46 protein-coding genes and 2 pseudogenes (1 of these 48 running past the window's edge) are annotated in these 57,671 nt (G+C 41.3%); 30 read left to right on the forward strand and 18 right to left on the reverse strand.

Going from position 1 to position 57,671, the window contains the following annotated elements; all coding sequences use genetic code 11:
* Positions 1–409: 409 nt before the first annotated feature.
* Positions 410–1,810, forward strand: coding sequence for a tyrosine-type recombinase/integrase (locus tag H6G83_RS19780; RefSeq protein WP_190475449.1), 1,401 nt, complete (start codon positions 410–412; stop codon positions 1,808–1,810).
* 70 nt (positions 1,811–1,880) lie between these two features.
* On the opposite strand, the gene H6G83_RS19785 is transcribed toward H6G83_RS19780, so the two are convergent.
* Entirely contained in the window at positions 1,881–2,258 is a 378-nt protein-coding gene (locus tag H6G83_RS19785; RefSeq protein ID WP_190475451.1) for a hypothetical protein, read from the reverse strand.
* Between the two features lie 430 nt (positions 2,259–2,688).
* Here H6G83_RS19785 and H6G83_RS19790 point away from each other — a divergent pair, with 430 nt between their 5' ends.
* Complete coding sequence (locus H6G83_RS19790; RefSeq protein ID WP_190475452.1) at positions 2,689–2,985, forward strand: hypothetical protein; 297 nt, start codon at positions 2,689–2,691, stop codon at positions 2,983–2,985.
* 556 nt (positions 2,986–3,541) lie between these two features.
* Here H6G83_RS19790 and H6G83_RS19795 read toward each other — a convergent pair.
* The gene (locus tag H6G83_RS19795) at positions 3,542–5,872 is read right to left on the reverse strand and encodes a PAS domain-containing sensor histidine kinase (RefSeq protein ID WP_242044696.1); all 2,331 of its coding nucleotides are present in this window, start codon (positions 5,870–5,872) and stop codon (positions 3,542–3,544) included.
* 796 nt (positions 5,873–6,668) lie between these two features.
* Between H6G83_RS19795 and H6G83_RS19800 the strand changes: the two genes are divergently transcribed.
* The 4 genes from H6G83_RS19800 to H6G83_RS19815 are packed head-to-tail and all read left to right on the forward strand — an operon-like array spanning position 6,669 to position 10,046.
* Positions 6,669–8,222: a DEAD/DEAH box helicase family protein gene (locus tag H6G83_RS19800; RefSeq protein ID WP_190475455.1), complete on the forward strand. Its 1,554-nt coding sequence runs from the start codon at positions 6,669–6,671 to the stop codon at positions 8,220–8,222.
* Complete coding sequence (locus tag H6G83_RS19805) at positions 8,152–9,369, forward strand: DUF790 family protein (protein ID WP_190475457.1); 1,218 nt, start codon at positions 8,152–8,154, stop codon at positions 9,367–9,369. Before H6G83_RS19800 ends, H6G83_RS19805 begins: the two co-directional genes overlap by 71 nt.
* A gap of 1 nt (position 9,370) precedes the next feature.
* The gene (locus H6G83_RS19810; protein WP_190475459.1) at positions 9,371–9,613 is read left to right on the forward strand and encodes a hypothetical protein; all 243 of its coding nucleotides are present in this window, start codon (positions 9,371–9,373) and stop codon (positions 9,611–9,613) included.
* Entirely contained in the window at positions 9,594–10,046 is a 453-nt protein-coding gene (locus H6G83_RS19815) for a type II toxin-antitoxin system VapC family toxin (RefSeq protein ID WP_242044697.1), read from the forward strand. The genes H6G83_RS19810 and H6G83_RS19815 overlap by 20 nt, the downstream gene beginning before the upstream one ends.
* Before the next feature lie 405 nt (positions 10,047–10,451).
* Here H6G83_RS19815 and H6G83_RS19820 read toward each other — a convergent pair whose 3' ends face one another.
* Positions 10,452–10,646, reverse strand: coding sequence for a hypothetical protein (locus H6G83_RS19820; RefSeq protein ID WP_190475462.1), 195 nt, complete (start codon positions 10,644–10,646; stop codon positions 10,452–10,454).
* 58 nt (positions 10,647–10,704) lie between these two features.
* On the reverse strand, positions 10,705–10,848 hold the full coding sequence (locus tag H6G83_RS19825; protein ID WP_190475464.1) for a hypothetical protein: 144 nt from the start codon (positions 10,846–10,848) through the stop codon (positions 10,705–10,707).
* Between the two features lie 169 nt (positions 10,849–11,017).
* Here H6G83_RS19825 and H6G83_RS19830 point away from each other — a divergent pair, with 169 nt between their 5' ends.
* Positions 11,018–13,561, forward strand: coding sequence for a tetratricopeptide repeat protein (locus tag H6G83_RS19830; protein ID WP_190475466.1), 2,544 nt, complete (start codon positions 11,018–11,020; stop codon positions 13,559–13,561).
* A 38-nt stretch (positions 13,562–13,599) separates the two neighbouring features.
* Here H6G83_RS19830 and H6G83_RS19835 read toward each other — a convergent pair whose 3' ends face one another.
* Positions 13,600–13,818 carry a hypothetical protein gene (locus tag H6G83_RS19835; RefSeq protein ID WP_190475468.1) on the reverse strand — a complete coding sequence of 73 codons (219 nt, stop codon included), beginning with the start codon at positions 13,816–13,818 and terminating at the stop codon, positions 13,600–13,602.
* A 488-nt stretch (positions 13,819–14,306) separates the two neighbouring features.
* On the opposite strand from H6G83_RS19835, the gene H6G83_RS19840 reads away from it, so the two are divergent.
* On the forward strand, positions 14,307–14,501 hold the full coding sequence (locus H6G83_RS19840; protein ID WP_190475469.1) for a hypothetical protein: 195 nt from the start codon (positions 14,307–14,309) through the stop codon (positions 14,499–14,501).
* A 906-nt stretch (positions 14,502–15,407) separates the two neighbouring features.
* Here H6G83_RS19840 and ccmS read toward each other — a convergent pair.
* Together ccmS and H6G83_RS19850 are read right to left on the reverse strand one after the other, a co-directional pair.
* Positions 15,408–15,839 carry a beta-carboxysome assembly chaperone CcmS gene (gene ccmS / locus H6G83_RS19845; RefSeq protein WP_190475587.1) on the reverse strand — a complete coding sequence of 144 codons (432 nt, stop codon included), beginning with the start codon at positions 15,837–15,839 and terminating at the stop codon, positions 15,408–15,410.
* 120 nt (positions 15,840–15,959) lie between these two features.
* Positions 15,960–17,768: an ABC transporter ATP-binding protein gene (locus tag H6G83_RS19850; protein WP_190475470.1), complete on the reverse strand. Its 1,809-nt coding sequence runs from the start codon at positions 17,766–17,768 to the stop codon at positions 15,960–15,962.
* Between the two features lie 189 nt (positions 17,769–17,957).
* On the opposite strand from H6G83_RS19850, the gene H6G83_RS19855 reads away from it, so the two are divergent.
* The 8 genes from H6G83_RS19855 to H6G83_RS19890 all read left to right on the forward strand — a co-directional run bounded on the left by H6G83_RS19855 (position 17,958) and on the right by H6G83_RS19890 (position 24,799).
* Positions 17,958–18,791, forward strand: coding sequence for a prohibitin family protein (locus H6G83_RS19855; protein WP_190475471.1), 834 nt, complete (start codon positions 17,958–17,960; stop codon positions 18,789–18,791).
* 56 nt (positions 18,792–18,847) lie between these two features.
* Positions 18,848–19,264 carry a DUF1824 family protein gene (locus H6G83_RS19860; RefSeq protein ID WP_190475472.1) on the forward strand — a complete coding sequence of 139 codons (417 nt, stop codon included), beginning with the start codon at positions 18,848–18,850 and terminating at the stop codon, positions 19,262–19,264.
* 144 nt (positions 19,265–19,408) lie between these two features.
* Positions 19,409–21,349 (forward strand): ABC-F family ATP-binding cassette domain-containing protein, encoded by a 1,941-nt coding sequence (locus H6G83_RS19865; protein ID WP_190475474.1) that lies wholly within the window; start codon positions 19,409–19,411, stop codon positions 21,347–21,349.
* A gap of 249 nt (positions 21,350–21,598) precedes the next feature.
* Entirely contained in the window at positions 21,599–22,108 is a 510-nt protein-coding gene (locus tag H6G83_RS19870) for a pentapeptide repeat-containing protein (RefSeq protein ID WP_190475476.1), read from the forward strand.
* Positions 22,109–22,135: 27 nt separating this feature from the next.
* Positions 22,136–23,311: a formate-dependent phosphoribosylglycinamide formyltransferase gene (gene purT, locus H6G83_RS19875; RefSeq protein ID WP_190475477.1), complete on the forward strand. Its 1,176-nt coding sequence runs from the start codon at positions 22,136–22,138 to the stop codon at positions 23,309–23,311.
* Positions 23,312–23,449: 138 nt separating this feature from the next.
* The gene (locus H6G83_RS19880; protein WP_190475479.1) at positions 23,450–24,058 is read left to right on the forward strand and encodes a PIN domain-containing protein; all 609 of its coding nucleotides are present in this window, start codon (positions 23,450–23,452) and stop codon (positions 24,056–24,058) included.
* Positions 24,059–24,263: 205 nt separating this feature from the next.
* A complete protein-coding gene (gene vapB, locus H6G83_RS19885; protein ID WP_190475481.1) occupies positions 24,264–24,494 on the forward strand; it encodes a type II toxin-antitoxin system VapB family antitoxin in 231 nt (76 codons plus the stop codon).
* Positions 24,491–24,799, forward strand: coding sequence for a type II toxin-antitoxin system VapC family toxin (locus H6G83_RS19890; protein ID WP_242044699.1), 309 nt, complete (start codon positions 24,491–24,493; stop codon positions 24,797–24,799). The genes vapB and H6G83_RS19890 overlap by 4 nt, the downstream gene beginning before the upstream one ends.
* A 260-nt stretch (positions 24,800–25,059) precedes the next feature.
* On the opposite strand, the pseudogene H6G83_RS19895 reads toward H6G83_RS19890, so the two are convergent.
* The 4 genes and pseudogenes from H6G83_RS19895 to H6G83_RS19910 form a co-directional block, all read right to left on the reverse strand.
* Positions 25,060–25,323, reverse strand: a pseudogene (locus H6G83_RS19895) (transposase); the annotation flags it as partial.
* The gene (gene nadB, locus H6G83_RS19900; protein ID WP_190475483.1) at positions 25,314–26,993 is read right to left on the reverse strand and encodes an L-aspartate oxidase; all 1,680 of its coding nucleotides are present in this window, start codon (positions 26,991–26,993) and stop codon (positions 25,314–25,316) included. The pseudogene H6G83_RS19895 and the gene nadB, both read right to left, overlap by 10 nt.
* A gap of 167 nt (positions 26,994–27,160) precedes the next feature.
* The gene (psbU, locus tag H6G83_RS19905) at positions 27,161–27,595 is read right to left on the reverse strand and encodes a photosystem II complex extrinsic protein PsbU (RefSeq protein ID WP_190475485.1); all 435 of its coding nucleotides are present in this window, start codon (positions 27,593–27,595) and stop codon (positions 27,161–27,163) included.
* A gap of 472 nt (positions 27,596–28,067) precedes the next feature.
* A complete protein-coding gene (locus tag H6G83_RS19910) occupies positions 28,068–28,847 on the reverse strand; it encodes a DUF3120 domain-containing protein (protein ID WP_190475487.1) in 780 nt (259 codons plus the stop codon).
* Positions 28,848–29,241: 394 nt separating this feature from the next.
* Between H6G83_RS19910 and H6G83_RS19915 the strand changes: the two genes are divergently transcribed.
* The 6 genes from H6G83_RS19915 to H6G83_RS19940 all read left to right on the forward strand — a co-directional run bounded on the left by H6G83_RS19915 (position 29,242) and on the right by H6G83_RS19940 (position 41,811).
* Positions 29,242–30,204: an undecaprenyl-diphosphate phosphatase gene (locus tag H6G83_RS19915; RefSeq protein ID WP_190475489.1), complete on the forward strand. Its 963-nt coding sequence runs from the start codon at positions 29,242–29,244 to the stop codon at positions 30,202–30,204.
* Positions 30,205–30,396: 192 nt separating this feature from the next.
* Positions 30,397–31,737, forward strand: a complete 1,341-nt coding sequence (locus H6G83_RS19920; protein ID WP_190475492.1) for a TIGR03279 family radical SAM protein — start codon at positions 30,397–30,399, stop codon at positions 31,735–31,737.
* Positions 31,738–31,828: 91 nt separating this feature from the next.
* Positions 31,829–34,633 carry a glycoside hydrolase family 10 protein gene (locus H6G83_RS19925; RefSeq protein ID WP_190475493.1) on the forward strand — a complete coding sequence of 935 codons (2,805 nt, stop codon included), beginning with the start codon at positions 31,829–31,831 and terminating at the stop codon, positions 34,631–34,633.
* Positions 34,634–34,988: 355 nt separating this feature from the next.
* Positions 34,989–39,227: a PAS domain S-box protein gene (locus H6G83_RS19930; protein WP_190475494.1), complete on the forward strand. Its 4,239-nt coding sequence runs from the start codon at positions 34,989–34,991 to the stop codon at positions 39,225–39,227.
* Between the two features lie 13 nt (positions 39,228–39,240).
* Positions 39,241–40,452 (forward strand): EAL domain-containing response regulator, encoded by a 1,212-nt coding sequence (locus H6G83_RS19935; RefSeq protein WP_190475496.1) that lies wholly within the window; start codon positions 39,241–39,243, stop codon positions 40,450–40,452.
* Between the two features lie 210 nt (positions 40,453–40,662).
* Entirely contained in the window at positions 40,663–41,811 is a 1,149-nt protein-coding gene (locus H6G83_RS19940; protein WP_190475498.1) for a hybrid sensor histidine kinase/response regulator, read from the forward strand.
* Positions 41,812–41,980: 169 nt separating this feature from the next.
* Here the strand turns inward: H6G83_RS19940 and H6G83_RS19945 are convergent, their stop codons facing one another.
* Positions 41,981–43,384: an amidase gene (locus tag H6G83_RS19945; protein ID WP_190475500.1), complete on the reverse strand. Its 1,404-nt coding sequence runs from the start codon at positions 43,382–43,384 to the stop codon at positions 41,981–41,983.
* A gap of 360 nt (positions 43,385–43,744) precedes the next feature.
* Here H6G83_RS19945 and H6G83_RS19950 point away from each other — a divergent pair, with 360 nt between their 5' ends.
* Both H6G83_RS19950 and H6G83_RS19955 read left to right on the forward strand, forming a co-directional pair.
* Positions 43,745–45,238 (forward strand): hypothetical protein, encoded by a 1,494-nt coding sequence (locus H6G83_RS19950; protein WP_190475504.1) that lies wholly within the window; start codon positions 43,745–43,747, stop codon positions 45,236–45,238.
* Positions 45,239–45,737: 499 nt separating this feature from the next.
* Positions 45,738–46,148 (forward strand): hypothetical protein, encoded by a 411-nt coding sequence (locus H6G83_RS19955; protein ID WP_190475506.1) that lies wholly within the window; start codon positions 45,738–45,740, stop codon positions 46,146–46,148.
* A 193-nt stretch (positions 46,149–46,341) separates the two neighbouring features.
* On the opposite strand, the pseudogene H6G83_RS19960 reads toward H6G83_RS19955, so the two are convergent.
* Positions 46,342–46,647: pseudogene (locus H6G83_RS19960) on the reverse strand (glutathione S-transferase C-terminal domain-containing protein); the annotation flags it as partial.
* A gap of 158 nt (positions 46,648–46,805) precedes the next feature.
* Here H6G83_RS19960 and H6G83_RS19965 point away from each other — a divergent pair.
* Positions 46,806–47,048, forward strand: a complete 243-nt coding sequence (locus tag H6G83_RS19965) for a hypothetical protein (protein ID WP_313936557.1) — start codon at positions 46,806–46,808, stop codon at positions 47,046–47,048.
* Between the two features lie 38 nt (positions 47,049–47,086).
* Entirely contained in the window at positions 47,087–47,941 is an 855-nt protein-coding gene (locus H6G83_RS19970; RefSeq protein WP_242044700.1) for an SDR family oxidoreductase, read from the forward strand.
* A 249-nt stretch (positions 47,942–48,190) separates the two neighbouring features.
* Here H6G83_RS19970 and H6G83_RS19975 read toward each other — a convergent pair whose 3' ends face one another.
* From H6G83_RS19975 to H6G83_RS19990, 4 genes are all read right to left on the reverse strand, one after another.
* The gene (locus H6G83_RS19975) at positions 48,191–49,045 is read right to left on the reverse strand and encodes a lysophospholipid acyltransferase family protein (RefSeq protein ID WP_190475593.1); all 855 of its coding nucleotides are present in this window, start codon (positions 49,043–49,045) and stop codon (positions 48,191–48,193) included.
* A 164-nt stretch (positions 49,046–49,209) separates the two neighbouring features.
* Entirely contained in the window at positions 49,210–50,328 is a 1,119-nt protein-coding gene (gene dprA, locus H6G83_RS19980; protein WP_190475509.1) for a DNA-processing protein DprA, read from the reverse strand.
* An 88-nt stretch (positions 50,329–50,416) separates the two neighbouring features.
* The gene (locus H6G83_RS19985; RefSeq protein ID WP_190475512.1) at positions 50,417–51,061 is read right to left on the reverse strand and encodes a DUF2301 domain-containing membrane protein; all 645 of its coding nucleotides are present in this window, start codon (positions 51,059–51,061) and stop codon (positions 50,417–50,419) included.
* 84 nt (positions 51,062–51,145) lie between these two features.
* On the reverse strand, positions 51,146–51,949 hold the full coding sequence (locus H6G83_RS19990; protein ID WP_190475513.1) for an SAM hydrolase/SAM-dependent halogenase family protein: 804 nt from the start codon (positions 51,947–51,949) through the stop codon (positions 51,146–51,148).
* Between the two features lie 110 nt (positions 51,950–52,059).
* Between H6G83_RS19990 and pirA the strand changes: the two genes are divergently transcribed.
* The 4 genes from pirA (at position 52,060) to H6G83_RS20010 (ending at position 57,478) form a co-directional block, all read left to right on the forward strand.
* On the forward strand, positions 52,060–52,215 hold the full coding sequence (gene pirA / locus H6G83_RS19995) for an arginine synthesis PII-interacting regulator PirA (RefSeq protein ID WP_190475514.1): 156 nt from the start codon (positions 52,060–52,062) through the stop codon (positions 52,213–52,215).
* A 370-nt stretch (positions 52,216–52,585) separates the two neighbouring features.
* The gene (locus tag H6G83_RS20000) at positions 52,586–53,263 is read left to right on the forward strand and encodes a DUF305 domain-containing protein (RefSeq protein ID WP_190475516.1); all 678 of its coding nucleotides are present in this window, start codon (positions 52,586–52,588) and stop codon (positions 53,261–53,263) included.
* A 396-nt stretch (positions 53,264–53,659) separates the two neighbouring features.
* The gene (locus H6G83_RS20005) at positions 53,660–54,625 is read left to right on the forward strand and encodes a LysR family transcriptional regulator (RefSeq protein WP_190475520.1); all 966 of its coding nucleotides are present in this window, start codon (positions 53,660–53,662) and stop codon (positions 54,623–54,625) included.
* 432 nt (positions 54,626–55,057) lie between these two features.
* Positions 55,058–57,478: a sucrose synthase gene (locus tag H6G83_RS20010; RefSeq protein WP_190475521.1), complete on the forward strand. Its 2,421-nt coding sequence runs from the start codon at positions 55,058–55,060 to the stop codon at positions 57,476–57,478.
* 103 nt (positions 57,479–57,581) lie between these two features.
* Here H6G83_RS20010 and H6G83_RS20015 read toward each other — a convergent pair whose 3' ends face one another.
* On the reverse strand, positions 57,582–57,671 hold the 3' end of the coding sequence (locus H6G83_RS20015) for a peptidoglycan-binding domain-containing protein (RefSeq protein WP_242044702.1). It continues 546 nt past the right edge of the window; only the last 90 of its 636 coding nucleotides appear in the window; the start codon falls outside the window, past its right edge; the stop codon is at positions 57,582–57,584.

The raw sequence follows: 57,671 nt of genomic DNA on the forward strand, positions 1-57,671 counted from the left end.
CGGTACGCCGGAGGTTATCAAAAACGCCTGTGGAGAACTTGTAAGTCCTGAAGTAATTCCGGCAGAGATCGTTGAAGCAGGAATCACGCGACTTCAAGTCCTGTGAGGTTCAAACTTTAGCCAAATGTATATATTCATTGAAGGACAACAATACATAACTTAAGCACCAAAATTTTCTGTGAAGACTGGGTGTAGGGGGGTATAACGGTTTTGAATACCGCCGACATTTGCTGTTAAAATATCTCCTATGAGAGCCATAATTGAAAATCAAGTGCTATTTCTGCATCACGAGGACTTACCAGAGTTTAAAAAAAGTGGTTCTGTACTTAGAAATTCAACAAACGCTAAAATAAGGGTTTAGATACCTGATTATTGGGTATTTCACCTCAATTGAGCCAAGTTTGAGCCAATGGATAAATCACTTAAGACTGTCAAAAGTAAAGCTAAGAAGGGGCAAGTAGCTGTTAGGCTAGACTCAGGTATTATAAGAGCCTGCTTTCCTAGAACTCACTTTGCGGAGGAGAAGCAAGTAAAATTATCAACAGGTATATCTGTTACTGAAGGTTGGGAGGTTAAGGCAGGGCAACTACAGAGGCGGTTACAGATTGAGCTAGAGGAAGGTAAATTAAAAGACATTGAAGGTAACTTTAATCTAGTCAGATATAGGGAGATTCTAGAAGAGTATGGACTAAGGGCTAAGTTGAGGTTAGTGGAGCCAGTTAATAACTCTAATGAAACTAAAATTGACTTAAGTTTGTTAGAGATATGGGATAGGTATTGTGAATATAGGAGACATTCATTAGCTGAGACTACCTATATATTAAAGATGAGGAGGCATTTTAGAAATGTGATAGAGAAGGGTATAACCTCTATAGGGGAGGATGGTAAGTTCACCCCTATAAGCTTCAGGCACTGGTTAATAACTAATGTAAACCTAGAAACTGCTAAGAATGTGCTGCAACATCTGAGCAGGGCGTATGACCTTGCAGTTTCCCAAGGCATTGTTATTAAAAATATATTTAAAGGATTGGCTGATGAGGTTAATGTAAGGAGGAAAACTAAAGTTATTAAGCCAGATGAATATGTCAATGAAGATGTAGATATCTTAGATAGGAATAAGGCATTTACCTGGGAAGAGGTAGAGGAGATAATTAACTTTATTCAAAATAATAGTAGAATAAGTCACTATTACTACTACACAAAGTTTAAGTTCTTAACTGGGTGCAGACCAGGAGAAGCCTCAGCATTATGGTGGTCAGACATTAAGTGGGCTGATGAGTGTTTATTAATTAGAAGAACATATAATGAACACTTGAAGATATTCAAGTCTACTAAAAATGAGACTATTAGAATGTTCCCTATGCCTAAAGATGGGGAATTATGGCAACTTATTAAATTAATCCCTGAAGGTGAGCCTAATGAGGTAGTCTTCAAAAATAGGCAGGGTAAGGTGATAAGACCTACTAGCTTCTTTCATAGTTGGCATGGTCAGGATGGGAGCTTGGGTATAATTCCAACATTAATAAAGGAAGGTAAGGTTTCTAAATACTTACCCCCATACAATACTAGACATACCTTTATTAACCACCAGATTAATGAGGTTGGTATTGCTCCTCATATAGTTAATGCTTGGTGTGAGCATAGTGAGGAAATATCAAGAGAACATTACAGGCAGCTAGATTTGAAGATAACCCCTGGTTACAAAAAAGAGAAGTCAGAGAGTCAATCAGTTAACTCAGAGATTGAGATTCTAAAGGAGCAATTGAAGAGGCAGCAGGAGCTAATTAATAGGCTCATGGAGGGGAGATAATCTAACCTATAAAGGCAATAAAAAAGAACCATTTAGATTGTTCTCTAAAGGGGTTTTATACTAATTAATGTCAAATACTATCTTTAATAAATTTGAGGAGCCTACGTCTTTCCTTAATTCCTATCTTATTAATTCTACTCAGCATAATGACTACTTGGTTATAAGTTAAGAAATCCTCCTGAAAGATAATCTCATCTTCTGCACCACCACCAGTTATAGTAAAGCTATACTCAACTTTAATACCTTGCTCAGTTTTAATCTTCTCCCAAGCTTTCATATAATACACATAACCTAGCGCCATAACTAAGTCATAAGCATTAATATACTTACCTACAATCTCACCTTTATCATCAGTAGGGAAGCTAAAGTGAATAGGGGTGAGGTAGCCTTCTTTAGTTAGAAAGAACTCAGTGAACTCTCTAGCCTCATAAATATTTAACTGTTCCATAGTAGTTAATATAATTAATTTAATATCAATACCGTTGCCAAAATAAACCCATATCAACTAAATCACCTACCTTAATTAGGCTTACAGACACTTCTATTAATACGTTTCCCTACATTTATCTATAAGTTAGTGGTAATTAACATTAATATATCATTATGTAGTTATATAAGATAAGTACCTAACTTAGAACCTTACTTCTATAACCAACTATTCACTATGAGAACGGTGTTGTTATATCTCCCTATGTAGTTACTATATTGTTTTTAAATAGCGGCCCAGATTGGAATTTAAGGTGGCTAAGGTTCAGGCAGCTTAATTATAGTTCCCTAATATTTTGAGCCAATTTTGAGCCAATTTGCACCCACCCAACCTAAGTCAGCTACTATTTAAGTGTACATTATGTATTTTGCGATCGCTTAAAATATCTCCTATGAGAGCCAAAATTGAAAATCAAGTGCTATTTCTGCATCACGAGGACTTACCAGAGTTCAAAAAAAGTGGTTCTGTAGTCAGGAATTCTTATTTTTGGGCGCTACGTTCAATTGCAGGTAGGGCTTCGCGTTATCGTGATTGGGAATATGAAAAAGAAGTATGGCTAGCACTGGCGCGAATGCTGTTATCCTTTACAGAGTCGGGATATTTGGGTTATCGAGAAACTATATTAGAGTTTCCCTTATCACAAGGAGAAATTCCTGATGTGTTACGCAATGTCTCTACGTGGGAATAACTTATGGTAGGGGACAGGCGATAGATTCAACATCCGTTGACTATAAAGATTTTGTGATTACTCAGTGTCCTAACCCGCGCTCAATTTTTCTTTTGGGTGCTATCCTACTATCTTATTTATTTGGTCTACTAGCTGGCGAAAACGGGTATGCTGACATCTTGCACCTTCTCAATAAGTTAGTGGCTCCCTGCACTCCCCACCCTACGAAATCATCAGGGTTTTGAAGCTCAGATTTTCGCAATAACAGAGTGGTGCAAGATATAAGCCTCCCACGGGAGCGTTCATCGCGCCCGCAAAATATGAAAGAAACACAACTATTCCCTATTTTCTTGTTTCTGTCACCTGTCAAGAGTCACCTGTGTTTCTTGAAAGTTGTCAGTTATCAGTTATCAGTTATCAGTTATCAGCCTCCCACGGGCGCAGTTAACGCTCCCGCAAAATATAAAAGAAACACAACTATTCCCTATTTTCTTGTTTCTGTAACCTGTAACCTGTCAAGAGTCACCTGTGTTTCTTGAAAGTTGTCCAACCTCACAAAATCGCGTTGCTCCCCCTGTCACCTGTCCCCTGACTTCCTTGGTAAAGTCACAATAAAAGTTGCGCCTTTGCCAATTCCAGGGCTTTGGGCTTGGACTGTACCACCGTGCAGTTCTACTAGGTGACGCACTAATCCTAATCCTAAGCCGAGTCCGCCGTGCGATCGCGTGCTGGAACCATCGGCTTGACGGAAGTTTTCAAAGACGTAAGGGAGAAATTCGGGGGATATTCCTAACCCTGTGTCGATAACGCGGATTTGCACACAATTGTCTAGGCTTTGTAATTGTATGGTCACTTTGCCACCTGCGGATGTAAATTTGACGGCGTTGGCGACTAAATTCCAGATAATTTGTTGTATTCTGTTAGTATCACCCATAATTACCCCAACGCTAGGGTCAAACTGGTATACCAGATGAATATCTTTGGCTTGGGCAGCTAGTCTGAGGTTATCAATTGTTGCTTCTATAACTGATATCAGTTCTACTGGTTGAGTATTTAGGTTCAGTTTCCCGCGAATAATTTGCGAGACATCTAAAATATCTTCAATCAGTTGTGCTAGGGATTTACTATTACGCTCGATGGTTTCTAATGCTAGGGCGGTGGTATGGCTATCAAATGAGCGACTTTTGAGTAGCTGTGTCCAACCGAGTATGGCATTGAGGGGAGTACGCAGTTCGTGGGAGATTGTACCGAGAAACTCATCTTTGATCCGGTTGGCGGTTTCTGCGGCGCTGCGGGCTGCTTGTTCGCGGGCTAGGAGTTGTTCGCGTTCTTGTTCTACTTGTTTGCGATCGCTAATATCAATCATAAACCCATGCAGCAGGCTGGGCTTTTCTCCATCCCTCACCACATTCACGATGTCATACAGCCAAACAACTCTGCCATCCGCCGACAACATTCTATACTCAAATTCGTAGTTATCCACTAGCAAGGAGGACTCATAGCAATATTGCAGCGCCCAGTCCCGATCCTCTGGATGGATGTGTTCATACCAAAAATCATGGGTGTACCAATCTGTCACAGGATAGCCTAAAATCTCCACACTTTGCGGCCCCACATAAGTAAAATTCCCTGTACAAGCATCGACTTCCCAAGGAATTACACGTACTTTTTCTGTTATTGTCCGTAATCTAGCTTCGCTGGCTTTCAGGGCTTTTTCTGCTTGTTTTTGTTCAGTAATATCTGTCACTAAAGCCACAAAGCCTTCGACTTGTCCAGATTGATTGAATCGGGGAATGTAGGTAACTTTAAAATCGTGAATCATATCATGTTTATCACGCACTTGACTTTCAAAAGTGATTTTTTCTCCTGACATGACGATTTTTATATAAGGCAAAATACGCTGATAAACAGATTCTCCTAAAATTTCTTTGATATGTTTGCCATAAGTTGCTGATACAGAAAGCCCAAACAATTCTTCATATCCTTTATTATTAAAACGATAGCGTTGTTCGGCATCAACATAGGAGATTAAAACAGGCACAGAATCGGTAATTAGTCGCAATTCATCTTCTCGTTGATGCAGTGTTTCTAATATTTGTTGCGTTTCCTGTAGTGCAGCTTGCTGTTTGCTAATATCCAGTACAAAACCAATTACTTGTTGCTGTTGCTCATCTAAGAAAGCACTACCAATTAATACTGGAACACGGCTACCATCTTTGCAGATGTATTCCTTCTCAAAATGCTGACATACGCCTGATGTTTTCAGTTCATCAATGGAATTATTACTAACTTCTTCATATTCTGGAGGTGTCATCTGTCGCCATTGTATTAACCCGGCAACTAGCTCCTCCCGCGTATAGCCTACCATATTTAAAAAAGCTTGATTAGCTTCGGCGATCGCTCCGTTTATATCCGCTACAATTATGCCAATAATATTGGACTCTGCCAACTTTTGAAACCTTTTATTACTGGTTTGTAGTTGTTGAGTAGTCGTTTCTAAACGCTCCTTGGCAAGACGTAACTCTGCATTTAGCCAGTTAATAAACGTTGCTATCAGCATGAACAAGCCTAAGCGGATGCTGTTGTCCATACTAGCAACAGATAGGGAATACACTGGTTCAAAGAAAAAGAAACTTACGGTAACAATAGATAAAAAAGTAGCAAATAGCCCCATCCTAAAGCCACCATACCAGGAACTTACCGCTACAGCCGCAAAAAATAGTAAAAAAATAGTTGGTGATAATAGTGATCTAAATAATAGTGTCAGTAACCAAGCACCACTAACTGCGAACAATGCCACAGCGTAGGGTGCAAGCCGAGGGCGTATTCCTTTCAACGTGGCTTCTCCTTCGATACCTCTAGCTAAAGCATTATTTCCAAAATTCTCCAGAAAATGCGATCGCTCCAAACCTATTTTGCCTTAGCTAAATCCATGACTAACATTCACCCCTTCAGAATCTATCTAAAGAAATAACCGCTATAATATTCCACTCCTGTCTATATGAAAAGATAAAACCGATTGATAATTTTATTTAAAAATTATCTTACTGTTGTAACCAAAAAACCAAAAATTTGCCTTGTATAAAGCACAGAGTGACACAAAAAATCAAATATTTGTAGTGGACTGGCAAGGCTAAAATGTTGCATTAGAGAATCAGTTTTATCGGCGTTCATCGGCGGTTTTTTATTTAAATCTAATGCACAAGTTTAGTCTAGACACGCCAGTAGTGGCGTGGCAAGCTTAAAATGTTGCATTAATTAACCACAGAGGCACAGAGACACAGAGGTTAGAGAGGAAACTTATTGCACTATTTTAGCCTTGCCACGCTAGTAGTGGCGTGACCGGACTAAAATGTGGCAATAGGTTTGGGGAAAATTGAACGCAGATGAACGCAGATGAACGCAGATGAACAAGATGATAGATTGTTGGCTAATGCACAAGTTTAGGCTTGCCACGCCAGTAGGCTGGGCGATGACCACCACATCCAAGCTTTGCTAGGCTAGGATTCCATGTAATAAATTACACAACCATACAAGATATCTCTTCCCTAGCCTCCAGCCTCTAACCTCTAACCCCTATATAGTGATGCACTTTTTAGGTTATTAGTAATCAAGGGACTAGCCCTTAACTACTCAAGATAAATTACCACAATATAGAATAACCTCCCAGTCCCCAATCCCCAGTCCCCAGTCCCCAATTCCCAATGCCTCGCACACCCACCTTAACTTACGATCGCGGTACACTGATTTTGCATCCACCACCACGCGGTAAAGCCTGGATGGACTTTGCTACATGGGATGATAGGGTGGAGAAGTTTCGCATCCCCGCCATGAAATACCGTGCTGTAGTAGAAGCACTGCAAGCGGAAGATGTGTACTTTATCGATGAAGCCAAGCAATTCTACCCCATAGACTTGGTTGCGAGTATGGAAATGGAACCCTACGCGCATCAGAGTGAGGCGTTAGCGGCTTGGAAACTGGCGGGTAGACAGGGGGTAGTAGTATTACCGACGGCGGCGGGAAAGACTTATTTGGCACAGATGGCGATGCAGGCGACACCACGCACTACCCTCATTGTTGTGCCGACATTAGATTTAATGCACCAATGGTATGCTCATTTGGTAGCGGCGTTTCCCGATGCTGAGGTGGGGTTATTGGGGGGTGGTTCGCGGGATAAGTCGCCTATTTTGGTAGCTACTTATGATAGTGCAGCCATCCACGCCGAAGCTTTGGGTAGTCAATATGCTTTGATTGTGTTTGATGAATGCCATCATCTACCTACAGATTTTAACAAAGTGATTGCCGAATATGCGATCGCCCCCTATCGCCTGGGACTTTCCGCCACCCCAGAACGCACCGATGGGAAACACGCTGATTTGAATATTCTCATTGGACAAGAAGTATATCGCAAACGTGCCGAAGATTTGGCGGGAAAGGCGTTAGCTGAACATGAAATTGTCCAAATTAAGGTGAAATTATCACAGCATGAACGGGAAAGATACAACGAGTTAATTCAACTCCGCAACGATTTCTTACGCCAATCAAAGATATCCTTGGGGAGTATCCAAGGTTGGCAAATGTTTGTGCAAATGAGTGCGCGATCGCAACCTGGACGTAGAGCTATGTTAGCGCATCGTGAAGCCAAAGAAATCGCATTAGGTACGGATAGTAAGTTAAGAATTTTAGCTAATTTACTCGCCAAACATTATCCAGAACGGGTGTTAATTTTCACGGCTGATAATGCCACCGTTTATAAAATATCTCAAGATATGCTTATTCCGGCAATTACTCATCAAACACCAGTTAAAGAACGCCACGAAATCTTAACTAAATTTCGCCAAGGTGAATATAATACCTTAGTTGCTTCCCATGTGTTGAATGAAGGCGTTGATGTACCCGCCGCTTCCATTGCTATTATTTTATCTGGTACAGGCTCAACTAGAGAATATATTCAACGTTTGGGGAGAGTTTTACGTAAGGGAAATATTCAAGATAAACAAGCGATTTTATATGAAGTGATAGCAGAAGATACTAGTGAAGAAAATACTTCTGCCAGAAGAAGGGGTGAGGAAAGACAAGGAAAATTACAAGTTATTTATGGCAGTGGGAAAGGAACCACAGCGAAAGCTGCCGAACAAATTGAGATAAATTATAAAGTCGATAATCCAAAAACCAACAACCAGGGAAATGCTACCTACGGAACTACTAAGCCACCGTCTCAACGGCGAAGAAATAATACCAAAAAGACTGAAGATTGACCAGAGAACTATAGACTTAACCAATGAATTAATTGCTTGTTTCCAAGCAGCACAAGGTAAGACACAAGGTTTTTTGGAAAGTCAGCTTTTAGATTTAGAAGGAGACGCAACAGATTATCGAGTTAAGCGGGGTTTGGCTTATATTATTAAAAGCAACTTCTGCACTTTTGAAGTGGTGAGTCCGATAGAACCACAGCTATTAAGAGAAAAGGTGTTTGCTTTAGCAGCAAAATCTGCACCTAGCCGGGAAGCAACCCAATTGACATTGAGTAAAGTTGCTGATGAATTAACCCAGGAATTAGAACGGGAGGTTTTAATTCAGCAAGTGCAAGATGGACTATATGCCGACTTAACTGAAAATAAGATTTTAACAAACTTTGATGTACCGACAGCAGTAGATATATTAAATAGATATAATTTATCTCAGGTGCAGGGAATCTTTTATAAATCAAGTAAGTTAGTATTAAACGCCCATCGTAATGTACCGGGGGAATATAAACTATTATTCCGCTATTTGAAGCTATTTCAACTGATGGCTTATATTGAAGGAGACGCTGACCACGGGTTTACAATTACCGTAGACGGGCCGACGAGTTTATTTCATGCTAGTACAAGATATGGGCTGGCGATCGCCAAACTTATTCCCGCCTTACTTCACGTCACCAAATGGAGTCTAGCCGCCACATTACAAACCCGTGATGTCTACACAGATACTTGGAAAACAGGCAGATTTACCCTCAATTCCGAATGCGGTTTAGTATCCCACTACTCCAAAGGAAAACCCTACGATAGTATGCTAGAAGCATCCTTTGCTGATAAATGGGATGCCTTAAAAACCGATTGGGTATTAGAAAGAGAAGTAGATTTAGTTCCCATACCTGGAAGTGTAATGATACCTGATTTCCGCTTAGTTCATCCTGATGGACGCGACTTTTTATTAGAAATTGTTGGTTATTGGCGACCAGAATATTTACAAAAGAAATTTTCTCAAGTGCGACGTTCTGGTTGTGATAATTTGATTCTAGCGATTTCCGAAAGATTGAATTTAGAAAAAGCCGGAGTTAAGTTAGATAATGTACCAGCGAGAATCATTTGGTTTAAAGATAAATTATTACCAAAATCTGTATTAGCAGTGTTAGGAGAATGAAATGAAAAGCATAGAAACAATTGCCACAGTCACAAAAGATGGTAAGATTACCGCCCAATTACCCTTAGATATTCCAGAGGGTGAACATCAGGTGGTGATAGTAATTGATGAACAACCTTTAGGGGAGAAAGCGGAGACAAAACAAAAGCGTCCGCCTCTCAACTTTCCAGTACATAGTTGTGGTGCTTGGCCTGAGAATTTATCTTTAAGACGTGAGGATATGTATGATGATTGGGGACGGTAGACCTGTTTTTCTAGATACCAATACCTTAGTGTATGCTAGTCTGAGTGAATCCCCGTTTCATCAAGTGACTATGGAGACTATCCAAAGTTTTTATGATGCAGGGGTTGAGTTGTGCATTAGCAGACAAATAATCAGGGAATATTTAGCTACTCTCACTCGTCCTCAACAATTTACTAATGCACTACCCATTGCAACAGTGCTTGAGGATATCCAATATTTCCAAAGCCGGTTTTTAATTGCTGAAGATAGTTCTCAGGTAACAGAAAGGTTATTGACACTTATGGAAGAAATTCCCATTGGTGGTAAACAAGTTCATGATGCTAATATTGTCGCCACAATGTTAGTTTATGGCATTCCTCAGTTACTCACTTATAACACAAGTGATTTTGCAAGGTTTTCTGGGTTAATTACCATTTTGCCATTGCAAAATTAGCGGATGTTGGCAAGGTGCAAAGTATAGTAAGACCCCTCTCCAAACCTCTCCCCTAAAAGGAGAGAGGCTTTAATTGCTCCCCCTTCCCTTGTAGGGAAGGGGGCTGGGGGGTTAGGTCTGACGTTAACTTTTCCACATGAAATGAAAAGTCAGAATTAGAAGATGTTTAGAAAGTTAAGTAGTGGCTTGGCAAGATTAAAATGTGGCATTAGATTGGGAAAAAATTGAACGCAGATGAACTCAGATGAACTCAGATGAACAAGATGATAGATTGTTGGCTAATGCACAAAATTAGTCCGGTCGCGCTAGTAGCGTGACCGGACTAAAATGTGGCATTAGATGGGGGAAAAATCGAACGCAGATGCACGCAGATAAACGCAGATGAACAAGATGATAGATTGTTGGCTAATGCACAAAATTAGTCCGGTCATGCCAGTAGTGGACTGGCAAGGCTAAAATGTGGCAATAGGTTTGGATAAATTTGAACGCAGATGAACGCAGATGAACGCAGATGAACAAGATGATAGATTTTTCGCTAATGCACAAGTTTAGGCTTGCCACGCCAGTAGGGTGTGTTACGGCTGTGTAGATATTTGGCACTGCGAGAGAGTCAATATCAGCCGTAACGCACCGATAAATGTTAGCAATGTTTACTGATTTATTTCATCTCTGTTTCTGTTACTTCTACCAATTCCCAAATCAGAATAGCTAACTCAATCACAATACCTGAACCTGGGATAAACCAGTCAGCAATTAAAGGAATCATAAATAACATAACCGCCATCAGCTTCTTATTTTTCATTGCTTTATCTTGAACGCTGAAGCAACGGTAAATTTGGGGTAGTAAGTGCAAGCAAAAGGCGCTGACTATTGGCTGTGATGCGTGAATATGCTGCTGTTTGAGTTTGGGGATGTTAGATTAAGTTTGGGGAATCCCGAAACTTTGTCGCAAATTTGGGCAAGAGTAAACGATGGGGGATGCTAGCTACGGTGATGTTGTCAAAGCGCGAGTAAGGACGCTGTTAGAGCGTTTTTTGGCTTATGCTAATGATGAGTTAGAAAATTGTGAACGTTTTAAAATTGACTGCAACTGGGAAACGCCCAAGCAAGTAATAGTGAGGACACAGCTAAGAGTTTTGGCGGAACTTAGCGGTTTAAGTAAAGAACAAGTCAGAGACGGACTAAATGCGCTGAAGGATTTTTTGAAAATTCTGGAAGACTTGCGCGAACATAAACGGGGTTCGGAGAATTGGCACTTTCGGCTGAAGCTTTGGGATGACAAACGCAACAAAGACGGAAATTTACAGAAATTTGATGCAGAATGGCAACGTTGTCGAGAAGAATTACCCGGTGTACAGCGTGCGGAAGCTAAAAAAGCCAAACTCGCACCTACCCCTTATAACAATCTTCCCTTAAGTAGCGTAGTGGAGTTTGTCGGACGTGAAGCGGAATTGCAAGAACTCCATCAACTGTTGCAGGAAAATCAACAGGTAGCAATTGCAGCTATTGCGGGGATGGGTGGAGTCGGGAAAACACAACTAGCTTTGCAATACGCCAATTCACACCGCCTCAGTTATCAAGGCGGAATTTGCTGGTTGTCTGCACCGCAGGATGTGGGGGTGCAATTAGAAGACTTTGCTCTTAGTGTACTGAAGTTAAATCCACCACCAGAAGATTTAGGTTCAAATTTAGTTAGGAGAATCAAATACTATCTAAATAACTGGCGCGAAGGTGAGGTTTTACTGGTAATTGATAACGTCACTAACTATAGAGAGGAAGTTAGATGTTATTTAGAGTCTGTTCCTTCCCGGTTTAAGCAGTTGATAACCACGCGGGAAAAATTACAGTCGCCAATAGTGCGATTAGATTTAGATGTGCTGACACCACTAGCGGCGATGCAGTTATTAAAATCGATAGTGGGTAGAGAAAGGCTGCGACGTGAACCTTTAGTGGCGAGAGAACTTTGTAAGCGGTTGGGGTATTTACCCTTGGGTTTGGAATTAGTCGGGCGTTATTTGTTAGGTGATAAGGAGTTATCCCTAGCAGAAATGCTGCAATATTTGGAAAAGGAGGGTTTAAACCATGAGGCTTTAAAAGAAGTTCCTCAAGAAATGCGTGTGAAATTGGGTGTGGCTGCTGCTTTTGAGTTAAGTTGGCGACGCTTGCGAGAAAATGCCCAACATTTAGGTTGTCTTCTCAGTTTATTTGCTCAAGCACCAATTCCTTGGGAGTTGGTGGAGGGTATAACAATAAATAATGAGGCTCAAAATTGGAAACAAGCTAGGCGTGAGTTGTTACAGTTACATCTACTCCAGCGCAAAGCTGAGGGAGTTTATCAACTTCATCCCCTGCTGCGAGAGTTTTTTCAATATAAGCTTACAGGTTTAGAACAGGCGGAGGAATTTAAAAGAGCGCTTTGTCAAGTAATGATATCAATTGCCAAGAAAATCCCTAACTCACCTACACTACAGCAAATTAAAAATTTTGGCCCAGCGATACCTCATTTAACTCAAGTTGCAAATGATCTGATTAAATTTACCAGCGATGATGATTTAATCTGGTCTTTCCTTGGTAACGCTCGATTTTATAATGGTCAAGGACTATATACTAAAGCTGAACCTTGGTATTACCAGTGCCTAGAAGCTACTAAAAAACGCCTGGGCAAAGAACATCCTTATGTTGCCTCTAGCCTCAACAACCTAGCAGGACTCTACCGTGACCAAGGCAGATACAGTGAAGCCGAACCCTTGTACAGCCAAGCCTTGGCAATGTGGCGCAAACTCCAGGGCGAAGAACATCCTGATGTTGCCTCTAGCCTCAACAACCTAGCAGGACTCTACCGTGACCAAGGCAGACACAGTAAAGCCGAACTCTTGTTAATCCAAGCTTTGGCAATGCAGCGCAAACTCCAGGGCGAAGAACATCCCGATATTGCCACCAGCCTCAACAACCTAGCACTACTCTACAGTGACCAAGGCAGATACAGTGAAGCCGAACCCTTGTACAGCCAAGCTTTGGCAATGCAGCGCAAACTCCAGGGCGAAGAACATCCCCACATTGCCCAAAGCCTCAACAACCTAGCAGGACTCTACTATTCCCAAGGCAGATACAGTGAAGCCAAACCCCTTTATATAGAAGCATTGGCAATGCGGCGTAAACTCCTGGGCGAAGAACATCCCCACATTGCCCAAAGCCTCAACAACCTAGCACTACTCTACTATTCCCAACGCGAATACAGTGAAGCCGAACCCTTGTACAGCCAAGCATTGGCAATGCGGCGCAAACTCATGGGCGAAGAACATCCATATGTTGCCATAAGCCTCAGCAACCTAGCAGGACTCTACTATTCCCAAGGCAGATACAGTGAAGCCGAACCCTTGTTCATTCAAGCTTTAGATATTTTAGAGCGACAGTTAGGGGTAAATCATCCTAATACTCTAACTGTGCGTGAAAATTTAGCAGATTTGCGCGTAGGCGAAGACCGCCGTAGGCATCGCCTAAACTCGCAACAGTAAAATTCCCGTTCCCAACCTCATCAAGCAAGTTTTTATCTTCAAGTTTCCGGTTCTGAACTCAAAGTTTCATGTTCCAAACGAGAATGTTCCTGTTTCAGGTGAGAATGTTCCTGTTTCAAACGAGAACGTTCTTGTTCCAAACGAGAAAGTTCCTGTTCCAAGTGAGAATGTTCCTGTTTCAAACGAAAACGTTCCTGTTTCAAGTGAGAACGTTCTTGTTCTGAGGTGAAATAATCGTGTTCAGAACACGATCGCACCTGCTGGGAGTGTAAAATGAGGTGCGATCGCCTAAACCCGCCTCAAGAATAACTATATTTATCCTGAAATCACCAATGTAGAAAAATAAGCGATCGCCAACAAAACCTCATCTTGAAAAAGCCATAGTATATTTTTATTTACTAACCCATTAAATCTAACTTATTTAAATATTATTCCCTTAAAGCTGAGTCAGCTTGAATAAATGAATGCAAACTGATTTCCCTAATGAATCTAGAAAAATGATTATATTTTACAATTAAAATCACTCCAGTTTACACTAATGGTATTAAAGCAATAATATTTTTTTACCTAATTAGGAATAGAACAATCTACATATATACTTATATATAACTTTTTCGCAAATTCTCGAATAAATAAAAGCTTAAAAAAGTCTTAATTTAATCTATCTATCCCCAGCATATGTCGATAACATAGGAAATTGTGAAATATGGAAAAAGGGAAGTAAATTACATAAGGAGATAACAAGATGAATCAGATACGTCTTTACGCCAAACTCGCACCATCGCAGATGCCAGAAAGCTATCAACAAAAGCTTTCGGAACTATTAGAATGGAACAAAATCGTCTATGGCTGTTTGCAAAGCGGCCAAGTTGAGGACGCAAAAGTTTTTTTAGAGCAAGCAATTACCGAGGCGGAAAAGCCAGGGAATTATGATTCTTGAGTTATGCTATGAGGGGATAGGGGACAGGTTACAGGTAACAGGCTGGGAAGCGCTGGGTATATTTATTATCCAGCGATCGCGTTCCGCAAGAGCGTAGCTGTTCACTATACCCATAGCCATAAATCATCAAATTGTCTCACCTAAGCTATATTTCTTCAGATAGTTGCATTATAAGGCAAATTTCAGTTTAATAATAATTACATAAAAACACTGATAAAAACAGCTAGCTAGCGTATATTAAAGCCTCGGTTTGTGAATAACCGAGGTTTTTAATATTTTAGGGGACAGGGAACAGGGGACAGGGGACAGAATGAGAAACTGCAAAAAATTTCGGCTTTGCTGAATTGAAATATGAAATGCCAAAATGACCTTGATTTTTCTTTGTAACTTTGCGCCTTCTCTACGAGACGCTGCGCGAATGCGTGAGACAAATTCATATCTTGATTCAGCAACGCCAAAATTCCTATAGTAGAGATTGGCATACAAAGTCTCTACAACAACTCATAAATTGCATCTATGGCTACGCTAGGCAAGCTACATCAAAAAACAATGGTAACTACTGCTGTAGCCACATAGGTTAACGTGAGTTCGACCAGCGTTTTTTTGACCTCACCCCCAACCCCTCTCCTACGAGGAGAGGGGAGTAAGAGGGTGAGGTTTTTCGTTTCTCCTCCCTCTCCTACGAGGAGAGGGGTTGGGGGTGAGGTTTTTCGTTTCTCCTCCCTCTCCTGACGGAGACGCTACGCGAACGCCTTTTAGGAGAGGGAGGTTGGGAGGGTGAGGTTCATCGAACTCACGTTAGGTTAGGACATAGGTAAATCATAAAATTCTTATATTAAGAAACTTTTAAGGCTGTCACCTGTCACCTGTCACCTGTCCCCTGCTATATTTATCAACCCACCGCTACTAAACAAGACTTATCTGTTCACTCATACGCTGTTCCAGAAGTTCCAACAAACCATCAACATCCTTCCCAACCTGTTCAAAACAAATTGGCGGCGGTGGTTCTGGTGCAAACTGAATTAACTTAATTTCCCCCTTACCAATACCAATCATCAAAACTTCTACTTCTGGTTGATTATGTGCAATAATTCCCAAAAGTTCCTGAAGCCTATTTTCCACATTTTCATTTAATTTTTCCACCGCATCTTGAGGGCAATAAACAAAATGGGGTGTTGGCTGTAAATCAATGCCAATAGTACCTTGACTACTACCATTTTCTAACCACAAAGCCCAAAAAAGAGCAGCTAATTCTGACTGATTTTCTTTAACAAATCTGTCTAACTGACTCCGCCACTTACTATTCCCTGTTTCCGATTTAGTATTACCAAACATAATTAGTCAATAGTCAATAGTCAATAGTCAATAGTCAATAGTCCACAGTTCATTTCTTCCCTTTCCCCTTTTCCCTTTCCCCTTTCCCCTTTTCCCTTTCCCCTTTCCCCTTTCCCCTTTCCCTCACCTCAACCCACTCTGCACAAGCCACAGACTAGCGTAAACACCATTTTTCTCCAACAACTCCTCATGAGTTCCCGACTCAATCAATTGTCCATGTTCCATGACATAGATACAATTGGCATTGCGAATTGTGGAAAGACGATGAGCGATCGCAATTGTCGTCCTATCTACAGTAATCCGTTCTAGCGATCGCTGGATAGCAGCCTCCGTTTCATTATCCACCGCCGAGGTAGCCTCATCTAAAATCAAAATTGGTGGATTTTTCAAAACCGCCCGTGCAATAGCAATTCTTTGTCTTTGTCCCCCTGACAACTTTTGTCCCCTTTCCCCCACAATTGTTTCATAACCTTGGGGTAGGCGGGTAATAAATTCGTGCGCCTCTGCTATCTTCGCGGCGGTGACAATTTCTTCTTGGGTCGCATCGAATGTACCATAAGCTATATTTTCAGCTACCGTGCCGTGAAATAAGAACACATCCTGACTCACCAAGCCAATACTACGACGTAAATCACGTAATCTTAAATCTTCTAAATTGATCCCATCTAAGGTAATTTTCCCAGCTTGCACTTCATATAACCGCAGCAACAGCTTAACTAAAGTGCTTTTACCCGAACCTGTGGAACCAACGATCGCAATTGTATTGCCTGCGGGTATCGTCAAAGATAGACGTTTAATCACAGGTAATCTATCTTTATAGGCAAAGGTGACATTATGGAATTGTAACTCACCGCGTACCGCTTCCACAGGTAAAGCGATATTTCCCATGTGCGCCGTGATAGGTGTATCCAACAACTCCATCACCCTATTAGTAGAAGCCATCGCCCGTTGATAAAGGTCAAAGGTATCGCCTAACCTAGTTAAAGGCCAGAGTAGCAACTGCACTAAAAATACCAACGAACTATAAGCGCCTACCCCCATTTTCCCGGCGACGGTTTGTAAACCCCCAAATACCAGTAGGGAAGTAAAGCCTATCAAAATCAGCATTCTGATGAGAGGGATAAAAGCCGCCGAGAGAGCGATCGCTTTTGTGTTACTTTGACGATAAGCGGAACTATCGATTGCTAAACGTCCCACCTCATACTCTTCCGCCGTAAAGCTTTTAATTGTCGTGATCCCACTCAGGTTATTCGACAAGCGTCCATTCAATAACCCCACCTTTTCCCGCACCTCGGCGTAACGCGGCGCTAACAACTTCTGGAAAGCCACCGAACCCCAGAGAATAAAAGGCATAGGTAAAATTGCCAGCCAAGCTATACTCGGAGCCAGAACAAAGAATGCGCCGCCAACGACTACAATAGTCGTGACGACCTGAATAACTTCACTGGCTCCCACGTCCAAAAAGCGTTCTAGTTGGTTAACATCATCACTAAGGATGGACATTAAACCACCTGTACTGCGTTCCTCAAAATAAGCTAACTCTAATTCCTGAAGGTGTTTATATGCGTCCAAACGTAGGTTATGCTGGATATTTTGCGCCAAGTTACGCCAGAACAACTTATAGTGATACTCAAAAAATGACTCTAGTATCCAAGTGATGACTGTCAGCAGTGACACAATTAAAAATTGCCCCTGGATATCTTTCACTCCCAACTGAGCAATGATAGAATCCTGCTGCTTAACCACCACATCCACCGCAATACCAATTAAAGCAGGTGGAGCCAAATCAAAAATTTTGTTTAAAATCGAGCAACCAGTCGCCAACCAAATTTGTTGACGATACTGGTGTCCGTAGTCAAACAGGCGCTGGAGGGGATGAACCGAATGTCTACGCCTTTTTAATACCAGTTGAGATGGAGATGCTATAGCCACAGCCGTTAAAAGTTGTGTGCATCTGATATTACCACAGGATTGGGGATTGGGGAGATGAGGGAGATGAGGGAGTGGGGGGAGATGAGGGAGTAACCCACCCCTAACCCCTCCCAAGAGGGGAACAGGGAGTGGGGGAAGATGGGGGAGATGAGGGAGAATAACTGATAACTGATAACTGATAACTGACTAATGACTAATGACAATTGGCGGACTACTGCGTTAGGAATTTTAGTGGCAATTTTAGTGATTGTTGGGTTAAATTCCTTTATTATTATCAACCCAGGACAAGCGGGGGTGTTGAGTATCTTAGGTAAAGCTAGGGATGGTGCTTTAATGGAGGGGATTCACTTGAAACCGCCGTTAATCTCGGTGATTGATGTGTATGATCTAACTGTACAGAAGTTTGAAGTGCCGGCAGAAAGTTCTACTAAGGACTTGCAAAATTTGTCTGCGAGATTTGCCATTAACTTTCGTCTTGATCCCGTTCAGGTAGTTGATGTGAGAAGAAAGCAAGGAACCTTAGAGAATATTGTCTCAAAAATTATCGCGCCCCAGACGCAAGAAGCGTTTAAAATTGCCGCCGCTAAAAGAACCGTAGAGGAAGCAATTACTAAACGCAGTGAATTAAAGGAAGACTTTGATCAAGCGTTAGGCGATCGCTTAGATAAATATGGAATAATAGTCTTAGATACTAGCGTCGTTGACTTGACATTCTCGCCGGAATTTGCCAGAGCCGTAGAAGAAAAACAAATCGCTGAACAACGCGCCCAAAGAGCCGTTTATATAGCGCGAGAAGCTGAACAAGAAGCGCAAGCAGAAATTAATCGTGCCAAAGGGAAAGCAGAAGCCCAAAGGCTTTTAGCAGAAACGCTCAAAGCCCAAGGAGGGCAATTAGTGTTGCAAAACCAAGCCATAGAAGCCTGGAAATCAGGCGGCGCTCAAATGCCAAGAGTGCTGGTAATGGGTGGAGATTCTCCTAATAGTGTCCCCTTCATTTTCAATCTGGAAAACACCCAAAATTAAGTTGTAATTTGCCGACTCGCACACCAACACAACCACAGTTCATAATTAACTAATCTATGACAATTCCCAACCACCCCAATCTTACCATTGCCGACGCAAAAAAAGTCCTCAATAAATTTAACTGCTTAGATATCGCCCCAATTCTCAAACCATCAGAAAAAGAATCAGTACGTCGCGCCTTAATTTTCATCACCAAACTTTCCGACTATCAAATATTAGGAATTTGCGCCGACACCGCCGAAGAAGGACTACTAGCCATGAGAACCTATTCCCATGCTTTAGGTTATGGAGTCCCCATTGATTTACCCGTAGTCGAAGGCCCAGTTTACATCAAATTAAACGGCAAAAACGGCTTGTGTTACCTCGATTCCTACGCCGGACATCATCGCGGTGTTCTAGTATCATGCCAATCCTATTACGAAGGAGGAATCAACGAAATGTATGGACACCTACCCCTCGACCTCTTCGTATAAAACCCAGCCATAACCAGAGGTACGCTAAACTAATAAACGTACCTCTTATTCACCAAATATTCTTCACAACACTTCAAACCCTTCTTCTAACTTCCTTTGTGTCTTTGCGCCTTTGCGTGAGCTAAAAAAGTATCTTTTAAAATCATGAGCATCATCACCCTACAATCAGTAAAAAAAGACTTTGGAATCAAAGAAATTTTAAAAGATGCGAACTTTAGCTTAGATGCTACCGATAAAGTTGGCTTAATAGGTACAAACGGCTCAGGCAAATCAACCTTATTAAAAATGATAGCCGGACTAGAACCAGTTGATAGCGGACAAATTATCACCAACTCCGGTTCCAAAATCATCTACCTTCCCCAACAACCAGACTTAGATGAAAACCACACAGTTTTAGAACAAATTTTCGCCGACAGTGGCGAACAAATGTCTTTAGTACGTGAGTATGAAGAACTATCAGATAAACTCGCTCACTACCCAGAAGATAGTCAATTAATGTCTCGCCTTTCTGCTGTCATGCAACGCATGGACGCAACAGGTGCATGGGAATTAGAAACCAACGCTAAAATTATTCTCAGCCAATTAGGAATTACCGATTTTGATGCACCCATTGCTAGCTTATCTGGTGGCTATCGTAAACGCATCGCCTTAGCAACAGCTTTGCTTTCCGAACCAGATGTGTTACTCATGGATGAGCCGACAAACCATCTCGATGCTCTATCTGTAGAATGGTTACAAAGCTATCTTAACCGCTTTCGTGGTGCATTATTCCTCATCACCCACGATCGCTACTTCCTAGATAAAGTCACCAACCGCATCATCGAAATTGACCGAGGCGACATTTACAGCTATGCTGGTAACTACTCATACTACCTGGAAAAGAAAGCATTAGCCGAAGAGTCAGCCGCTAGCACCCAACGCAAACATCAAGGAGTATTGCGGCGAGAATTAGAATGGCTTAAACGCGGCCCCAAAGCCAGAAGTACCAAACAAAAAGCCCGTATTCAGCGCGTCCAAGCCATGCGCGAAACTGAGTTTAAACAAGCTCAGGGTAAAGTAGATATTTCCACCGTTAGCCGTCGCATTGGTAAGAAAGTTATTGATATAAATAATATTTCCAAAGCCTACAGCGATCGCACTTTAATTAAAAATTTTACCTACGAATTTAGTCCAGAAGACCGCATCGGCATCATTGGCGGTAATGGCGCAGGAAAGTCCACCTTAATGAACATCATCACTGGACTTGTAGAGCCAGATTCTGGTACTGTAGATATCGGTTCCACCATTCATATCGGTTATTTCGACCAACATTCAGAGGAATTACTCTCAGCTTTAGATGAAAATCAGCGCGTGATTGACTACATTAAAGAAGAGGGGGAATTTGTGCAAATAGCCGATGGTACAAAAATTACTGCTTCGCAAATGCTAGAAAGATTCCTCTTTCCAGGGAACCAGCAGTACGCCCCAATTCACAAATTATCAGGTGGTGAAAAACGTCGCCTCTTCCTCCTGCGTATCCTCATTAGCGCACCCAACGTCTTGATTCTAGACGAACCAACCAACGATTTAGACGTGCAAACACTAGCAGTATTGGAAGACTACTTAGAAGATTTCAACGGTTGTGTTATTGTAGTATCTCACGATCGCTACTTTTTAGACCGCACAGTTGATACAATATTTGCCTTAGAAGAGGGTGGCAACCTGCGACAATATCCAGGTAATTACTCAGTCTATCTAGACTACAAAAAAGCTGAAGAATCACAGCAAACAACAGCAAACACTAAAGAAAAGACAAAAAATTCCCCAGAAACAAAAGTTACATCGGAAACTAAAGATGTAGAACCAAAAAAACGCCGTAGACTTTCCAATTGGGAAAAGCGGGAATTTGACCAGCTAGAGGGCAAAATTGCTCAACTAGAGTCAGAAAAAGCCCAAGCCGAACAAGCACTAGCTAACGTCCCTCCCGGCAATTATACCCAAGTACAAAAACTCTACGACCAAATAGAAACGCTCAAAGGGGCAATTGATGCGGCAACAGAACGCTGGTTAGAATTAGCTGAGATAGAGTCTTCCGAGAATGGGTGAGAGCAAAATGATAGCTCCTAAGCAGAATTTACTACCAAACTGGGCATTACAAAATGCTCAACTTGTCAAGGCAAGCGAATTCTTTAAAAATTCTGCAACTGAGTTTACCAAAAGTTTGCCTTACTATTTACAATCAGATGTTACTCTTTGTCTGAGTGGAAGTTGGACTAGGTTTTCAGGTAACTGCTGTTCATCGGGCTATTGATAACTTTAGCCGTGCATCCAAATAGTTAGATATAGTGCCAAACAATGATCATGATCAATCCTCATACTCAAGACCAAGAACTCCGCTCTCAGTCCATTCACTTTTTAGAACAGAGTCCAGCACAACGCCTGCAAATTCTCCAAGAATTAGGTCTAGGTCGTTTCAAATTCTTGTCTAAAATTCGTTTGAATGATGAGAACATTGATTGTGTAATTCGCTTTCTGCAAAATCCGGGAGAGATGAAATTCCCAAATCTTTCTGGGGCTGATTTGTCTGATTTAAACTTAGATGATGTCAGTTTAATTCGCGGTAACTTGACCGAAGCAAACCTACAAGGAACTAGCCTATTAAACGCCGACCTCATCTTTGTCAACTTCACCAAAGCTGACCTGAGAAAAGCAGACTTAAGAGGCGCAACCCTCAATGGAACTGTTTGGTTAGAAACCCTCGTAGAAGACTGTCAGCTAGGAATTGGTAATGGTTTAACCAAGCAACAACGTAAAGAATTACAACTGCGTGGAGCTAAATTCAATCATTTGGTTGAAGATGATTAGAATCAAGAAATTAGCTGAGATAGGTGCATGATGAAGGCGACAAAGCTACCTCAAAAACTCATGTTATTGGGGTCAGGGGAATTGGGTAAAGAATTTGTGATTGCGGCTCAACGTCTGGGAAATTATGTCATAGCCGTTGATCGCTACGCCAACGCCCCAGCTATGCAGGTCGCCGACTGTTGTGAAGTGATATCGATGCTTAGTGCTGATGATTTAGAAGCGGTAGTAACTAAGCATCAACCTGATTTTATTATACCAGAGATTGAAGCGATTAGAACCGAGAAATTACTGGAGTTTGAAGCAAGAGGCATCACTGTAATTCCCACGGCGGCAGCTACAAACTATACAATGAACCGCGATCGCATCCGGGAATTAGCCCATGCTCAATTAGGTATTAGAACGGCGAAATATGGCTATGCTGTGACTTTGGCAGAATTGATTGCTGTTTCTGATAAAATAGGGTTTCCCAACGTAGTCAAACCTGTGATGTCCTCCTCTGGTAAAGGACAATCGGTGGTAGGGACAAAAGAGGAAGTAGAGAAAGCCTGGAATTATGCGATCGCCAATTCCAGAGGTGACAGTCAAAAAGTCATAGTCGAAGAATTTATCAACTTTGAAATCGAAATCACCCTCCTCACCATTAAACAGTGGGATAGTCCGACAATATTCTGTTCACCCATCGGACACCGCCAAGAAAGAGGCGATTATCAAGAATCCTGGCAACCAGCCAACCTTGATGAAGATAAAATCATAGAAGCACAAAACATAGCCAAAAAAGTCACCGATGCTTTAGGCGGTGCGGGTATATTCGGCGTAGAATTTTTCATTACCAAAGACGAAGTAATCTTTTCCGAACTATCACCCCGTCCCCACGATACGGGAATGGTAACATTAATCTCCCAAAACTTCAACGAATTTGAACTACATTTACGAGCAATTTTAGGCTTACCCATTCCCAAAATAGAACAGTTGGGTGCTTCAGCCAGTGCCGTAATTTTAGCATCAGAAAAATTAGATGCAGTCGCCTTTACAGGAGTCGCCGCAGCCTTAGCCGAACCAGACGTAGACATCAGACTATTTGGTAAACCCACAGCACACCCTTACCGCCGCATGGGTGTAGCCTTAGCCAAAGCCGAGAACGTACAAGCAGCTAGGGAGAAAGCGACAGCCGCAGCGAGTAAAATACAAATCATCAGTCAGTAGTTGATGTGAAAAGTCAGATAAGAAAATCGTGGATATGTTTCTTTGCAAATCCCTTGACTGGTAATAGTAGGCCCATAGTATTAATATTGGGTCTTGGTTAGGGAATAATCAGCTTGTGCAGTCTGCTAAGTCGTGTTTATGAATACAAAGCTGAAAAAGGCTATCCTGCTTGTTGATTACGAAAATATTCAGAATATTGATTTATCTGTGGTTCAAGAACAAGATGTAGACATCAAAATATTTATTGGGCAATCTCAGAATAAAATTCCTATTGAGTTAGTTCAAGCTACTCAGAAATTAGGACAAAGAGTGGAATGGATAAAAATAGAAGGTGCAGGTAGTAACGCTTTAGATTTTCATGTTGCTTTTTATTTAGGCAGATTCAGTCAAAATGTTAGAGGAGCATCTTTCCTCATATTGTCCAATGATAAAGGATTTGACCCATTGGTTAAATATATAAATAAGCATAAAGTTCAGTGCAAAAGAATACAAAATCTACGAGAATTTTATAAAGAAAAAGAAGTATTAGTACCCCAAAATGCAGACTTGGTAGCAAAAATCATAGAAAATTTATCTAAAATTCAGAAGAATAAGCGACCTAAAACTAAAAAAACGTTGCATCAGCATATAAAATCATTACTAATCCAGAAAAAACTGAATGAGCAAGAAATTGAGAAATTAGTTGATACTTTATTGGCGCAGAAAAAAATCTCTCAAGTTAACAATGACCTCACCTATAATTTTTAACAGACTTTGCTCATCAGCCAATAGATTGGGTGAAACGTAGTGAAACTAAATTGATGTTAAATATAAGCATTTAGCCGCAATGAACAGAGCGCTATTCTCGATAAAATTGTATCTATGAGCCAAGACAGTTAAATTAACTAAACCCTAAACGCTTAAAACCAATGAAAGCGATCGCAACCACTGCCACTGTAAACGATCAAGAACTATGAATGTTGATGCAGAAATTCTAAAAACCCTAGACCAAATGCCAGATATTCTTAAACAAGAACTCTTGCATTATGCCAAATATCTAGTTGATAATTATTCCCAGGCTGTGTCCCCGGAAAGTCCACCACAAAAAAAGCGCCGTTCTGGCATTTTGCAAGGAACTTTTGTTCTACCTCTGCCTGAAAATTTTGATGAACCTCTCGAAGATTTTCAGGAATATATGGAATGAGTGCTTTTCTTTTAGATACTCATGCCTTTATTTGGCTGACTGAAAACGACTCTAACCTTCCAGACAATTTAAAGATAATTATCGATACTGCCGATCGCGTTTATCTTAGCATCGCTAGTCTTTGGGAAATTGCTATTAAGTTGAAGCTAGGTAAATTATCACTACAACGCAGTTATGAAACCATAGGCTCTGCAATAGATGCTTCAGATATCTTGATACTTCCAATCTCTTTTGCTGATACGCTCCAAGTTCGGAATCTTCCACTACATCATGGTGATCCATTTGACCGAATGCGGATTGCATAAGCAATAAATCACTCGCTAATCATCATTAGCAGGGATACAAAATTTGATGCTTATTCTACCGTTCAGAGAATGTGGGAATAATTTCTTCATCATTTATTCCTCTCACCCAACTGTAGGCAATGGCGTAACAGCAACATCGTATCTGATCGCTTCTGCCAAATCAATCCTCAAACTGACAGATACTTGAGCAGAAGTGACTTATGGCGATCGCTGTTTTCGATAACATTGTATCTATGAGCCAAGACAGTTAAATTATAGCACTACGAACATACGTTAGGACATTGCTTAAATGCAGCATCCACACAATCACGAAATGCTTCAAATTCATCCCACCGTTGCCTCATCCAGTTTTTGAGTACAAACCACCAACGTTCAATTTTGTTAAAATCGGGGGAATATGTGGGCAGATACCAGATTTCACATTGAGCTTCTGCCACAATTTCATTGATGAGTTGAGAACGATGAAAAGTTGCATTGTCAATGACAATTACATCACCTGGTTGCAACTGATTATTTAAGGACTGATAATCGGAGATTGTGACCACTGATGTTTCTGCACTAGTGTATGAACTTGCCAATCGGAATTCGGGGAGGGATAGTCTAAACGGTAATGTCCGCCACGGCTCTCGGTTCTAAAAGCAGCACTTTTGAGGATTAAATAAGCAATATCAAGTAAATTGCCAGTTTCTGCCCAGAGTCGCAATTGCTGATCAATATCAGAAAAATGAAAGCTGACTGGCTCGTTGGGGTATATAGATAAAAGAAACTGACTGAGAGGTAAAGCAGCAAAATCTTGTTGCCACGATTCTACAGTAGCGATCGCCGCAGATAACGCAGACTGTTCTCGACAAATACCAGCACTTTGCCAAACTAAACGGGGTAACTTTTCTCGGAGTATGGCTAACTGTGCTTGCTGATTTTGCCAATCACGCTCATCAAGGTGAAATTCTTTTGTTGGTAGGGGTGGTGCTTGTGAGTCTAACTCCACATCAGCCAGCTTGATATTTGCTAACTGCGCTCCAAATACGATACATTCCAACAGTGAATTACTCGCTAAACGATTAGCACCATGTACACCTGTACTAGCAGTTTCTCCCACCGCATACAACCCTGGTATATTAGTTTGATTCTGTAAATCGGTGGCAATTCCTCCCATCCAGTAATGGGCGGCTGGGGCTACGGGAATTGGTTCATGGAAAACATCTATGCCCCAACGCTGACACACCTTAACGATGTTGGGAAAACGTTGACGTATCTGATCTTCAGGGATGGGGCGCATATCTAACCACACATGGGCTGTGGCAGGATCTAAGGCAGTACGCTGCAAATGACTAAAGATTGCCCGACTAACTACATCTCTGGGCGCTAATTCTCCAGCCGGATGATAATCAAAAGCAAAGCGCCGCCCTTCATTGTCTACTAGGTGTGCGCCTTCGCCACGCACTGCTTCGCTGATGAGGAAACGGTCTGCACCAGGTTTAGTTAAGGCTGTGGGGTGAAATTGGACAAATTCTAAATCGCGGAGAATTGCCCCAACCCGCCAAGCAATGGCGACTCCATCGCCAGTACTCACAGCCGGGTTGGTAGTTTGGGCGAATACCTGACCACCACCGCCAGTTGCTAAGACTATAGCCCCAGCCCGAATCCATTTAATTGTACCTTGATAAAATAGGCTAATTCCCTGACAATGACCCGTTTCCGGTTCCAGCCATAAACTCAAAGCCAAGGCTTGCTGAATTACTTGGATATTTTCCCGGCGTAATACTTGGGCGGTGAGGGTGGTTGTTACCTCTCGTCCTGTGGTATCGGCGGCGTGGAGAACACGGTTACGAGAATGGGCGGCTTCTAAAGTTAGGGCTAAAGCTGGCCCATGTCGGTCAAAAGCGACTCCTAAATTCACTAAAGATTTAATACAACTGGGGGCTTGTTCAGCTAAAAATTTGACGGCTGCAACATCACACAAACCCGCCCCTGCTTTGATTGTATCTTCAATGTGCAACGAAGGTGAATCATTTGGAGCGATCGCAGCTGCTATACCACCCTGCGCCCAATCACTAGCAGATAAAGCCACGGTTTCTTTGGTAATCAAACCTACTCGTAACGATTCTGGCAGACACAATGCTGTGTATAGTCCAGCCGCACCAGCACCGACTACTAAAACATCAAATTGGCTAGGGATATCTATCTTGGACAATGTTAGGAATTTGGGTAATGGGTAATGGGTAGTGGGTAATGGGTAATGGGTAATTTTGAATCACCAATTACCAATTACCAATTACCTATTCCCTTCTTTAATAATAAGACTCCCACCCCCTGGGATAGAGAGTGGGTGAGTCTTGTTGACGGTAAATACAAAAGGAGTTATCTGTAGATACCGTTGTTAAAGCGATCGTCACCTTCGTTAAAGGCTGGTTCTAGTTCTGTGACTGTGAAGTTATCAAAATTAGCTTGTAAGATTTGTTTTTGGCGATCGCTCAATCCTGGTAGATTCAATACATCCTCTACCTTAGAGTAAGGAGCATTCTTGATAATTTTCTTAGCCAGAGTGGGATATAACCCTGGATATTGTTGGAATGCTCTTACATTGGTATTGTTTAAATCGATTTTTTTCCCAAATTCTGTTGCTAGTTTTGCATCTGCTCGATTTAATCGTTCAGCTTCAACAGCTAAAACTGGTACTTGCGGAACCAAAAAACTTTGTAAACTAGCAGCTTGGGCAACTTGAGTTGTTCCCAACCATCCCCAGCAGCCTAGCAACAAACTAAATACTGTTAATAAACGCACCAATCCTTTCACGATTTTTCTTCCTCTTTCCATCAAAAACAGTTATCAGTTATCAGTTATCAGTTATCAGTTATCAGTTAAATGCTTGGGGGAAACACCGTACCAATTGCTGGTAGGCGTTGGTAGTTGGTAAAGCACCATATACCCTTGCTGACTGTTGACCCTTACGGGTACTCTTCCCTTCGGGACGCTAACGCGAACGAGAACCCCTTCGGGGAACGATAGTTGCTTTCCGACGCAAGGCGACAGGAACGCACTATCTCACTGTTCACTGTTGACTGTTCACTGATATGGCTCATTCATCACACAGCAGCCATCAGAAACTAATATACAGCTTATTAATGGCCACTATGTTTGATGTTTGTCAGTTGACAGGTGATAGGTGATAGGTGACAGGTGATAGGTGACAGGTGACAGTTGTTCCTTTTCCCCTTTCCCCTTTCCCTTTCCCCTTTCCCCTTTCCCCTTTCACCAGCCCCCAGCCTCATGCTGTCAAAGCGGCTATTAAAAATAAGCTGTCTACTAAGATTGTGCTTAAAACTGCGCCACCAAAGGCGTACCAGTGTCGCTGCTTTTGATTTAAGGATATGGTTCCTGCTATTAGTAGTCCTAAACCAAGAATCACTGCCCAGGTTATACCCCAAGGTGTTTGCACTTGACTAACGGCTGATTGCAAGATTGGTGAGACGTTGGCGGGTTCTACTAGCATGATTTGCCGCCAGTAGGGCATTAAATCTACTACATAAAAATACACATCTGTTAAAACTGTGCCGAGTAGGGAACCTAGATAAAACCAATTGCCTACTTTGCCCCAATTGCGGAACAAGCACCAGCAAGCAAAAGGTAGCCCTATAGACTCTACTGGTAAGTGCCATAAGGGTTCCCAACGTAGCCAACCCCAGTAAATTCCGCCTGCTAGCCAACTCCAACTAAAGCCTAAAAGTAAATCCCCCCATACATAGGTTGCAGGACGGGACATTAATTTAAAACTGAGCCATACCCAAAATCCTGTCATCGCTAAACTCAAAGCTGGTAGCGATCGCACTAATGGCGCTTCTATAAATACTGGCACTGATACTAGAAACACTGCTGCTGCAAACACTAGCCAAGTTTGCCTAGCAACCAAGGCTAAGGGCAATGAAGGAGAGGCTTGTAAGGTAGATTCCAATTCTCTAATATTTTTCTGCCCAGCGTCGCTTTGCTGTAATTCTGTAATCACCGGAGTGGTAGAAGCTGCGTAAGAAGCCAATGTATTATTAATCAAAGTTTTAATAATTGTTACTAATCTTTATATTACTCAAAATACTGTCTTCAAGTATCCCCCTGGGGGGCATATTTATCATACCATGAGTGGAGAGGGGGAGTGGGGGAAGATGGGGGAGATGAGGGAGTGGGGGGAGATGGGGGAGATGAGGGAGATGAGGGAGATGGGGGAGATGAGGGAGATGAGGGAGTGGGGGGAAAATAACTATGAACTAATGACTATTGACTATGGACTAATGACTATGGACTATGGACTAATGACTATTGACTATGGACTATGGACTAATGACTATTGACTATGGACTAATGACTAATGTGTTATTTTCCTGCGAGCTTATATAGTTAGCTGTTAGTTTATTTAATTGTTTGTGGTTATAGCGATCGCAGGTAAAGTGATGACTTTATTCAAACGTCAATGGTTCTTGCTAATTAGTGCAGTATCGGCGGTTTTGTCGATAGTTGTGTTTCCTTTAGAGGTTTTTAGCGCCCCTCCTGACTCGGTAGGTACTGGGGTGCAGCAAATGAATGTTTTGCAAGCGATTGTTTTGGGTTTTGTTCAGGGAATCACCGAATTTCTACCAATCAGTAGTACAGCACACCTGAAAGTTGTACCTGTCGCCTTGGGTTGGGGTGATCCGGGGGTGGCTTTCACGGCTATCATCCAGTTGGGGAGTATTGCGGCTGTGCTGTGGTATTTTTGGGGGGATTTGTCAAGAATTATTAAGGGAGCGGCAGGAGCGATCGCTCTCAAAGATTACAACAATTATGATTTGCGGCTATCTTTAGGGATTATTTTGGGAACGATACCCATTGTTTTCTTGGGATTACTAATTAAAATATTTGTCCCGGACTTTGATAATTCACCGATCAGAAGTTTAGGTGCGATCGCGATCGCCTCGATAGCAATGTCTGTATTATTGGGACTAGCAGAAAAATTAGGCAAACGTCAGCGAGATTTTGAACATCTGACAATGCAAGATGGGTTGTTGATGGGTTTAGCCCAATCACTGGCTTTAATTCCCGGTGTCTCTCGTTCTGGTTCCACCTTGACTAGTGGGTTATTTATGAGCTTACAACGAGAAACAGCCGCGAGATTCTCGTTTTTACTGGGGATACCCGCTATTACTTTAGCCGGGTTAGTGGAATTAAAAGACGTTTTAGGCGCAGGTATAGGAGATGGGGCGATAATTCCCCTAATTGCCGGAGTGATTTCTGCTACTATTTTTTCCTATATTGCGATCGCTGGATTATTACGCTTTCTCAAAACCCAAAGTACTTGGGTGTTCATTTGGTATCGACTAGTTTTTGGTGTAGCGATTTTAGGAGCAATTAGCGCTGGAGTGTTGAAGAATAGTTAGGTACTCAATCAGTTATCAGTTATTAGTTATCAGTTGTCAGGTTATTTCCACTGTTCACTGTTCACTGATAACTGTTCACTGACATACCAATCCCCAATCCCCAATCCCCAATCCCAGCCTAAGCTACTATCTTTGGCTGCAACTCGGTATCATTAAGTAGTGACTACTTAATGAATAGTTGGCTTTTGACTCATGGCTGGTATTCTTCCTGCCCGTATTACTAAGGTTATACCTGATTCTATTGCTGCTGAGATTGGCTTTGAGGCGGGCGATGCTATTGTAGCTATTAATGGTACACCACCCCGCGATTTAATCGATTATAAATTTTTATGTTCTGATGAGTTTCTAGAACTAGAAGTTTTGGATGCCAAGGGCAAAACTCATCATATAGAAATTGAAAAGGATTATGACGAAGACCTGGGATTAGAATTTGAAACTGCCTTGTTTGATGGTCTGATTCAGTGCAATAATCGCTGTCCGTTTTGTTTTATCGACCAGCAACCCCCAGGGAAGCGTTCTAGTTTATATTTAAAAGATGATGATTATCGCTTGAGCTTTTTGTATGGCTCCTATTTAACTCTGACCAATTTACCGGAGAGGGAATGGCGCAGGATTGAACAGATGCGTCTTTCTCCGTTGTATGTGTCCGTTCATGCTACGGAACCAGATGTGAGAGTTAGACTGCTCAAAAATCCTCGTGCGGCGCAAATCTTGGAGCAGTTGCGATGGTTCCAAGAAAGAAGATTGCAAATTCATGCTCAAGTAGTTGTGTGTCCAGGTATAAATGATGGCAAACATCTGGAACAAACGCTAAGGGATTTAACATCATTTTATGATGGGGATGTGCCTACAGTTGCTTCGATTGCAGTTGTCCCGGTTGGCTTAACTAGATTTCGTCCCGCAGAAGACGAACTCATACCTGTGAGTAGAGAAAAAGCTCAGGAAGTGATTGCACAAGTGCGATCGCTGACTCAAGAATTTCGTCGCCAATTCGGTTCTAATGTAGCTTGGTTAGCCGACGAATGGTTTTTGATTGCGGGTGAGGAATTACCCAGCGAAGCCGAGTACGAAGAATATCCACAAATTGATAATGGTGTAGGTTCGATTCGGTTATTTCTCAAACAATTTGCTGAGACTGCGGCAGAATTATTACCAGCAAAAATTGACCCTCCTAGAAAGTTAACTTGGGTAGTTGGTAATGCTGTAGAAAAAGCTTTTCAACCAATTCTGGAAAGCTTAAATTCTGTGGAAGGTTTGGAAGTAAAGATGATGGCTCTAGCTAGCGATTACTGGGGACAAGCTATTAGTGTTACCGGATTAATCACAGGTCATGATTTGCTTTTAAATCTCCAAGGGCAAGATTTAGGCGCTGGAATTTTGTTACCTCAAGTGATGCTCAAACATGGAGAGCTAGTATTTCTAGATGATATGAGTGTAGAGGAAGTAGCTCGACAATTACAAACAAAAATTTTCCCAGTCGCCGGAGTAGAGGAACTGATAAATACTTGCATTACTGATAGTGTAAGCGTTTAAATCTTCAATATCAGTCGTTTTGCCGATGTACATTACTGTTGATTTACCTCATAAATAATAATTAGTAATTAATTAGCAGGGGAGATATATAGTGAAGAATCGCCGGAAAATCAATCAAGAAAATCACAAATTGCCGATTAAGAAAATAGGATTCTTCATTTTTTCTCTACAACTAATTATTTTAAATTATGTGAATATTTTGGCAGCAAATGCGGCAGCACAAAAACCAGTTTTGAGTGTAGTGCAAAGTCAAGAAAATGCCCAACATTGGGCAGGAATTACCAAACGCTTAGAAAGTATTGGTGTAGAATATTGCGTCATTCCTCTGGCGAGTGTGAAGAATGTGGCAGATTGGGGCGATCGCCGCATATTATTCTTACCCAATATCGAAACCTTAACACCAACCCAAGCGATCGCCTTAGAAGAATGGACAAGTAAAGGCGGGAACCTCATTGCTAGCGGCCCCGTGGGTAGTCTCTCCACCCCAGGAGTCCGCCAATTATTAAAAACCCTCTTAGGCGGCTATTGGGGATTTAGCCTTCAGGATAAACAACCGCTCAAACCGCCAACAAAAACAACTTATTCCTGGGTGAATAACAAAGGACTCTTCGGTAGCGTGCATGGCGGTGTTTTGATACCCAATAATACTACTAGTCAAGCTGTGGCAGTGTGGAACTCCGCAGGTAATCCCGCCGCCGTCGTCTCAACTGAGCGTTCTACATTATTGGGCTGGCGCTGGGGTGCAAATACAGTTTCCACCACAGAATTAGATAGTGCTTGGTTAAAAGCTGCACTCAATCGTCACTCATCATCCAACAATACCAAAAAAATAGCTGGCGGTTCGCCCAATTGCTCTACAAATGTAGCATCGGTAGCAAGTGAGCCAAGGAGTAGGGGTGTAGGGGTGCAGGGGAGCAGGGGTGTAGGGGTGCAAGGGGGTAGGGGTGTAGGGGTGCAAGGGGGTAGGGGTGTGGGAGTGCAGACGAGCAATATTCCTTCCCCAACGCCATCTGCTTCGCCAGCGCCGACTGCTTCGCCTGCACCTCAAGAAGCCATAGACCAACTAGAACAACAAGTACGTTGGGATGTTGCGCCTCATTCTAATGCACCGATCGCAGCTAATGAAGCGATCGCTCTCCAACAAGAACTAGAAAATCTCATTGGACGAGTCGAAAGCGCCCATTTAGCGGCATTGGTGAATGATGGTAATGCCTATAACTCTCAGTCTACGAAAGCAGAAGTCGCCACATCCACCACCTTGTTAACTCCCATCCCTAACAAAGAGCAAGTTCTAGCACAGGCCAGAACAATAGCCACAAACATACCTCAGTTAATTGCCAATAAAAATTATGCGCTGGCTCGTCAACAATGGCTCACAGCTAGAAACAATCTGTGGAAGCAGTTTCCTACAGAACGCAGATTAGCACCCGCCGAAATCCGTGCAGTGTGGTTAGACAGGGGAACCATTGTCCGTGCTGGTAGCGAAGCGGAGTTAGCCAAAATCTTTGACCGTTTGGCACAAGCGGGAATCAATACTATCTTTTTTGAAACAGTCAACGCTGGCTATACCATTTACCCCAGCAAAGTTGCACCGCAGCAAAACCCACTAATTCGCGGTTGGAACCCCTTGTCCTCTGGGGTGAAACTAGCCCATGAGCGAGGGATGGAAATTCACGCTTGGGTTTGGACATTCGCAGCCGGAAATCAGCGTCATAATCAAATACTCAACATTGACCCCAATTATCCTGGCCCTGTTTTGGCTGCTCATCCTGACTGGGCAAACTACGACCAACAAGGGAGAATGATTCCCTCCGGTCAAACCAAGCCTTTCTTCGACCCAGCCAATCCCGAATTACGTCAGTATTTACTCAAACTTTACCAAGAGATTGTCACTGAATATAAAGTAGACGGTTTACAGTTAGACTATATCCGCTATCCCTTTCAAGACTCAGCCGCCGGACGCAGTTACGGCTACGGTCAAGCAGCCAGAACGCAGTTTCAACAATTGACAGGCGTAGATCCGATGAAGATTACTCCTAGTCAAGCGCAATTGTGGCAGCAGTGGACAACATTCCGTACCCAACAAGTTGATACTTTTGTCAAGCAAGTTTCCCAAATGTTGCGTCAGCAGCGCCGAGACTTAACTTTATCTGTGGCTGTTTTTCCTCTACCAGAATCAGAACGTATCCAAAAGATTCAACAGCATTGGGAAGTTTGGGCTAGGCAGGGGGATGTGGATTTAGTTATTCCTATGACCTATGCTCAAGATACGGTACGTTTCCAAACTCTAGCAAAACCTTGGATAGCTTCGTCACAACTAGGTTCGGCTTTGCTCATACCCGGCATTCGCTTACTTTCCTTACCAACATTAGGTGCATTTGACCAACTACAACTGGTACGAGACTTGCCAGTGAGTGGTTTTGCACTGTTCGCAGCTGAAAATTTGCATAATGATCTGCATAGGCTGTTTGTTAATACTCAAGGAAAACTGCAATCTGCAATTAGTGAACCCCTGCCTCATCGTCAACCTTTCCAGAGTGCTGTTGCCCGTTATATTAATTTAAGGCGTGAATGGCAGTTGATCCTACAAAGTGATCAAGCACAAATAACTGATAAAACCATTCCCGATTTTTATAGTCAGGCTGAAATTCTCCAGAATGCTTTAACTCAACTGGCAACTGCACCTTCTGCCAGTAAATTAGTGACAGCAAAAGCTAATTTGAACCGATTTCAATCACTATTTCGAGTCTGGATGCGTCAACAAAAGATGGAAAATAGCTATCAAATTAGAGCCTGGGAAAATCGCTTGACGAGTATAGAAAGACTATTGCGTTATGGTGAACAGCAATTAGAGCTTAGTTCTCAGCAAAATGCTGATATAGCGGGTGACAGGTGACAGGTGACAGAGTTAAAAGTAGTTAGGGCGCTGCACTACCCACCAAAAGCATGATACAGCAGTTACGCTATTCGTGAAATACTGTAGAGACGTTACATGTAACGTCTCTACATGGTTTTGGGTTTTACGCTTGTACCTCATTTACCCAAAATATGCTGTATGGTGGCAGTGCAGCGCTTTACTACTGTCACCTGTACCCTATCACCTGTCCCCTGCTATAAATTGCTTTACAGGAAATTTATAGTGTTTATAAACACCATACGCCAGACCTTATGATTTATTTAACATCACAATATTAGAGATAATTAAAGCATCAGCTAACATGATTTTTGGATACTAGCCATTGTAATGCTCTATGCAATTTCTCCCTCGCCATCTCTGGCTACGATACTTAGAGTCAGTTATTGACAATTCGCCATTGACGGTTGAGCCGGAAACACCTTTGTCAGATGCAATTTCACAAATGGCTAGTCGAGGTGTTGATATTGTTGTAGTTGCCAATTCCCAAGTATTAGGGTATTTGTCAGCCACAGATGTGGTGAAGCTAGTAGCTTTGGGTGTTGATTTACAAAATACTCGGATTTGTGAAGTTATAAATACTGGACAGAGCTTTTTCCAGCTTTGGCAGTTTGAAGATGTGGCTAGCATGATGTCCATGCTACGTGAAAATCAATCAAGTTGCTTGTTATTAGTTGATGAACAAGCGCAGTTGCTGGGAATAATTACTTCTGAAAGTATTTATCAAGCGCTGGAAGCTGTAACTGAGTTGAATAATCAAGAACAATTACAAATTTCACAAGCACCTCTAAAGTTATTGAAATCAGCAGTAGTTAAGACCGACGATGCTATTTCAACCAGTGAAAAAAGTCTTGGGAACATAGCTGATACCAGACCTGTATTAACTTGGGTGTCTGGCAAAGATACTTTATGTAACTTTTTTAACAAAAGTTGGTTAGAATTTACAGGTAGCTCTTTAGAACAAGAGATAGGTAAAAGTTGGACAGAACGTGTGCATCCAGAAGATTTACAAACTTTTTTAAATATTTATTTATCAGCCTTTCATACCCGTGAGTATTTTTCTGTAGAATATCGGCTACGGCGATTTGACGGAAAATACAGTTGGGTTTTAAATGCTGGTGTTCCCAAGTTTACTTCTGGTGGAAGTTTTGAGGGTTATATTAATTCTTGTATAGATATTAATGAATACAAGCAGGCTTTTACAGCATTGCAGGAGAGTACCACAAAGTTAAAGTTGGCATTGGAGGTAACGCAGACAATTTATTGGGAGCGAAATCTGAATAATGATCAGTTAGCTCTACTCAATTGTGTTGATGGAGGAGGAGCAACCAGATATGTAACTCATAATGAAGCTATCAATTGTATCCATGCAGATGACAGAGAAAAATTTGAGATGGCTGTTCAAGAAGCGATCGCTCGTTGTGGTTCCCTAGAAGTAGAGCATCGACTGCTAGCCCCTGGACAACCATCTGAGTATAAATGGTTTCTCTCCAGAGGTAAAGTCATCACAGACACAACAGGTAAACCCACTCGGATGATTGGCGTTTCGATGGATATTACCGAACTTGTGCAAGCAAGAGCAGCAGTGCAACAAGCTAACCAAGAGTACAAAACTCAAGAGTGTTTTCAATTTTTAGCAGAATCTCTTCCGCAACAGGTTTGGATAGCTCGACCGGACGGCTACATTGAATATGTTAACCAACGCACCCTAGAATACTATGGTTGTGAACCAGAAGCCTTGCTAGGTTGGCAATGGCAGCAATGGATACATCCTGATGATTCTTGCCCTTACATGGAGGCTTGGCTGCATAGTGTAGCTACTGGTGACCCTTTTGAGGTCGAATTTCGCTCCTTGAGGGCAGATCATAGCTATCGCTGGCATCTAGGACTTGCTGAAGCTCGGCGCGATCAACAAGGTAATATTATTAATTGGTTTGGGACTAATACTGATATTGACGATCGCCAACGTCCAGAACTAGCTTTAAGAGATAGTGAAGCAAGATTCCGCAACTTAGTAGAAGCTAGTAGTGATTGGCTGTGGGAAGTTGATGAGAACGCTGTTTATACTTACGTCAACCCTAAAGTTAAAGATATTTTAGGTTACGAACCAGAAGAAATATTGGGTAAAACTCCCTTTGAAATGATGACACCAAAAGAGGCGGAGCGTGTCATGAATATTTATGCCCCTATTGCTGCGGCACAACAGCCATACAATTGCTGGGAAAACACCAGTGTTCACAAACAAGGTCATTTAGTAGTTCTCGAAACCAGTGGCGTACCAGTTTTTGATGCAGCCGGTAAATTTTGTGGTTATCGAGGAATAGATCGAGATATCACTGTCAAGAAGCAAGTAGAAAACAATTTATATCAAACTCAACAGCAATTACAAACTATTTTGAATAACTGCCCGGCGATAATTTATGTTATAGACCTCCAAGATAGATTTATTTTAATTAATCAACGGTATGAACGTCTACTTAATCTCACTCAAGCAGAAATTATCGGCAAGAGTATATACGATACTTGGCCTGATTATTTTGCCCGTGCATTTGCCCTAAATAATCGGCAAGTGCTGAACAGTGGTATTGCCATAGAAGTTGAAGAAATTGTTCCCCAAGAAGATGGCTTACATACCTATTTCAGTATTAAGTTTCCTTTGCAAGATCACAATGGTGTCACCTATGCCATTTGTGGTATCTCTACAGATATTACAGAGCGCAAGCTAGCAGAAAATTCGCTTTTACGCTTTCACAAAGCTATGGAAAGCACAAGTGACGCTATCATCTTTAGTGATATTCTTGATAAAAGTATTTATATTAACCCAGCATTTGAACAATTATACGGTTATAGTCTAGAGGAATTACAAGCGCATGGGGGGGTAAGGACAGTTTTTCAACAGCCTCTAGAACGTCAAACAATATTAGATACTGTGATGAAAGGTAACTCTTGGCGGGGTGAAGTGACAATGCGATCGCGCGATGGTCGCCAATTAAAAGTTGATATGCGGTCTGATGCCCTGAAAGATAGTCTTGGTAAGATTACGGGGATAGTATGTATCCATACGGATGTTACTCAGCATCAGCAGAGAGAAGAGGGTTTACGGCTACGCGATCGGGCGATCGATGCTAGCAGTAATGGCATCATTATTGCCGATGCTACCACTCCCAACGGACCGATTATCTATGTCAACCCAGCCTTTGAACGCATGACCGGCTACTCGTCAGCAGAAGTCATAGGACAAAACTTTCGCATCTTCCAAAGCGCGGATATCGATCAACCAGGATTACGGGAACTCAGCGCCGCCATGCAGGCAGGCAAAGCTTGCACTGTGGTTCTGCGTAACTATCGTAAAGATGGTAGCCTGTTGTGGAATGAGTTCAATATCTCCCCCGTTTATGATCATACTGGTCAACTTACCCACTATATCAGCATCCAAACAGATATTACAGAACGCAAACAAGCTGAAACAGCACTACTTGTTAGTCAACAGCGACTGCAATATTTACTAACTTCTAGCCCTGCCGTGATTTATACCAGTCAAACTTTTGGTGAGTTTGGCACAATATTTATTAGCGACAACGTTACCGCTATGACTGGCTACGAAGCACGGGAATTTACAGAAGACCCTAGCTTTTGGGTGAGTCATATCCATCCAGAAGACGTTGCATCAGTTTTTCACAAACTAGCTCATGTCTGGGAACGGAAAAATTATAAGTTAGAATATCGCTTTTTACACAAGGATGGAAAGTATCATTGGATATATGACCAAGGCCGAGTTGTACAGGATGACATTAATAATCCCATAGAACGAGTTGGTTACTTAATAGATATTACAGAGCGCAAACAATTAGAAGATTACTTAAAAGTAGCGCTAGAAAAAGAGAAAGAATTAAGTGAATTGAAGTCTCGGTTTGTCTCTATGACTTCCCACGAATTTCGCACGCCGTTGAGTACAATTCTGTCTTCTTCTGAGTTATTAGAACATTATCGCCACAAATGGACAGAAGAAAAACAACTCACTCACCTCCATCGAATTCAAACTGCGGTGAAGCGAATGACGGAAATGTTAAATGACATTTTGATCATTGGTAAGGCAGAAGCAGGAAGACTAGAGTTTGTACCTAAATCATTTGATATTGTAGCATATTGCCGAACTTTAGTAGAGGAAGTGCAATTAAACCGGACTAATCATCAAGTTTATTTTCTGAGCGAACATGAATATATGTCATGTTACATGGATGACAAACTTTTAGGGCATATTCTCAGCAACTTAATTTCTAATGCAATTAAATATTCTCCAGTTTCTAGTCGTGTTTTAGTTAAATTTTATTGTCAAGATGAACGTGCAGTATTTGAAGTTCAAGATTGGGGTATTGGCATTCCACCAGAAGACATTACTCACTTATTTGAGTCATTTTATCGAGCCAAGAATGTGGGCAATATATTAGGTACAGGTTTAGGATTGGCAATAGTCAAAAAATGTGTGGATATTTGTCAAGGTGAAATATTCGTTTCTAGTAAACTAGGTGTTGGTACAGTATTTACGGTAAATCTTCCTTTAAACTCTCAAATATAAAACGAGGTTAATAATGATTAAAATTTTAGTAATTGAAGATGAAGATTCAGTTAGAGAGAACATTTTAGACTTGCTGCAAGCAGAGGATTTCGATACTGTGTCTGCTGCTAATGGGCGAATTGGCATAGATTTAGCAATGGCAGAATTTCCTGATTTAGTCTTGTGCGATATGATGATGCCGGAAGTTGATGGTTACGGAGTTTTGTCAGCATTACGCCAAGAACCCTTAACGGCTACCATTCCTTTTATTTTTCTCACAGCAAAATCTGCCAAAGCCGATTTCCGCCAAGGTATGGATATGGGCGCAGATGACTATCTAACTAAGCCTTTTACTAGGGCGGAATTACTCAGTGCGATCATGAATCGCTTAGAAAGACAAGCTACTTTAAAAAAACACTTAATCAATCAATCTGGAGTAAAAATTTCTTCTCCAAAAACTCAGTTGGTGGAGATGAGTCTACATAGAGCGATTAAGCAACGAGATTTTCAAGAGTTTGAGGTGCAATATCAGCCTATAGTTGATATCACTTCGGGAAAAATAATTGCTGCGGAAAGTCTGTTACGTTGGCACAGTCCCGAATTAGGTTATGTTTCCCCTGCGGAGTTTATTCCCTTAGCAGAATCTAATGGTTTAATTGTACCGATTGGTCAATGGGTGATAGCGAGTGTTTGTCAGCAAGTGAAAACTTGGCATGATTCTGGTGTAGATTGCTTGACTATTTCTGTAAATTTATCAGCAATGGAGTTTAATAGACCTGATTTGATTCAAAAGATTACTCAGGCTTTAAAAGTTAATAATTTAGCCCCCCATTATCTGGAATTAGAGTTGACTGAAAGCATGATTATGCAGGATTTGAATAGTGCTATTTTTACGATGAATGAATTGCAGTCTTTGGGTGTGAGAATAGCGATTGATGATTTTGGTACAGGCTACTCTTCTTTAATTTATCTGAAGAATTTGCCAGTCAATACATTAAAAATTGATAGATATTTTATCCACAATGTGGCTAAAGATAGACAAAAATCAGCAATCACTAAAGCCTTGATTGAGATGGCACACAACATGAATATGCGCGTAATAGCTGAGGGTGTGGAAACAGAATCAGAGTTATACTTCCTGAAACAAAATAAATGTGATGCCGTGCAAGGTCTTCTCTTTAGTCGCTCATTACCAGCAGTAGAATTGGAAAATTTCCTATGGAATAACAAACATCTGCCGGTGTAAAAGATATTCAGCCTTGACAATTGATTAGATTTTCATGCCATCATTACTTACTGATGTTGGTAGAGAATATGAATTAATCGTAAAACCTTGAACAAGGCTTTTGAGACTATTCCCTGTCCTCTGCTATATTGGAAAATAGATAATTACCATCACTTTAACAAATCATCTATAACAAGTTAATATAATTAACTAATTATTGCATAAGCTAATATGAATAAAATTCTTGTGATTGAAGATGATATTAATGTGCGGCAAAATATATTAGATTTGTTAGAATGCGAAGGATTTAATATAGTTGAGGCTGATAATGGGCTTGTTGGTGTGCAATTAGCTCAAGAAGAAATTCCTGATTTGATTCTCTGTGATGTCATGATGCCGGAATTAGACGGTTATGGAGTATTAAAAACACTACGTCAGCGTCCAGAAACGGCAATTATTCCGGTAATATTTCTCACTGCTAGGTCTGACAAAACAGACTTCCGTCAAGGTATGGAAATGGGAGCAGATGATTATATAGTTAAACCTTTTACAAGGAAAGACTTATTAGCTGCGATCGCCTGTCGATTAGAAAAGAATATTACAATTAAAAATGAGAATCAAAGAAGGCTAGATAATTTACGTAATAGTATCGCTTTATCTCTGCCCCACGAAATGCGAACACCTTTAAATGGGATATTAGGATTTTCACAAATTCTTAAGGAAGAAAGTGATAGCCTTGATTCCCAAACAATTAAGGAAATGGCAGAATTTATTTATGTATCTGGTGAACGTTTATTTGAATTAATTCAAAAGTTTCTTACCTATGCAGAGTTGGAAATTATTAGAACTGATCCAGAGCAGATTGAGTTTTTACAAAGTCAAACTACTATATTTCCTAATTTAGGAATAATAGAAATTCTGAGTGATAAGGCAAAAAAGGCAGGACGAGAAGCAGATTTAGAATTAGAATTATATCCATGCCAGGTAAATATTTCTACTGCAAAACTTGCTAAGATTGTAGAAGAATTGGTTGATAATGCTTTTAAGTTTTCCCCTCAAGGTAGTCTAGTTCAAGTTAAAGGTCAGGTGATTGACAATCAATTGATTTTATCTTTCATTGATCATGGTCGAGGAATCACAGCCGCTCAAATTGCTGAATTAGGGGCTTATCAGCAATTTGAGCGGAAACTCTACGAACAGCAAGGTTCAGGGTTAGGATTGATGATTGCTAAAAGCATAACTGAAATACATGGGGGCAAGTTCAAAATTAAGAGCAAGCCACAAGAAAAAACTGTTGTGCAAGTAATGCTACCCTGTAGTCAAATAATAGAAGATAGTCGGCAAAATATTTGCTATCAAAAATCGTCGAATTGTGTTTAATTGTGATATCAAGTCCGGCTAATTACTGACGATATGCTTGCTAGGGTCGGTAATAGGTAATGGGTAATAGGTAATTGTTTTTTCCTATTCACAAACCCCACTATATGATAAATGTTTAAGCGGACATGATATTACTTATCACTACCTAGACCAAGTATTTCATAAGTAATTAATTGGAGATGGCAAAGGCTGGACGATGCCCAATCCAAGGGTTAGCGGCTTCTATTTGTGCGGCTACGCTGATTAAAGTGGCTTCGGCCGCAGGTTTGGCGATTAGCTGCACACTTATAGGTAAACCATGACTATCAAACCCTACAGGTAAGGCGATCGCAGGTTGTCCGGTAGCATTGGCGACTGGACAAGGGGCTACCCAGTTAATAATTTGTTGGAATGTATCTTCTGGACTCAAAGCCGCCCATTCTCCTACGCGGATGGGTGAGTGTAAATACACTGGCAAGACTAATATATCTATATCATCAAAAAATGCCACGATTTGCCTTGCTGCTATCTGCATTTTATAGACTGCTTGAATATACTCAGCTACAGTCCCAGTCCGGGCTAATAACCAACGATTGAGAGGCTGTAATATCTCCGGGGGAAAACCCGATGCAGTTACAGCAGATTGCCAAACGATTTGGAAAGGTTCTATCAAAGCGTTAACATCTGGGCATTTTTCTACGACTTGATGACCAAATTGTGCTAATAATTCCACTGTTTGCATTACTCCTTGCTGACAATTAGCGTCTGCTACTCCCAAAGGAGGGACACCAGTTGTAAAGGCAATTCGTAACTTAGCAGGTGGTGTTTGTGCAGCTACTAAAAATGAAGGTTCGGGATCGGGTAGCCAGTAGGGATCACCCGTAACATAACCGGACATAGAATCTAACAGCGCCGCCGCATCCGCAACAGTGCGGGCAATTGGCCCATTAGCGGCAATCCCCGCCAAGCGATCGCCTACGGGTGCTTTACTTACCCTACCCCTGGCTGGTTTAATCCCCACCAAACCACAACAAGCCGCAGGCCCGCGAATCGAACCGCCACCATCGGAACCTTGAGCGATCGCACAGAGTCCGCCTGCGACTGCGGCCGCCGCCCCACCACTAGAACCGCCTGGTGTGTAGTCTAAATTCCAAGGGTTTCTAGCTGGGGGAAATCCCGTAGGTTCTGTGTAAGGAAATGAACCTAGTTCAGAAGTTGCAGTTTTACCGAGAATAATAAATCCTGCTTGCTTGATGCGTGTCACTACCCCATCATCAAATTCTGGGATGTTGTTTAATAACGCTGGACTACCGTAGGTACAAGGGACACCAGCCATAGCGTTGAGGTCTTTGATGGAAATGGGGACACCAAAAAACGGCGGTAGTTCGGAAGTTGTGGTGAGTAATTCTGTCTTGGCTTTCGCATCGGCGATCGCTAATTCTGCTGTCACCGTAAAGTAACTTCCCAATTGGGGATTTAACCGTTGAATCCTTTCTAGATAAATTTCTACCAACTCCAACGGCGACAATTCCCTTCGCCGAATTAATTGCGCTAACTCTAGCGCTGGGGTAAAAGCTAAATCAATTTCATTCATAGGGATTAGGGACTTGGTACTGGGGTGCAAAGATGTAGGTTTAGCTTCCGGTTTGCGTAGTCTCCTGAAAGAAAGGGTGAAACATGGGGTGAATAAGCAATTACTCCTAACTAATGACTAAATCTGGACTCGTTACTTTAGCAGAGTTTCTGGGAAATATAAATCTATCGTTTCTATGATTTAACAATTAGTCAACACTAGTACAACTAGACGAAAATTAAACACTCACACCTCCCAAGCAAACATGAAAATTTCTATCATGCACCCTCCACTCAACAATATTTTCCAGACAGTCGCTCAAGTTACACAAAAAGAACAGAAAAATTTCTCTTCCCAGTCCCCAGACCCTACCTCATAGTTATGACTGATTTACAAACACTTATTAATAACTTGCCAAAAATAGTTTATGGCTTGAGACTTACTTTAGGTAATTCTCAGGAAATCATACAACAAGTTGTCCTGATTAACCATGCTCAGGAACAATTACGCCAGATTCAACAAGTGATGTCAACGGAGGCGATCGCCCAAAAAACCAGTTCTTCCACCCATAAAGCTACGGCTACACTACCCCGCGTAAATACCACAAGACGTTTATTAGTACCTAGTATTTTTCACATCGAACCAAATATTAGTGGTAACACCAAATTAATTACTGAAAAGTTTGGTAATCCTGAAATTGAGATATGTTTAGATACCTTAAAATCCAAAATTGATTACTGGATTGAATGGGGTGATTTCTTGCAGGCGATCGCCGCAGATATTTTAAGCGACAATAACCTCATCAATCAAGTAAATTTAGATACCAATTACCCCAGTTTAACAAATCAAATTGAACGTTTAAGAAAAAGTATAAATATCAAGCTAGCTTTCAGTGATTCCCGAAATTTAGACAAACAAATTCAGCAAATACTTCATATTGAAGAAGATATATCAAAAACTCAACATAGATTAGCATACGTCATCAACACTATTAAATCTAGCCAAGGTTTATTAACTATTTTTCTGGCAATTTCCTCATTTTGTGGTCAATCAGGCTTTTCTATAGAATGGTTAGATGATGCTCATGAATTAATCATCTCTAGTGAAGGTAAGTTTCAGGAATTAACCGATATCCTAAATGATTGTCAAACTTTTCAAGATAAGCTTACTACCTACTTGAGTCAATGTCAGCAATTAAAACAACAGGCACAAAAAAGTTTAAATCAAAAGAACTATAAACGTCAAAATATCAAAGAATTAACTAATAATTTATTTACATCTGGGTTAGGACGTATAACTATCTTGGCAGTTGCAACTGTAGCTATTTTGAGTCTTGGTAGTTGGACTATTAAAAACACAATTAATCAACTTCAGCAAACTGAGCAAAATATTAACCCAGAAACACAAGCACTTAATAACTTCAAATCTGCTTTAAAACTAGGGAGAGAAGCTTCTACTCTTGCACAAGATCCGCCCCATCCTCTCACAAGATGGCAACAAGCCGCAAGCAAATGGCAGCAAGCAATTAATTTCTTAAACCAAATTCCTCAAGGCACATCTGTTTCTGCCAAAGCCCAAGAAAGACTGATTCGTTATCGGCGTAATTATCAAGCCATCAATGAAAAAGTTGCCTCGGAAAGTCAAGCTTTCAACAACTTAGAATTAGCTCAAAAACTAGCTAACGAAGCTGCATTTTTTATGAAAAATGCGCCTAATTCTCTGTCAGCATGGCAACAAGCAAAAGATAAATGGGAGCAGGCAATTAAATTATTAGAAACTATTCCTAAAAATAGCTTTGTTTATCAACAAGCTCAAGCTACTTTACCAAATTACAAAACACACTATGCTGCAATTAGTGCTATAATTCAAAACTAATTTCAGTTTGTAAATTAATTGCCGTTTTATTAAATTATTTATTCAAGCAGCAAAACTCGCACAGAGTATGCGCTAACTGCGACCCGGAAAATATAGCTTCTATTAACGTGAGTTCGACAAGCGTTGTTTTGACCTCACCCCCAACCCATCTCCTGACGGAGACGCTACGCGAACGCCTTTTAGGAGCGAAAAGTCTGAGCGGAGGTTTCCTCCGATCAGAACTTTTCAAGAGAGAGGGAGGTTGGGAGGGAGAGGTTCATCGAACTCACGTTCTACTAAGTTTAGGACTTACGCAAGTGTCATAATCAAACTAACTGTAGTGGCGTGACCGGGCTAAAATGTGGCAATAGATTTGAGAAAAATTGAACGCAGATGAACGCAGATGAACGCAGATGATAGACTTTTACCTAATGCACTACTTTAGTCTTGCCACGCTACTCGATTTTTAACAGTGCTGTCCGCTTGTCTCACCTCATCAATATCTATACTATGAAATACTATGAATATCAACCGATTGCAGGAACTTAAACAAAAACTAACTCTTGAATCAGACTTGTCTAGTATCTGGTCATTTTATATGGATAATTTTGCGGATCATCCAGAATTCATTGAACTAGGTGAGCCTGCTCATAATAAATTTCTGGATACTGTCATCCACAAAACTGTAGAGCAAATGTTTGGTAAAAAAATAAAAATTACCGACTTTTTCCTGATTTATATTGCACAGTACCATTTTTTTCATGCCCCTTTCCTAGTTGAACGGCGTATTGGGGGTGTGATCTATTTTGAGGATATCAAAATTGGGTTAATTGCTGTGTCGGCAGATTATCCTCCTACAGATGAAGTTAAGTATTCACGTTTTTCTGAAATAATGCAATTGCCGTCACCTAATCGCAACGAGCTTAACTGAGAGAAGGAGTCTAAACTGCTTTTTCAACAGCAGAGTTTTGAGATACTTGATCAACAATAAATTTTTAAGCTGCATAATTCTCTGGACAAGATTTATACAACTTTGAGGTTTAACTGAACCGCATTATTAATTACAAATGAAAGTAGGGGCGTACATCTGTATGTCCCTACGTCCTTAACCAGATTGCTGTATTCTATTTTTGTGCTGCACCAACAGGAACAGGTTCACCAAGAATTTTGGCAAATCTATCTAGGTAAAAGTCTACAGGATTTGCTACTGCTTGAATTGAGGAGCGATCGCGCAATAAATTCCACCATGTCTGCAAACGCGGTGTTTCTGCTGGGAGTGTAAATTTACGGAAATGTTCTAGCAGTGGTAGACGTTCAAACCAAGGATAAAAGCTGATATCAACCAGGCTAAACTCATCGCCTAACAAATATTCACCTTTACCCAATGCTTCCTGTTCGATATATATCAGTGCTTGTGTAAACTCTTTTCGTCTAAAGTTTCCCATTCAGCATATATGGGAATAAAAAGCAATAGTTTTTGTACTTTGGTCAGGAAATCACAATCTTTAACACTAAATAGATTAAGAGAAGATTATCAAATACATCATTTTTGGTTAAAATTATACAATGTATAAACAAGCATTAATCATTGCCAAAGCCTATAGTGTCAGGAGTGTTATTGGAAAACTCAGAGCGTATTCAAGTAGGAGATAGAGTCCTGATTTTAAACCCTGCTTATGTAGCTGGAAAATATGGGGTAGTCTGTGGTCGAGAATCAAACTCAGATCGTACAGCAAAGCAACGCTGGTTAATCCAAGTAGAGGATGAGGATTTGTCGGAGATTGTAGTATCGTTGGTGTTAGGCGAGTTTACCTTAGTGAGCGACGATTGAGTAGAATGTGCGATCGCTAGCTGTAGTAGGAATGGCTAATGATGCTGAAAATTTTAGTGACGGGTGCGACGGGAAATGTCGGGCAAGAAGTTGTGCGCTTGCTGCTATTGCAAAATTGTCATGTCTGTGCAGCAGTCAGAAATCCTACAAGCGCTCAACAGATATTAGGAAATCATGTCGATTGTATCCCCTTTGACTTTACCAATCCCAACACATTTGTCGAAGCTTTTCAAGCAGTTAATCAACTATTTCTACTGCGTCCGCCTGCGCTGGCTAATGTTCGGCAACAAATTGCCCCAGCTTTAAATGCGGCAAAACTCGCAGGCGTTGAGCATATCGTGTTTCTTTCTTTACAGGGAGCCGAAGGCAACTCTTTTGTACCGCACTCAAAAATTGAACGCTATATTAATCAATTGGGTATACCTGCAACTTTCTTAAGGTGCGGCTTCTTTATGCAAAATCTCAACACCACTCACCAAGAAGATATCAAAACTCGTGGTGAATTGCTGATGCCGGCAGGGAAAGGTAAAACTAGTTTCATCGATGTGCGGGATATTGCGGCTGTTGCAGTGCAGACTTTGATGGCAGGTGGGCATCAGTCACGCGCCTACACACTTACAGGCAAAGAAGCCTTGACTTATTACGAAGTTGCAGACATCTTCACATCAGTTTTAGGTAAGCCAATAAGCTATAATCCCTCTTTGTTCAAGTTTGTTCAACATATGCGTTCATCCGGTTTATCGATGGACTATATTTTGGTGATGATAGCAATTTACACAACTGCTCGATTAGGATTAGCAAGTGAAATCACATCGGATACAGAACAATTGCTCAATCGTTCACCGATAACTATACGCCAGTATGTTGAGGATTACAAACAGTTTTGGTTATGACGTTACAGCTCTTGGATAACTTTTAAGAAACACAGGTGACAGGTGACAGGTAACAGAAAATAGGGAATAGTTGTGTTTCTTGAAAGGTAAGGACTTTAGTCCGGGGAAAAGGACTAAAGTCCTGACTACAAACCTTGAAACTAACTGTAGGGTGCGTCAGCAGTGATAATTCGGAACAAATCAAGGGATTTTCCACATCTGACGCACCCTACCCCAAGTGCCAGTGGCGTAAGTCCTGTTGATATCAGATTAACAATTGGTTCGGCTGGTTGCTGTTTGGGCTAAATTGTCTAATTCTTGTTGCATTTGGGTGTAGACTAATTGATAGCATTCATTCACATAGTTACGATCTCTAGCTGCATCTGTGCCATAACGTTCAAAGATAATTGGACGACACACACGAGTGTGAATCTGCACAGGTAAGGGAATATTTGGCAAAGGCCCAATAGCTAAACCCCAAGGTAAACCCAAGTATATGGGAAAAACTCCAGGGTCTACTTGATCTAACCAGGGTAAGCGCAATTGCTGCAATTGTTTTAGCAAATCGTGGCAATCAGATAAAATAATTAAGGTATCATGAGCGCCCACTGATATGACGGGAACAATGGGTACTTCTTTTTTCAAGGCTAATTTAATAAAGCCACGATGCCCTGCAAGATTAATTTTATACCGTTGGCTGTGAGGACGAAACATATCATATTGTCCTCCAGGGTAAACAAGGACGCTAGCACCAATATCAAATGCCGCACTAGCTGCTTTGGGATGGGCGACAATGGCTCCTATTTTCTGTGCTAGGTTGGCTATTTGTGGATTCACTTTCCAAGCGTAAGGGTGCATAAGTCCATACACTAAACGCTGAGTGCCAAATCTAGAAAACCAATCATACATCATCATTATCAAATCAGGGGAAGCGATGCCGCCATTATGGGAACCAACCAGCAGCACTTTACCTTCTGTTGGGATATGATGCCATCCATCAGTTTTGACTCGAAAGTAGTAACGATAAAACCATTCCCAAATCGGCATTAATGATTCAATTACCTGCGGATCACGTTCCGTTAATGATGAGCCTGGGATGGATGTCGATGTAGTGGTCTGTCCCATTAATTTTGTGGTGTTATGGGTGTTCAAATCCCCGACCTCTCTAAGAAGTCGGGGATATAGAAGCTATCATAACTAATGCGATAGACCACTGGGGCATCTATTTAGTGACCATGTTTACATAAAACGTGGTTTTTTGAATTGATTTGTCCCTGCCTGCACAAATTTTAACATTTTTGATATCGCATTCCTGGGAGTTGGGAGATTATACCCATCAGTTCCAACTGTAATAAGGCGCTGGAAACTGAGCCTGCATTCATGCCTGTTTGTTGGATAATTAAATCGAAGGGTAAAGCATCATAGGCGATCGCATCCAGCACTTGTTGCAGTTCTGGTGGTAAACTAGGCACAATCGACTGTTCTGGTATTGCTGATTTATCTACTACATCTAATTGTGGTATTGCTCCCAACATTTTTAATAGTTCGTCTATTTCTTTAATAATTGTGGAAGCACCTTGACTAATTAACTTTAAACAGCCTTGAGATGGAATATCATCCAATCTTCCGGGGAGTGCATAAACATCTCTGCCAAAATCATTGGCATAGGTAGCTGTAATTAATGCACCAGATTTAATTGGCGCTTCCATTACCAAGACAGCACGACTTAACCCCGCAATTATTCTATTACGGCGGGGGAAGTGTGTGCGATCGGGTGGGGTTTTGGCTGGATATTCACTGACAACTATTCCAGATGTAAGAATCTGCTTATACAAGTCTAGATTTTTATGGGGATAGACGACATCTACACCTGTACCTAAAACTGCAATTGTTCGTCCCCCGGCTTTCATGGCTGCACTGTGGCTGACTGTATCTATTCCTTCCGCCATACCGGAAACTACGGTGAAGCCATTTTTGGCTAAAGCTGTGCTAATTTGCCGCGTCCAGCGTATACCATATTCTGAAGGCTGGCGTGTCCCGACAATGCCAACTAGGGGTATGTTTCCCAGATTTTCTTCCATTTCCACCACACCCCGATAGTAGAGAATTGGGGGTGGGGTGGGAGTTTCTAATAACAAACGAGGATATTGTGCGTCTGCTGGTGTCCAGAAATGGGGGTTTTGTTGTGCGTGTTGGATGAGTAATTGTTCTGGGTTGAGACGCGATCGCTGTTTTACCACTTTTTCCAACGTCTGTAAACCAAAACCCTCAACTTTCCCTAACTGAGATGGTGTAGCATTCCACGCTGCTGATAATGTCCCGAATTGCTGCTGTAATCTTCGCAGCAAAACAGGCCCTATTCCCGAAATTTGCGCCCAAGCTAACCAATATGCCCGTTCTTCTCCCACTTTCTCATCCTCACGCCCACTTGGTTGATTATTCCCAAATTTGGGGCTAAGGTATCGGGGACAGTTATCAGTTGTCAGTTATCAGTTGTCAGTTATCAGTTATCGAGCGTTTTTGTTTGAGATAAGCAAATACTGATTTATCGCCGATATCGGGGGGAATGGCTTGTATGGCTTTACGTACAGCAAATACTATGAATAATATTGCCCAAGTTCCTAATAGAATTTGTTCCCCTTGAGTGGGTATAATACCTACTAAATGTCCTAGTAAAAGTGAGGGAACTATTAAGGTTAGGGCTTTGGTTTCTAAACGATTAAAGCAAAATGCTTCTTTGAAATAAATTCCTGTTAAAGCAGCGAAGGTAAAACCAATTCCTAATATAGTTAGGGGTTGGTTGTAGACAGTCACAGCAAAAGGTTGGCTGTCAGAATGTCCTACATAAAATGCAGCAATGCTACCAATTAACCAAAACGCTTGTAATAGTCTGTGCAAGGGTGCAAGGTATATATGAATTGTTAATAAACTTACGCCCAGCGCCAGACTGAAGCAAGTATATAAGGGTGTCAGTGCTTGGATGGCTAGAGGATTATGGTTGAATAATACTAAAGCGCTGCCAATGGCAAAGCTGAAGGCGGCTACCATTAAGGCAGAACGATAGATAATCACACCATTGCGATCGCTCTGTTCAATAGTAAATTCCCCAAACTGACCTTGATAAACTTCTGATGTAGTCATTGGTAATTGGTAATTGGTAATTGGTAATTGGTAATTGGTAATTGGTAATTGGTAATTGGTAATTGGTAATTGGTCAACTGTGATCTAGTTTAAACTAATAACTTCTATAGGGTCTTGCAAGTTGATTTGTAGCTGTGATTGTGCATTACCGCTATTAACGGCTATTTCTACCCAGCCATGACTCCCAATTAAAGCTAGTGCTTCTCCTGTCTGCACTTCACTATAGGTATTACACCCTGGAATGATTAAATCACCAACTTGGACATACCATTTTTTATTTTGCGTATAATCACCTGGAATATTGCTAACTAAATTACCAAAGTAATCTATATATTGAATGCAGCCTGACCAACCTGTTTCTGTCTGAGTGCAGTTTTCCAGCTTCATCTGTACTAAACTGGTTGGGTCAATTTCATCTCCCAATTGTTGAATCAATACACCACTTGCAAGATGAGCGCCGACTGGGGCGAAAATATCTCTACCATGAAAGGTTTTACTCGGTTGAGGAATGCGCCAGTATCGGGAATTTGTTAACTCAACGACTGTAATGGCGGGAGTTTGAGCTAATACGCCGCTAAATATGCCATTATCCGGCCCTACTAAAAACCCACTCGCTAATTTTACTGCGATCGCTCGTCTTTGACTACCCACCTCCGGATCTACCACCGCTATATGTACCGTCCCCTCTGGGAAGTAGGGATAAGCATTCATCAAACAAAACCTAGCAGCAGCAATATTTTGCGGCGGTATTTGATGGGTTAAGTCCACTACCCCCAACTTGGGGTTAATTTGGGCTATAACTCCCTTCATCACCGCCACGTAGACATCGCGATCGCCAAAATCGCTCAATAACGTCACAAGCGGTTTTTTTATCCAATTTTCTAACATAACTGGCAACAATATGTATATTAAACTAAAATTTTCTGTAACATAGACTACGAAAATTATGCTATGTTATAAATAACAGACATAACGCGAAAGATTAAGAGGTTAATCCTATGAGCCAAGGTAGACTCAAGGTAAATAGTGCTGCTCAAGAAGTACACAGACAAAATATTCAAAGAAATATAGAGCATCGCTTGGAAGTAGCCAGAGCTAAAGGCGATGAAAGATTAATTCGGCAACTAGAGGCTGAATTAAGACAGTTTGCTTAGATTTCCCTGTTCATAGTTCATAGTGTTGTTGTGTTCACCCCGCCTTGGCGGGTTTTTTTATTAAACAGGTGACAGGTGACAGGTGACAGGTGACAGGTGTTCCCTTCCCCTTTCCCCCTTCCCCTTTCCTGACTTTTCACGGGATCTGGAAGACCTCTCTCCAAACCTCTCTCCTACAAGGAGAGAGGCTTTGATTTCTCCCCCTTCCCTACTAGGGAAGGGGGCTGGGGGGTTAGGTCTGTCGTTAGCTTTTCCACATGACGTGAAAAGTCAGTTCCCCTTTCCCCTTTCCCCCAAAATAGCACTTGACTCTCTAGCTAACTGGAGAGTTCACAATAGAGTCAGCAGAACGCTGTGGAGATAATATTGAATGCTACGCCCTTATGTAAAAAATACCTTTTTGGCGTTTGGCTTTGTAGTGCTGACATCCTTTACAGGAGGGGTGTTGACTGCTTGTTCTACAAATTCTCAAACCCAAACCGAAGCCTCTCAACCCACTGCAACTGATGCTAGCAATCAGCAGCATCATCATCACAGCCAAGCAATGAATTTAGGCCCAGCAGATGCTAATTATGATTTGCGCTTCATTGATGCCATGATTATGCACCATCAAGGGGCTGTGGATATGGCGAATGTTGCACAGCAGAAGTCAAAACGGAGGGAGATTAAGCAGTTGGGGGCTGAGATTATCAAAGCCCAAAACCAAGAAATCGCGCAAATGAAGCGGTGGCGCACAGCTTGGTATCCCAAGGCAGGAAATCAAGCGATGGCTTATGATGCGACAATGGGTCACATGATGGCGATGTCATCCGAGCAACAGGAAGCGATGATGATGAGCCAAGATTTAGGCGGGGCTGATGCTGAGTTTGATTTACGCTTTATCAATGCGATGATTCCCCATCATGAAGGAGCGGTGGTGATGGCGCAAGATGCTTTACAGAAATCGCAACGCGCGGAAATTAAGAACTTGGCTCAAGCAATTATTAAAGCGCAGCAAGGGGAAATTCAGCAAATGAAACAGTGGCGGACTGTTTGGTATAAAAAGTAGTTTGCCACAAAAGCGATCGCCTGGGTGGAAGTTAGGCGATCGCTTGATCGTGGTAGTTTGATATTAAGACGGTAGACAAATTAATTCGAGGTATTAGAGAATACCAAATAATAAATCATCCAAGTTGATTGTTAGCAGGGTGAGTCAGTATCAATATTTTCTTGGTATGGCTAGGGTTTCTCTTGCTGACGCACCTGACATTTTGGATATTTTTTTTATCTGGAAGCCCTTAAACAAGTCCCAACAACTGAGACAGGTAGTGTAAATAAATTTACAAATTTAGTAAAAATGTAATTGATTCCTCACAAATTCCTCATAATTCTTATATTAATATTAAGATACAGCTAAGTGCTGGTTACGTATACCTGTGATTAGCTTGTCTCTAAACCTATCTTTATGAACAATTATTTAGATTTAATCCACAGAGATAGCCTGTTAAACTCCCTGAGTTTGGAACATCTGCGAATTTTTGAAGCGGCTGCACGACACAAAAGTTTCACTCGTGCAGCCGCAGAACTCTACACTACCCAGCCTTCGGTATCGCGTCATATTAAACAGCTAACGGAAACAATTGGTACACCATTGTTTGAATATGTAGATAATCGTATTCAACTAACACCTACAGGGGAAGAAATTTTAATTATCTACAAAGAAATTTTTCAATGTTTAAGAGATTTTGACACAAAGTTGATTGATTTAAAAGATATAGAACAAGGTCAATTAAAAGTCTCTGCTGTCAGAACACTCAAGTATATCATGCCTAGATTACTACAATCATTTTGTCCACAGCATCCTCATATTAGAATTGCATTTGAGTTTACCAATCATGAAGAAATTTTGACTAGAATGCAGGAAAATATGGATGACTTCTACATTCTTACCTACCCACCAAAAAAAGATGATTTTGAAATCAACCCATTTCTCGATAATTCTTTAGTGGTAGTTGCGCCATCAAATCATCTTCTGGTTAATCAAGCATATATTTCCTTAGAGCGGTTGGCAAAGGAAAAATTTATTATGCGAGAGAAAGGTTCAGAAAATCGCATAGCTGTCGATACTTTGCTGGCGCAACATGACACAAAATTGCCAGTGAAATTAGAGGTAAATAGCAATAGAGGAGCTAAACAAGCGGTGCTTTGCGGTTTAGGTCTGGCAGTTTTATCGATATATACCTTAAATCCAGAATTACAACAAAATCAACTATCTATTCTCAATGTTGAGGGGTTCCCACTTGTTCAGAAGTGGCAAATAATTTCTCTCAAGAACAGGTGGATATCTCCTGCTGCTAGTACTTTTTTAAAGTATATGCTGCAAGAGAGTGTAGCCAATAGAGATGATAATTTTTTACTCAGTGCAGGCTGAAATTGTGGCAATCCAACTCATAACATTTTCAAATCATAGTAGAAATTATATAGGTAAATTATTAAGTTGGCAAACTATATCTATAGTATAAAAAATTGTCTACCTTTAGTTAGAGTTAATAATACCTAGTTATCGATATTCTAAGTGAATGAGAACAAGAATTGATACGGCTGATAAAACACAGGTAGAAGAATTTATCTGTGTTTTTTTGTATTTGTACCTGTTGAGATTCTAGGTTGTAAGCGCACCCTAGAAAGCCAACCAAAACTCTACCCACGAGGGGATAGAGTTTTGTCAGTGGTCATTGGTCAATAGTGAGTGGGTTTGATAAATTTTAATCCCACCCATAAAGGGATGGTGAATTAAAGCAGTGCAAAACCACAACTGACACAAGCAGTACAAATAAATCAAATCTTCATTTAAGGGGTGAATATGTCAGAATTAATTCAAGCAATCTTAGATAGTGAAGAGAAGAATGATTTGCGTGCTTTTATGAGCGAGTTGCGTCAGCAAGACAAAAATTACCTGCTGCGGAATGACATCCTGAATGTATATAGTGAATACTGCGCTAAGTCACAAAAACCAGAAACGTTTTATCATTCTTCCACTTTAGGTAAACTCATCTACTATACTCAAGAAATAATTCAAGAAGATTCCAACTTTTGCTTTATCATTCGTCCCAAAATTGCCAGTCAAGAAGTATATCGAATTACTTCAGAATTAGCGGCGGAATCGATGACTGTGCAAGAATTGTTGGATCTGCGCGATCGCCTAGTCAACAAATACCATCCCCACGAAGGCGACCTGCTAGAATTAGACTTCGGCCCCTTCTACGACTACACCCCAACCATCCGCGACCCCAAAAATATCGGTAAGGGTGTACAGTATCTCAACCGCTATTTATCTAGTAAACTGTTTCAAGACGCAAAACAATGGCTAGAAGGTTTATTTAACTTCTTGCGCCTGCACAATTACAACGGTATCCAGCTACTCATCAACTACCAAATTCAATCACAGCAGCAATTATCGCAACAAGTTAAAAAAGCCATCAACTTTGTGAGCGATCGCCCCGATGATGAACCCTATGATCAATTTCGTGTACAATTGCAAACGATGGGTTTTGAGCCGGGTTGGGGTAATACAGCAGCCCGTGTGCGCGATACCTTAAGCATCCTCGATGAATTGATTGATTCTCCCGACCCCCAAACCCTGGAAGCCTTCATTTCCCGCATCCCGATGATTTTTAGAATTGTCCTAGTATCAGCCCACGGTTGGTTCGGACAAGAGGGTGTGCTGGGTCGTCCCGATACTGGTGGTCAGGTGGTGTATGTCCTCGACCAAGCCAAGACCTTAGAAAAGCAACTCCAAGAAGACACAGAGTTAGCTGGTTTAAGTGAGTTAAACGTCAAACCCAAAGTTATTATTCTCACCCGTTTAATTCCTAACAGTGATGGAACCCTTTGTAACCAAAGATTAGAGAAAGTATACGGTACAGAAAACGCTTGGATTTTGCGTGTCCCCTTGCGGGAGTTCAACCCCAACATGACGCAAAATTGGATCTCTCGATTTGAATTTTGGCCTTATCTAGAAACCTTCGCCATCGACTCAGAAAGAGAACTCCTAGCAGAATTTCATGGCAAACCAGACTTAATTGTGGGTAACTATACCGATGGTAACTTAGTTGCGTTCCTGTTAGCGCGACGGATGAAAGTTACCCAATGCAACATCGCCCACGCTTTGGAAAAATCCAAATACTTGTTTAGTAATCTCTACTGGCAAGATTTAGAAGAGAAATATCACTTCTCATTACAGTTTACGGCTGATTTAATCGCCATGAATGCTGCTAACTTTATTGTCAGCAGCACCTATCAAGAAATTGTGGGTACACCCGATAGTGTAGGACAATATGAGTCTTACAAATGCTTCACCATGCCGGAACTGTATCATGTGGTGAACGGGATTGAATTATTTAGCCCCAAATTTAACGTTGTCCCGCCTGGGGTGAATGAAAATTCCTACTTCCCCTACACCCGGACTCAAGATAGAGTAGAAAGCGATCGCGCTCGTTTGGAAGAAATGTTGTTTACCCTCGAAGATCCTAGCCAAATCTTCGGTAAACTCGACGACCCCAACAAACGCCCCCTATTCTCAATGGCGCGTCTTGACCGGATCAAAAACCTCACCGGTTTAGCCGAATGCTTTGGTCAAAGTAAAGACTTGCAAGAACATTGCAACTTAATTTTAGTTGCAGGTAAGTTGCGTGTGGAAGAATCAGGCGATAACGAAGAACGAGATGAAATCGTCAAACTCTACCACATCATCGAAGAATACAATTTGTACGGGAAAATTCGCTGGCTGGGTGTGCGCCTTTCCAAAAATGATTCTGGTGAAATTTACCGCGTCATTGCTGACCATCAAGGTATATTTGTCCAGCCTGCATTATTTGAAGCCTTTGGTTTAACAATTCTGGAGTCAATGATTTCCGGCTTACCCACCTTCGCCACTCAATTTGGAGGCCCATTAGAAATTATTCAAGACAAAGTTAATGGCTTTTACATTAACCCCACCCATCTAGAAGAAACAGCCGCAAAAATTGTTGATTTCGTCACCAAATGCGACCAAGACCCCAACTATTGGCATAGCATTTCTCAGCGAGCAATTGACCGAGTATATAGTACATATACTTGGAAAATCCACACAACCAAGCTGTTATCATTAGCCCGAATTTATGGCTTCTGGAATTTCAACTCCAAAGAAAACCGCGAGGATTTATTGCGCTACCTTGAGTCATTATTCTATTTAATTTACAAACCCAGAGCGCAACAATTACTAGAACAGCATAAGTCTAGGTAATTGGTAATTGGTAATTGGTAATTGGTAATTGGTAAACTGTATTTTTCTTCCCATTACCCATTACCTATTACTCATTACCAACCTTCACAGATATGACTGTTGACTATCTTGTTAACGAATACCAAGTATTAGTCCCGACTACCCCATCTACTACAAGATTACTCTGAACTTGAAACGCTTTCACAGCCGTTTC

This window comes from Anabaena azotica FACHB-119, from assembly GCF_014697625.1.
Classification (GTDB): domain Bacteria; phylum Cyanobacteriota; class Cyanobacteriia; order Cyanobacteriales; family Nostocaceae; genus Trichormus; species Trichormus azoticus_A.

Coding starts and splice junctions, on each gene's coding strand:
- H6G83_RS19810 (WP_190475459.1), top strand. CDS start 9,371: ATGAAAAGCATAGAAACAATTGCCACAGTCACAAAAGATGGTAAGATT.
- H6G83_RS19865 (WP_190475474.1), top strand. CDS start 19,409: ATGAGCATCATCACCCTACAATCAGTAAAAAAAGACTTTGGAATCAAA.
- vapB (WP_190475481.1), top strand. CDS start 24,264: ATGAATGTTGATGCAGAAATTCTAAAAACCCTAGACCAAATGCCAGAT.
- H6G83_RS19920 (WP_190475492.1), top strand. CDS start 30,397: ATGGCTGGTATTCTTCCTGCCCGTATTACTAAGGTTATACCTGATTCT.
- H6G83_RS19860 (WP_190475472.1), top strand. CDS start 18,848: ATGACAATTCCCAACCACCCCAATCTTACCATTGCCGACGCAAAAAAA.
- H6G83_RS20005 (WP_190475520.1), top strand. CDS start 53,660: ATGAACAATTATTTAGATTTAATCCACAGAGATAGCCTGTTAAACTCC.
- H6G83_RS19830 (WP_190475466.1), top strand. CDS start 11,018: ATGGGGGATGCTAGCTACGGTGATGTTGTCAAAGCGCGAGTAAGGACG.
- H6G83_RS19805 (WP_190475457.1), top strand. CDS start 8,152: ATGCTACCTACGGAACTACTAAGCCACCGTCTCAACGGCGAAGAAATA.
- H6G83_RS19790 (WP_190475452.1), top strand. CDS start 2,689: ATGAGAGCCAAAATTGAAAATCAAGTGCTATTTCTGCATCACGAGGAC.
- H6G83_RS19970 (WP_242044700.1), top strand. CDS start 47,087: ATGATGCTGAAAATTTTAGTGACGGGTGCGACGGGAAATGTCGGGCAA.
- H6G83_RS19815 (WP_242044697.1), top strand. CDS start 9,594: ATGATGATTGGGGACGGTAGACCTGTTTTTCTAGATACCAATACCTTA.
- H6G83_RS19880 (WP_190475479.1), top strand. CDS start 23,450: ATGAATACAAAGCTGAAAAAGGCTATCCTGCTTGTTGATTACGAAAAT.
- H6G83_RS19780 (WP_190475449.1), top strand. CDS start 410: ATGGATAAATCACTTAAGACTGTCAAAAGTAAAGCTAAGAAGGGGCAA.
- H6G83_RS19915 (WP_190475489.1), top strand. CDS start 29,242: ATGACTTTATTCAAACGTCAATGGTTCTTGCTAATTAGTGCAGTATCG.
- H6G83_RS19855 (WP_190475471.1), top strand. CDS start 17,958: ATGACTAATGACAATTGGCGGACTACTGCGTTAGGAATTTTAGTGGCA.
- H6G83_RS19840 (WP_190475469.1), top strand. CDS start 14,307: ATGAATCAGATACGTCTTTACGCCAAACTCGCACCATCGCAGATGCCA.
- H6G83_RS19990 (WP_190475513.1), bottom strand. CDS start 51,949: ATGTTAGAAAATTGGATAAAAAAACCGCTTGTGACGTTATTGAGCGAT.
- H6G83_RS19940 (WP_190475498.1), top strand. CDS start 40,663: ATGAATAAAATTCTTGTGATTGAAGATGATATTAATGTGCGGCAAAAT.
- H6G83_RS20000 (WP_190475516.1), top strand. CDS start 52,586: ATGCTACGCCCTTATGTAAAAAATACCTTTTTGGCGTTTGGCTTTGTA.
- H6G83_RS19890 (WP_242044699.1), top strand. CDS start 24,491: ATGAGTGCTTTTCTTTTAGATACTCATGCCTTTATTTGGCTGACTGAA.
- purT (WP_190475477.1), top strand. CDS start 22,136: ATGATGAAGGCGACAAAGCTACCTCAAAAACTCATGTTATTGGGGTCA.
- H6G83_RS20010 (WP_190475521.1), top strand. CDS start 55,058: ATGTCAGAATTAATTCAAGCAATCTTAGATAGTGAAGAGAAGAATGAT.
- H6G83_RS19870 (WP_190475476.1), top strand. CDS start 21,599: ATGATCATGATCAATCCTCATACTCAAGACCAAGAACTCCGCTCTCAG.
- H6G83_RS19975 (WP_190475593.1), bottom strand. CDS start 49,045: ATGGGACAGACCACTACATCGACATCCATCCCAGGCTCATCATTAACG.
- pirA (WP_190475514.1), top strand. CDS start 52,060: ATGAGCCAAGGTAGACTCAAGGTAAATAGTGCTGCTCAAGAAGTACAC.
- H6G83_RS19800 (WP_190475455.1), top strand. CDS start 6,669: ATGCCTCGCACACCCACCTTAACTTACGATCGCGGTACACTGATTTTG.
- H6G83_RS19930 (WP_190475494.1), top strand. CDS start 34,989: ATGCAATTTCTCCCTCGCCATCTCTGGCTACGATACTTAGAGTCAGTT.
- H6G83_RS19825 (WP_190475464.1), bottom strand. CDS start 10,848: ATGAAAAATAAGAAGCTGATGGCGGTTATGTTATTTATGATTCCTTTA.
- H6G83_RS19950 (WP_190475504.1), top strand. CDS start 43,745: ATGACTGATTTACAAACACTTATTAATAACTTGCCAAAAATAGTTTAT.
- H6G83_RS19955 (WP_190475506.1), top strand. CDS start 45,738: ATGAATATCAACCGATTGCAGGAACTTAAACAAAAACTAACTCTTGAA.
- H6G83_RS19945 (WP_190475500.1), bottom strand. CDS start 43,384: ATGAATGAAATTGATTTAGCTTTTACCCCAGCGCTAGAGTTAGCGCAA.
- H6G83_RS19785 (WP_190475451.1), bottom strand. CDS start 2,258: ATGGAACAGTTAAATATTTATGAGGCTAGAGAGTTCACTGAGTTCTTT.
- H6G83_RS19935 (WP_190475496.1), top strand. CDS start 39,241: ATGATTAAAATTTTAGTAATTGAAGATGAAGATTCAGTTAGAGAGAAC.
- H6G83_RS19985 (WP_190475512.1), bottom strand. CDS start 51,061: ATGACTACATCAGAAGTTTATCAAGGTCAGTTTGGGGAATTTACTATT.